The 55,505-nt window shown below is 68.1% G+C and carries 50 protein-coding genes, 1 pseudogene and 1 riboswitch (2 of these 52 cut by a window edge); of the genes and pseudogenes, 31 read left to right on the top strand and 20 right to left on the bottom strand.

Features of this window, described 5'->3' with window-relative positions; genetic code table 11:
- Positions 1 to 1,073 carry the 3' portion of an acetyl-CoA C-acetyltransferase gene (locus ACZ0AE_RS00480; protein ID WP_123731054.1) on the top strand. The gene continues 223 nt to the left of window position 1, outside the view, so the window shows 1,073 of its 1,296 coding nt (coding positions 224-1,296); the start codon falls outside the window, past its left edge; the stop codon is at positions 1,071 to 1,073.
- Between the two features lie 246 nt (positions 1,074 to 1,319).
- On the opposite strand, the gene ACZ0AE_RS00485 is transcribed toward ACZ0AE_RS00480, so the two are convergent.
- The 3 genes from ACZ0AE_RS00485 to ACZ0AE_RS00495 all read right to left on the bottom strand — a co-directional run bounded on the left by ACZ0AE_RS00485 (position 1,320) and on the right by ACZ0AE_RS00495 (position 4,546).
- Positions 1,320 to 2,681 (bottom strand): heme biosynthesis protein HemY, encoded by a 1,362-nt coding sequence (locus ACZ0AE_RS00485; RefSeq protein WP_038691301.1) that lies wholly within the window; start codon positions 2,679 to 2,681, stop codon positions 1,320 to 1,322.
- The gene (locus tag ACZ0AE_RS00490) at positions 2,678 to 3,661 is read right to left on the bottom strand and encodes a uroporphyrinogen-III C-methyltransferase (RefSeq protein WP_463600125.1); all 984 of its coding nucleotides are present in this window, start codon (positions 3,659 to 3,661) and stop codon (positions 2,678 to 2,680) included. Before ACZ0AE_RS00490 ends, ACZ0AE_RS00485 begins: the two co-directional genes overlap by 4 nt.
- Before the next feature lie 108 nt (positions 3,662 to 3,769).
- Positions 3,770 to 4,546: a uroporphyrinogen-III synthase gene (locus tag ACZ0AE_RS00495; protein ID WP_463600126.1), complete on the bottom strand. Its 777-nt coding sequence runs from the start codon at positions 4,544 to 4,546 to the stop codon at positions 3,770 to 3,772.
- A gap of 43 nt (positions 4,547 to 4,589) precedes the next feature.
- Between ACZ0AE_RS00495 and ACZ0AE_RS00500 the strand changes: the two genes are divergently transcribed.
- From ACZ0AE_RS00500 to ACZ0AE_RS00520, 5 genes are all read left to right on the top strand, one after another.
- Entirely contained in the window at positions 4,590 to 5,060 is a 471-nt protein-coding gene (locus tag ACZ0AE_RS00500; protein WP_038691295.1) for a YiiD C-terminal domain-containing protein, read from the top strand.
- A gap of 30 nt (positions 5,061 to 5,090) precedes the next feature.
- Positions 5,091 to 5,525 (top strand): hypothetical protein, encoded by a 435-nt coding sequence (locus tag ACZ0AE_RS00505; RefSeq protein WP_038691293.1) that lies wholly within the window; start codon positions 5,091 to 5,093, stop codon positions 5,523 to 5,525.
- Positions 5,526 to 5,656: 131 nt separating this feature from the next.
- Positions 5,657 to 6,094, top strand: a complete 438-nt coding sequence (locus ACZ0AE_RS00510) for a rhodanese-like domain-containing protein (RefSeq protein ID WP_038691291.1) — start codon at positions 5,657 to 5,659, stop codon at positions 6,092 to 6,094.
- A gap of 105 nt (positions 6,095 to 6,199) precedes the next feature.
- Positions 6,200 to 6,715: a protein-export chaperone SecB gene (gene secB, locus ACZ0AE_RS00515; protein ID WP_038691289.1), complete on the top strand. Its 516-nt coding sequence runs from the start codon at positions 6,200 to 6,202 to the stop codon at positions 6,713 to 6,715.
- Between the two features lie 20 nt (positions 6,716 to 6,735).
- The gene (locus ACZ0AE_RS00520; protein ID WP_038691287.1) at positions 6,736 to 7,761 is read left to right on the top strand and encodes an NAD(P)H-dependent glycerol-3-phosphate dehydrogenase; all 1,026 of its coding nucleotides are present in this window, start codon (positions 6,736 to 6,738) and stop codon (positions 7,759 to 7,761) included.
- Positions 7,762 to 8,156: 395 nt separating this feature from the next.
- Here ACZ0AE_RS00520 and ACZ0AE_RS00525 read toward each other — a convergent pair whose 3' ends face one another.
- Positions 8,157 to 8,729 (bottom strand): OmpO family porin, encoded by a 573-nt coding sequence (locus ACZ0AE_RS00525; RefSeq protein WP_038692680.1) that lies wholly within the window; start codon positions 8,727 to 8,729, stop codon positions 8,157 to 8,159.
- Positions 8,730 to 9,074: 345 nt separating this feature from the next.
- On the opposite strand from ACZ0AE_RS00525, the gene ACZ0AE_RS00530 reads away from it, so the two are divergent.
- The 7 genes from ACZ0AE_RS00530 (at position 9,075) to ACZ0AE_RS00560 (ending at position 15,128) form a co-directional block, all read left to right on the top strand.
- Entirely contained in the window at positions 9,075 to 9,356 is a 282-nt protein-coding gene (locus ACZ0AE_RS00530) for a hypothetical protein (RefSeq protein WP_463600127.1), read from the top strand.
- A 46-nt stretch (positions 9,357 to 9,402) separates the two neighbouring features.
- The gene (locus ACZ0AE_RS00535; protein WP_463600128.1) at positions 9,403 to 9,990 is read left to right on the top strand and encodes a DUF3011 domain-containing protein; all 588 of its coding nucleotides are present in this window, start codon (positions 9,403 to 9,405) and stop codon (positions 9,988 to 9,990) included.
- A 73-nt stretch (positions 9,991 to 10,063) separates the two neighbouring features.
- The gene (locus tag ACZ0AE_RS00540; protein WP_463600129.1) at positions 10,064 to 10,543 is read left to right on the top strand and encodes a lysozyme inhibitor LprI family protein; all 480 of its coding nucleotides are present in this window, start codon (positions 10,064 to 10,066) and stop codon (positions 10,541 to 10,543) included.
- A 766-nt stretch (positions 10,544 to 11,309) separates the two neighbouring features.
- Positions 11,310 to 12,578 carry a hypothetical protein gene (locus ACZ0AE_RS00545; protein WP_463600130.1) on the top strand — a complete coding sequence of 423 codons (1,269 nt, stop codon included), beginning with the start codon at positions 11,310 to 11,312 and terminating at the stop codon, positions 12,576 to 12,578.
- Positions 12,579 to 12,620: 42 nt separating this feature from the next.
- Positions 12,621 to 13,367 carry a DUF6794 domain-containing protein gene (locus tag ACZ0AE_RS00550; RefSeq protein WP_463600131.1) on the top strand — a complete coding sequence of 249 codons (747 nt, stop codon included), beginning with the start codon at positions 12,621 to 12,623 and terminating at the stop codon, positions 13,365 to 13,367.
- A gap of 103 nt (positions 13,368 to 13,470) precedes the next feature.
- On the top strand, positions 13,471 to 14,631 hold the full coding sequence (locus tag ACZ0AE_RS00555; protein ID WP_463600132.1) for an IS30 family transposase: 1,161 nt from the start codon (positions 13,471 to 13,473) through the stop codon (positions 14,629 to 14,631).
- Positions 14,632 to 14,729: 98 nt separating this feature from the next.
- The gene (locus ACZ0AE_RS00560) at positions 14,730 to 15,128 is read left to right on the top strand and encodes a hypothetical protein (protein ID WP_463600133.1); all 399 of its coding nucleotides are present in this window, start codon (positions 14,730 to 14,732) and stop codon (positions 15,126 to 15,128) included.
- Positions 15,129 to 15,164: 36 nt separating this feature from the next.
- Here ACZ0AE_RS00560 and ACZ0AE_RS00565 read toward each other — a convergent pair whose 3' ends face one another.
- Positions 15,165 to 15,929, bottom strand: coding sequence for an EAL domain-containing protein (locus tag ACZ0AE_RS00565; protein ID WP_038691260.1), 765 nt, complete (start codon positions 15,927 to 15,929; stop codon positions 15,165 to 15,167).
- 149 nt (positions 15,930 to 16,078) lie between these two features.
- Positions 16,079 to 17,143, bottom strand: a complete 1,065-nt coding sequence (locus ACZ0AE_RS00570; RefSeq protein ID WP_463600134.1) for a hypothetical protein — start codon at positions 17,141 to 17,143, stop codon at positions 16,079 to 16,081.
- 161 nt (positions 17,144 to 17,304) lie between these two features.
- On the opposite strand from ACZ0AE_RS00570, the gene ACZ0AE_RS00575 reads away from it, so the two are divergent.
- The 7 genes and pseudogenes from ACZ0AE_RS00575 to ACZ0AE_RS00605 all read left to right on the top strand — a co-directional run bounded on the left by ACZ0AE_RS00575 (position 17,305) and on the right by ACZ0AE_RS00605 (position 27,764).
- Positions 17,305 to 17,937: a TetR/AcrR family transcriptional regulator C-terminal domain-containing protein gene (locus ACZ0AE_RS00575; RefSeq protein WP_320489973.1), complete on the top strand. Its 633-nt coding sequence runs from the start codon at positions 17,305 to 17,307 to the stop codon at positions 17,935 to 17,937.
- Positions 17,938 to 17,987: 50 nt separating this feature from the next.
- A complete protein-coding gene (locus tag ACZ0AE_RS00580) occupies positions 17,988 to 19,088 on the top strand; it encodes an efflux RND transporter periplasmic adaptor subunit (RefSeq protein ID WP_463600135.1) in 1,101 nt (366 codons plus the stop codon).
- Positions 19,085 to 21,145, top strand: a pseudogene (locus tag ACZ0AE_RS00585) (efflux RND transporter permease subunit); the annotation flags it as partial. The gene ACZ0AE_RS00580 and the pseudogene ACZ0AE_RS00585, both read left to right, overlap by 4 nt.
- The gene (locus tag ACZ0AE_RS00590; RefSeq protein WP_463602041.1) at positions 21,063 to 22,163 is read left to right on the top strand and encodes an efflux RND transporter permease subunit; all 1,101 of its coding nucleotides are present in this window, start codon (positions 21,063 to 21,065) and stop codon (positions 22,161 to 22,163) included. The pseudogene ACZ0AE_RS00585 and the gene ACZ0AE_RS00590, both read left to right, overlap by 83 nt.
- Before the next feature lie 200 nt (positions 22,164 to 22,363).
- Positions 22,364 to 23,194, top strand: a complete 831-nt coding sequence (locus ACZ0AE_RS00595; protein WP_463600136.1) for a carboxylesterase family protein — start codon at positions 22,364 to 22,366, stop codon at positions 23,192 to 23,194.
- Positions 23,195 to 23,268: 74 nt separating this feature from the next.
- Complete coding sequence (locus tag ACZ0AE_RS00600) at positions 23,269 to 25,629, top strand: TonB-dependent receptor (RefSeq protein ID WP_463600137.1); 2,361 nt, start codon at positions 23,269 to 23,271, stop codon at positions 25,627 to 25,629.
- A gap of 17 nt (positions 25,630 to 25,646) precedes the next feature.
- Positions 25,647 to 27,764, top strand: coding sequence for a phosphocholine-specific phospholipase C (locus tag ACZ0AE_RS00605; protein ID WP_463602042.1), 2,118 nt, complete (start codon positions 25,647 to 25,649; stop codon positions 27,762 to 27,764).
- Between the two features lie 19 nt (positions 27,765 to 27,783).
- On the opposite strand, the gene ACZ0AE_RS00610 is transcribed toward ACZ0AE_RS00605, so the two are convergent.
- The 7 genes from ACZ0AE_RS00610 to ACZ0AE_RS00640 all read right to left on the bottom strand — a co-directional run bounded on the left by ACZ0AE_RS00610 (position 27,784) and on the right by ACZ0AE_RS00640 (position 34,139).
- The gene (locus tag ACZ0AE_RS00610; RefSeq protein ID WP_463600138.1) at positions 27,784 to 28,203 is read right to left on the bottom strand and encodes a VOC family protein; all 420 of its coding nucleotides are present in this window, start codon (positions 28,201 to 28,203) and stop codon (positions 27,784 to 27,786) included.
- Entirely contained in the window at positions 28,200 to 28,673 is a 474-nt protein-coding gene (locus ACZ0AE_RS00615) for a helix-turn-helix transcriptional regulator (protein WP_463600139.1), read from the bottom strand. Before ACZ0AE_RS00615 ends, ACZ0AE_RS00610 begins: the two co-directional genes overlap by 4 nt.
- 55 nt (positions 28,674 to 28,728) lie before the next feature.
- A complete protein-coding gene (gene pnuC / locus ACZ0AE_RS00620) occupies positions 28,729 to 29,313 on the bottom strand; it encodes a nicotinamide riboside transporter PnuC (RefSeq protein WP_181406194.1) in 585 nt (194 codons plus the stop codon).
- Positions 29,310 to 31,481: a TonB-dependent siderophore receptor gene (locus tag ACZ0AE_RS00625; RefSeq protein ID WP_463600140.1), complete on the bottom strand. Its 2,172-nt coding sequence runs from the start codon at positions 31,479 to 31,481 to the stop codon at positions 29,310 to 29,312. Before ACZ0AE_RS00625 ends, pnuC begins: the two co-directional genes overlap by 4 nt.
- Positions 31,482 to 31,546: 65 nt before the next feature.
- A riboswitch (TPP riboswitch) is annotated at positions 31,547 to 31,643 on the bottom strand.
- Positions 31,644 to 31,682: 39 nt separating this feature from the next.
- Positions 31,683 to 32,819, bottom strand: coding sequence for a phosphotransferase enzyme family protein (locus tag ACZ0AE_RS00630; protein WP_463600141.1), 1,137 nt, complete (start codon positions 32,817 to 32,819; stop codon positions 31,683 to 31,685).
- 112 nt (positions 32,820 to 32,931) lie between these two features.
- On the bottom strand, positions 32,932 to 33,336 hold the full coding sequence (locus ACZ0AE_RS00635) for a glycine zipper 2TM domain-containing protein (RefSeq protein ID WP_038691231.1): 405 nt from the start codon (positions 33,334 to 33,336) through the stop codon (positions 32,932 to 32,934).
- Between the two features lie 164 nt (positions 33,337 to 33,500).
- Positions 33,501 to 34,139, bottom strand: coding sequence for a response regulator (locus tag ACZ0AE_RS00640; RefSeq protein ID WP_448132717.1), 639 nt, complete (start codon positions 34,137 to 34,139; stop codon positions 33,501 to 33,503).
- 78 nt (positions 34,140 to 34,217) lie between these two features.
- Between ACZ0AE_RS00640 and ACZ0AE_RS00645 the strand changes: the two genes are divergently transcribed.
- The gene (locus ACZ0AE_RS00645) at positions 34,218 to 37,814 is read left to right on the top strand and encodes an ATP-binding protein (RefSeq protein WP_463600142.1); all 3,597 of its coding nucleotides are present in this window, start codon (positions 34,218 to 34,220) and stop codon (positions 37,812 to 37,814) included.
- Positions 37,815 to 37,829: 15 nt separating this feature from the next.
- Here ACZ0AE_RS00645 and ACZ0AE_RS00650 read toward each other — a convergent pair whose 3' ends face one another.
- The 3 genes from ACZ0AE_RS00650 to ACZ0AE_RS00660 form a co-directional block, all read right to left on the bottom strand.
- Positions 37,830 to 38,216, bottom strand: coding sequence for a c-type cytochrome (locus tag ACZ0AE_RS00650; protein ID WP_463600143.1), 387 nt, complete (start codon positions 38,214 to 38,216; stop codon positions 37,830 to 37,832).
- 89 nt (positions 38,217 to 38,305) lie between these two features.
- Positions 38,306 to 39,982: an electron transfer flavoprotein-ubiquinone oxidoreductase gene (locus ACZ0AE_RS00655; RefSeq protein WP_463600144.1), complete on the bottom strand. Its 1,677-nt coding sequence runs from the start codon at positions 39,980 to 39,982 to the stop codon at positions 38,306 to 38,308.
- A gap of 233 nt (positions 39,983 to 40,215) precedes the next feature.
- Entirely contained in the window at positions 40,216 to 40,716 is a 501-nt protein-coding gene (locus ACZ0AE_RS00660) for a GNAT family N-acetyltransferase (RefSeq protein ID WP_463600145.1), read from the bottom strand.
- Between the two features lie 117 nt (positions 40,717 to 40,833).
- On the opposite strand from ACZ0AE_RS00660, the gene ACZ0AE_RS00665 reads away from it, so the two are divergent.
- Entirely contained in the window at positions 40,834 to 41,997 is a 1,164-nt protein-coding gene (locus ACZ0AE_RS00665) for an acyl-CoA dehydrogenase family protein (protein ID WP_038691223.1), read from the top strand.
- A gap of 152 nt (positions 41,998 to 42,149) precedes the next feature.
- On the opposite strand, the gene trmL is transcribed toward ACZ0AE_RS00665, so the two are convergent.
- Together trmL and ACZ0AE_RS00675 are read right to left on the bottom strand one after the other, a co-directional pair.
- The gene (trmL, locus tag ACZ0AE_RS00670; protein ID WP_448135010.1) at positions 42,150 to 42,626 is read right to left on the bottom strand and encodes a tRNA (uridine(34)/cytosine(34)/5-carboxymethylaminomethyluridine(34)-2'-O)-methyltransferase TrmL; all 477 of its coding nucleotides are present in this window, start codon (positions 42,624 to 42,626) and stop codon (positions 42,150 to 42,152) included.
- 43 nt (positions 42,627 to 42,669) lie between these two features.
- The gene (locus ACZ0AE_RS00675) at positions 42,670 to 43,137 is read right to left on the bottom strand and encodes an XAC0231 family protein (RefSeq protein ID WP_448132722.1); all 468 of its coding nucleotides are present in this window, start codon (positions 43,135 to 43,137) and stop codon (positions 42,670 to 42,672) included.
- A 404-nt stretch (positions 43,138 to 43,541) separates the two neighbouring features.
- Here ACZ0AE_RS00675 and ACZ0AE_RS00680 point away from each other — a divergent pair, with 404 nt between their 5' ends.
- From ACZ0AE_RS00680 to ACZ0AE_RS00695, 4 genes are all read left to right on the top strand, one after another.
- Positions 43,542 to 46,409, top strand: coding sequence for a M16 family metallopeptidase (locus tag ACZ0AE_RS00680; RefSeq protein WP_463600146.1), 2,868 nt, complete (start codon positions 43,542 to 43,544; stop codon positions 46,407 to 46,409).
- Positions 46,410 to 46,582: 173 nt separating this feature from the next.
- Positions 46,583 to 46,900, top strand: a complete 318-nt coding sequence (locus tag ACZ0AE_RS00685) for a DUF4156 domain-containing protein (protein WP_137191338.1) — start codon at positions 46,583 to 46,585, stop codon at positions 46,898 to 46,900.
- A 114-nt stretch (positions 46,901 to 47,014) separates the two neighbouring features.
- Positions 47,015 to 48,031 (top strand): 3-oxoacyl-ACP synthase III, encoded by a 1,017-nt coding sequence (locus ACZ0AE_RS00690; RefSeq protein ID WP_038691210.1) that lies wholly within the window; start codon positions 47,015 to 47,017, stop codon positions 48,029 to 48,031.
- A 61-nt stretch (positions 48,032 to 48,092) separates the two neighbouring features.
- On the top strand, positions 48,093 to 48,983 hold the full coding sequence (locus tag ACZ0AE_RS00695) for an alpha/beta fold hydrolase (protein ID WP_463600147.1): 891 nt from the start codon (positions 48,093 to 48,095) through the stop codon (positions 48,981 to 48,983).
- Between the two features lie 215 nt (positions 48,984 to 49,198).
- Here the strand turns inward: ACZ0AE_RS00695 and ACZ0AE_RS00700 are convergent, their stop codons facing one another.
- Positions 49,199 to 49,624, bottom strand: a complete 426-nt coding sequence (locus tag ACZ0AE_RS00700) for a YkgJ family cysteine cluster protein (protein WP_038691207.1) — start codon at positions 49,622 to 49,624, stop codon at positions 49,199 to 49,201.
- A gap of 103 nt (positions 49,625 to 49,727) precedes the next feature.
- Here ACZ0AE_RS00700 and oleC point away from each other — a divergent pair, with 103 nt between their 5' ends.
- The 3 genes from oleC to ACZ0AE_RS00715 all read left to right on the top strand — a co-directional run bounded on the left by oleC (position 49,728) and on the right by ACZ0AE_RS00715 (position 52,607).
- Positions 49,728 to 51,383, top strand: a complete 1,656-nt coding sequence (gene oleC, locus ACZ0AE_RS00705; RefSeq protein WP_463600148.1) for an olefin beta-lactone synthetase — start codon at positions 49,728 to 49,730, stop codon at positions 51,381 to 51,383.
- A complete protein-coding gene (gene oleD, locus ACZ0AE_RS00710; protein ID WP_038691203.1) occupies positions 51,380 to 52,390 on the top strand; it encodes a 2-alkyl-3-oxoalkanoate reductase in 1,011 nt (336 codons plus the stop codon). The genes oleC and oleD overlap by 4 nt, the downstream gene beginning before the upstream one ends.
- Positions 52,391 to 52,451: 61 nt before the next feature.
- Entirely contained in the window at positions 52,452 to 52,607 is a 156-nt protein-coding gene (locus tag ACZ0AE_RS00715; RefSeq protein ID WP_038691201.1) for a DUF1328 domain-containing protein, read from the top strand.
- A gap of 81 nt (positions 52,608 to 52,688) precedes the next feature.
- On the opposite strand, the gene ddlA is transcribed toward ACZ0AE_RS00715, so the two are convergent.
- Entirely contained in the window at positions 52,689 to 53,795 is a 1,107-nt protein-coding gene (gene ddlA / locus ACZ0AE_RS00720) for a D-alanine--D-alanine ligase (RefSeq protein WP_463600149.1), read from the bottom strand.
- Between the two features lie 143 nt (positions 53,796 to 53,938).
- Between ddlA and ACZ0AE_RS00725 the strand changes: the two genes are divergently transcribed.
- Positions 53,939 to 54,580: a ubiquinone biosynthesis accessory factor UbiJ gene (locus ACZ0AE_RS00725; protein ID WP_463600150.1), complete on the top strand. Its 642-nt coding sequence runs from the start codon at positions 53,939 to 53,941 to the stop codon at positions 54,578 to 54,580.
- On the top strand, positions 54,577 to 55,505 hold the 5' portion of the coding sequence (gene ubiB, locus ACZ0AE_RS00730; protein WP_038691196.1) for a ubiquinone biosynthesis regulatory protein kinase UbiB. It continues 730 nt past the right edge of the window; the window shows 929 of its 1,659 coding nt (coding positions 1-929); the start codon lies at positions 54,577 to 54,579; its stop codon lies off the right edge, out of view. The genes ACZ0AE_RS00725 and ubiB overlap by 4 nt, the downstream gene beginning before the upstream one ends.

Here is a 55,505-nt window from a genome sequence, read left to right on the forward strand (position 1 = left end):
GCGAAGCCACGCTGTCCTCCGGCCTGTCCCCGCTCACGCCCGGCATCACCATGCAGCGCGCCTGCGGCACCTCGCTGGACACCATCATCGCGGTGGCCAACAAGATCGCGCTGGGCCAGATCGACTCGGGCATCGGCGGCGGCTCGGACACCACCTCCGACGTGCCGATCGTGTACGGCAAGAAGCTGCGCGCGCGCCTGCTGGCGGCCAACCGCGCCAAGAGCACCGGCGACAAGCTCAAGGCGCTGACCCGCGGCTTCAAGCTCAGCGAGCTCAAGCCCGAATTCCCCGGCGTGGCCGAGCCGCGTACCGGCAAGAGCATGGGCGACCATTGCGAGGACATGGCCAAGGAATGGAACATCTCGCGCGACTCGCAGGACGAATGGGCGGTGTCGTCGCACAAGAAGCTGGCTGCCGCCTATGAGCGCGGGTTCTTCACCGACCTGATCGCCCCGTTCCGCGGCGTCGAGCGCGACAACATCCTGCGCGCCGATACCTCGCTGGAAAAGCTGGCCACGCTCAAGCCGGCCTTCGACAAGGTGTCCGGTCGCGGCACGCTGACCGCCGCCAACTCGACCCCACTTACCGACGGCGCCTCGGCGGTGCTGCTGGCCAGCGAGGAATGGGCGCGTGCGCACGGCCACGAACCGCTGGCCTACCTGCGCGATTCGCAGGTGGCCGCGGTGGATTTCGTGCACGGCGAAGGCCTGCTGATGGCGCCCACCATTGCGGTGCCGGAAATGCTCAAGCGCAACGGCCTGACCCTGCAGGATTTCGACATCTACGAGATCCATGAAGCGTTCGCCGCGCAGGTGCTGTGCACGCTGCGCGCGTGGGAAAGCGAAGACTACTGCCGCAACCGCCTGGGCTTGGACGCGCCGCTGGGCCGGATCGACCCGGCCAAGATCAACCCGCTGGGGTCCTCGCTGGCCACCGGCCACCCGTTCGCCGCCACCGGCGCGCGCGTGATCGCCACGGCGGCCAAGCAGCTGGCCGAACGCGGCGGTGGCCGCGCGCTGGTCTCGATCTGCACCGCCGGCGGCATGGGCGTGGTGGCGATCGTCGAACGCTGATCCGCGCCAACACGAATACAAGAAAGGCCGCCCAAGGGCGGCCTTTTTCATGGGGGGTAGAGCCACCCCATGGGTGGCTGCACAACCACCGAAGCCCGGTAGTGCCGGCCGCTGGCCGGCTCTTCATAAACCTAGGACGGGTGTGCGTGGAGCCGGCCAGCGGCCGGCACTACCGGTATGCGTGGATCCGGCGTACGCGATCAGGGCAACCGCAGGTTGCCGTATGCGTGGATCCGGCGTGCGCGATCAAGGCAACCGCGGGTTGCCGAATTCGTCACGGTCATCGCGTACGACCGGATCCACCGGATCAATGCGATCGACCGACTGCAACGGCTGCACCGGCAGCGGCTGCGACATCAGCGACTGTTCTTCCACCGTGGCGCGCTCGGGAACCACCGGGCCCAGCGGCGTGACCACCGCGTCGGCGCGCGCCAGTGCAATGCTGTCGTCGCCGCGCTGCTGGCGCAGCGCATTGGCGAAGCACTGTGCGGCCAGGGCCGGCTCGCCACGCTCCACGAACAACTGGCCCAACGCTTCCCACGCGGCCGGACCGGCACCGGCGGCAATCGCGCGGTGCAGGTAGTCCTCGGCTTGGCTGTGCTGGCGCTGGCGGGTCGCGATACGGCCCAGCGCCAGCAGCAATGCCGGGCTGGCCGGCTGGTTGACCAGCCAACGCTGCAGGTTGGCCTGGCGCGTGGCCAGCTTGTCCACCGGCATCTGGCCGTACAACTGCACCAGCGATTCGTCCCAGCGCGTGTCCAGCGCCTGCTCGATGTTGAGCAGGGCCGGTTCGTCCCAGTCCAGCGCCACGGCACGCAGCGCATAGGCCGACACCACGTCCGGATCGCTGCGCAGCGCCTTCGGGGTGGCTTCCCATTGCGCGGCCAGCGCATTGACGTCGCCCGCTTCCAGCAGCGACTGCGCCGCCAGGCGGGTTTCCAGCTCGGCCACGGCCTCGTCGGGCAGGACCTTCTGTTTGCGCAGCGCGCCCAGCTGGCCGTATGCCTCATGCGCGCGCTCGGCGCGGGCCAGCGCTTCGGTGCGCAGCCACAGGCCGCGCGGCGGCAGCGGTTGAATGGTGGCGGTGTCCAGCAGGTTGATCGCATCCACCGGGCGCTCCTGCACCAGCAGGCGCTCGGCCTGCAGCAGGGCGTGCAGGGTGGCGTCTTCACCGGCCAGGCGCTGCAGGTACTGGTTCACGGCCGCCTGGTCGTCGCGCGCCTGCGCGCTGCGGACCGCGGTGACCATTGCAACGGCGGTCACTTCCTTGTCTTCGGCCGCGCTTTCCAGCAGCTTTTCAGCCCGCTGCCACTGGCCCTGTTCGTGCGCCTGGATGCCGTCGATCAGGCGGGCGCGGCCCTGCTTGCGGCGGTAGCGGCCCCACGCACGGAACGGTGAGGCCAGCAGGCTCCACAGCAGCCACAGCACCAGCAGGCCCACCAGCACCATCAAGGCCACCTGCGGCACCGTGGAGCGGTAGTCGTTGCCGCCGTAGCGGTAGATCACTTCGCCGAACTGGCGCAGTTGTTCGGTGCCCAGGAATTGCGAGGCGATCACGCCAAGGGCTACCGCCAACAACAGCACCACCAGGGATTGGAAGGGTTTCATCGGTCATCTCCATCGCGCATCGCGCGCAGTTGCTGCAAGGTGCTGCCCAGTTCGGGTACCGCAGGATGCAGCACGCGCGTACGCAGTTGCTGCAGTTCAGCACGACGCTCGCGCAGGGCGGGTGAATCCGGCCACAGTCGCGGCAGCCACGCCGCCACGCGGTCCACGGCGCGGGTGAAGCCCTCCTGGTCGCCGCGCTCCACCGCTGCGCGCGCCAGGGTCAGTTCCAGTTGCAGGGAATCCCAGCCGGCCACGCGCTCGGCATCGGTCAACGGGCCCTGCGTGCGGGTGGGGGTGATGGTCACGAACGGCGCCAACACCTGATGCCACCACGGCGTGCCGGCGGCTGCACCGGCACCGGCATCCACCTGTTCGGGCACCTGTTCCAACGCCGTGGCGAACGCGGCCAGCTGCGCGCCGGTGGTGGCACGCACGCCCGGACCCAGCGCGTCCACCGCATTGCGTTCCTGCATCAATGCCTGGCGCAGGTTGAGATAGTCGTTGCCCTGCACATCGGCCAGGGTGGTGGCGGCCAGCGCGTACAGTCGCTTGGCACCGTCCACGTCGTCGGCGTAGGCCAGGCGCTGCGCGGCCTGGCCCAGCAGCAGTTCGGTCTCTTCCAGCTGCAGCGCCTGCGCGCCATGGCGGGTGCTGTCGGCCAGCTTGGCCAGGTTGTCTTCCAGCAGCGCGTTGCGCTGGCTCAGGCCCAGCATTTCATCGCGCAGCACGCGGTTGGTGGCGGCCGCGTCCTGCACCCGTTGTGAGGTCGAACGCTGGTCGCGGCGCAGCGCTTCCACGCTGTCCACCAGGCCCTGCAGCTGCAGCCCGGCATCGGCCTGCGCCTGGGCGGCACGGGCCTGTTCGGCCTGCCAGCGGGTCCAGCCCCAGGCCACGCCCACGCCAATCACCAGCAAGACCGCGAGCGGCACGATCCAGCGCAGGGAACGGGGGTCAGGCGGTGGCGAAACGTCGTCAGTCATGCGGGCATCCTTGTCGCGCGCGCCGGGGTGTCCACAAGCTGGCGTGCGACGTGGTGCACAGCATCACCCGGCGTGCGCGCGGCCCGCAAGGCCGGGAGCGTCGCCTGTTCAGGTAGATGCGGAAGTGATGATCGCCGCGTGTGCGGCCTGCACCAGCTGGCGTGGTAGGGGGCCTTCGGCGACGCGGACGTGGGCGAAGCCGGCCGCATGGGCCTGATCCGCAAGCCGCGCGCTGGCGGCCACCACAAGGGAGGCACGCAGGCGTGGCAGCAGGTCCGGCGGCGCCTTGGCCAGCAGCAGGTCCAGCGCCTCGCCACTGCTGAGTGCCACCACCCACGGCGCGGCACGGCAGCGCAACCGCTGCAGGGCGCGCGGTGGCAAGGACAGCGGCACCCGCTGGTAGACGTCGGCACGGTGCAGCGTGGCGCCGCGCGCGACCAGGGTGGCGGCGATGATGCCGCGGCCGCCTGGGGCGGTGACCAGGCCCGCGTCGAGCCCGTCCAGAGTGGCCAGTTCAGGCAAGGCCAGCAGGCCTTCGCTGTCCATCCGCGCCGGTGCCAGCACCGGGCCGGCGGTATGGGCGCGCAGTGCCGCCGCGGTCCCGGCGCCGACCGCCAGCCAGATACCGGCACGCGCCGCGTCCAAGGGCAGCAGGCGCGCGGCGGCGTGCACCGCCGCCGGGCTGCTGAATACCACCCGCTGGGCGGCCAGCGCGCGCGCCAACCGGGCGCGGCTGGCGTCGTCGTTGCGCACCTGCAGCGCCCACGGCGACAGCGCCACCACCGTGGCGCCCACGGCCTGCGCAGCCCGCCGCAACGGCGCATGCTGGCCGCGCGGGCGCAGTGAAATCAGGGTCCATTCCGGCACATGTGCATCGCTCTTCATTGCGGGCATTATGCGAGCCCTTTGCCGTCACGTTGTCGTATCGATGTCCAATCCTGAATCCCTGACCGCGCACCTGGCCGAACTGCAGCATGTGCTGGACCGGATGCCCCCGGTGGCGGCCATGCAGATCCGCGTGGTGTCCTACCGCGACGGCATGCTCGACCTGGGCGCGCCGCTGGCGGCCAACGTCAACGACAAGGGCAATGCGTTCGGTGGCAGCCTGGCGTCGGCGCTGACCCTGTCCGGGTGGGCGCTGGTGACCCTGCGCCTGCGCCTGGCCGGGTTCGATGCCGACGTTTACGTGGCCGACAGCCACGTGCGGTACCTGGCCCCGGTCTACGAGGACCTGCACGCCCAGGCCCAGGCTGCCGACCCGGCCGACTGGGACGGCTTCCTGGCCACTTTCGCCCAGCGCGGCAAGGCCCGGATCGGGCTGGTGGCCCGCCAGCCCGGCACCGCGGGCAAGCCGGCCGCTGAACTGACCGGGCGTTTCGTGGCCTTCGCAAGGCGGTAGGATGGGCGCCTTGCCGATTGGGGAATTCGCATGCGCCGTTTGTTTCAGATCCTGCTGCTGACCGTGTTCGCGCTGACCAGCGTGAGCGCGCTGGCCGCCGAGCCGAAAACCACCAAGAAACAGCGCAAGGAGCTGGAAGAGACCCAGGTCAAGTACGACTCCACGATGCGCTGGGGCACCGTCGAGGACGCCCTGCCGTACCTGGACCCGGAATACGCCAAGGTCCACCCGCTGACCGACCTGGAGCTGCGCCGCTTCGAGCAGGTGAAGATTTCCAGCTATCGGGCCGGCGACAACGTGCCGCTGCCCGATGGCCGGGTGGGGCGCAACGCCGAGGTGCGGGTGATCAACAACAACACCCAGGCCGAGCGCACCATGCGCGTGAAGGAAATCTGGCGCTGGGACGCCGAGGGCAAGCGCTGGCTCCAGGCCAACGGCCTGCCGGACCTCTGGCAGGAGCTCTGAGCCTCGTAGAGCCGGGCTCTGCCCGGCTGAAGCCATGATCGCCGAACGCTGAGCCCCGCCCAGGCGGGGGCTGGACGCCGATTCGCCCGCATGTGCGACAATCGGCGCCCGATTATCGACCCGTGATCTTAGTGAATTACGAAGAGCTGCTGGCCTTTGCCGGCCGAAACCCGATGTTGTCGATGGCCCTGGTCGGCCTGACCGTGGCCATCATCGTCACCGAAGTACGCCGCCTGTTCCGGGGCTTCAAGTCGCTCAAGCCGGCCGAACTGACCCACCTGATGAATGCCGGTGGCGCGATCGTGGTCGATCTGTCCTCCAGCAGCGATTTCGAGAAGGGCCATATCGCCGGCAGCCGCAATGTGCAGCCCAGCGCGTTCGGCCCGGAGCACAAGCTGGTGGCCAACGCCAAGCAGAGCCCGGTGGTGTTGCTGTGCCGCACCGGCAACGCCTCGGAAACCGCCGCCAAGGCGCTGAAGAAGGCCGGTTTCGAGCAGGTCAACGTGCTCGACGGCGGCATTCCGGCCTGGCAGCAGGCCGAGTTGCCGCTGGTCAAGGGCCGCAACTGATTTCCGCGCGATTGCGCTGCATGCCTTGTGCGCGGCGCCACACGCCCGCATAGCAGGGCATGTAACAATCCATTCTTATTGCATTCATTCTTGGAGCTACAGGAAATGTCCGAAGAGACCACCAACGGCGCCGTCGCGCCGGCCGACGCCGCCACCGGCCCCGCGTTCACCGTCGAGAAGATCTACGTCAAGGACGTTTCGTTCGAGTCGCCCAATGCGCCGGCCGTGTTCAACGAAGCCGTGCAGCCGGAACTGCAGCTCAACCTCAACCAGCGCGTGCAGCGCCTGGGCGAGAACGCCTTTGAAGTCGTGTTGGCCGTCACCCTGACCTGCAAGGCCGGCGACAAGACCGCCTACGTGGCCGAAGTGCAGCAGGCCGGCGTGTTCGGCCTGGTCGGCCTGGACCCGCAGTCGATCGACGTGCTGCTCGGCACCCAGTGCCCGAACATCCTGTTCCCGTACGTGCGTTCGCTGGTGAGCGAGCTGATCCAGGCCGGCGGCTTCCCGCCGTTCTTCCTGCAGCCGATCAACTTCGAAGGCCTGTACGCCGACACCCTGCGTCAGCGCCAGGAGCAGGGTGAAACCTCGCTGGCCGACTCCGAGCCGGCCGGCAACGCCTGATCGGCGCTGCTGTCGTTGCGATGAGCACCCACGCAGAAAAAATCGCGGTTCTCGGCGCCGGCTCCTGGGGCACGGCGCTGGCCAGTCTGCTTGCCCGGCACGGTCATTCGACCGTGCTGTGGGGGCGTGATGCGGCCATGGTCGAGGCCATCGACCAGCGCCACGAGAACACCCGCTACCTGCCCGGCATTCCGCTGCCGGCGGCGTTGCGTGCCACCACCGACCTGGCCGCTGCCGTCAGCGACGCCACCTGGATCCTGGTGGTGGTGCCGTCGCACGCCTTCGGTGAAACCGTGCGCGCGCTGGCGCCGCTGCGTCCGGCCAATGCCGGCGTGGCCTGGGCGACCAAGGGCTTCGAGCCCGGGTCGGGCCGGTTCCTGCACGAAGTAGCGCGCGAGGTCCTCGGGCCGGACGTGCCGCTGGCGGTGGTAACTGGTCCGTCGTTCGCCAAGGAAGTCACCGAGGGCCTGCCCACCGCGATCACCGTACACGGTGACGCGCCGGCATTCGCCCAGCAGGTGGCCGACGCGATGCACGGCCCGGCGTTCCGCGCCTACACCGGTGACGACATGGTCGGTGCCGAACTGGGCGGGGCCATGAAGAACGTGCTGGCCGTGGCCACCGGCGTGGCCGATGGCATGCAGCTGGGCCTGAACGCCCGTGCCGGCCTGATCACCCGCGGCCTCAACGAGATGCTGCGGCTGGCCGCGGCGATCGGAGCCAAGCCGGAAACCCTGATGGGCCTGGCTGGCTTGGGCGACCTGGTGCTCACCTGCACCGGCGACCTGTCGCGCAACCGTCGTCTCGGCCTGGCGCTGGGACGCGGCCAGACCCTGCAGGACGCCGTGCGTGAAATCGGCCAGGTGGTGGAGTCGGTGCAGACCGCCGACGAAGTCATGCGCCAGGCCCGCCGCCACGGCATCGACCTGCCGATCTCCGATCGGGTGCGCGCGGTGCTGCACGGCGAGCAGACCCCGGAAGAAGGCTTGCGTGCGCTGCTGGCGCGCGAACAGAAGCCGGAATATCCGGACACGCTGTTCAAGTGATCCACGAAAACCCCGGCAAACGCCGGGGTTTTTTGTAGGCACCGACGCCCGGACACACCGCCCCCGGAAACGAAAAAACCCGGCACATGGCCGGGTTTTTTCGTGGCGTACCGACGAGGGTGTCGCCATGCCAACCGCAAAGAACGCGGCGGCCCTGCAGGTAGAGCCGACCATTGGTCGGCTGCTGTCCGCGCAAAAAATGCGACGGTCCAACACAGGTAGAGCCGACCGTTGGTCGGCTGCTGCAACGGTAGAGCCGACCGTTGGTCGGCTGCTGCAACGGTAGAGCCGACCGTTGGTCGGCTGCTGTAAAAGTGAAGCCCGACCTAAGCCGGGCTTCATGGCGCAGGGGAGAGAGACCGCGCCATCCAACAACGTACCGCGGTGAAACTGTATTACCAGGTGAAGCGCGGACCGACGAACCATTCCTTGTCGCCGCCCTTGGCCAGCTTCACTTCGCCAGCCAGGCCCCAGTTCTGGTTGAGCTTGGCCTGGGCGCCGACGCGGCCGTAGAACTCGCCGTCCGGGTTGATACCGTGCTTCTTGCCGAAGTCTTCGTAGCCGGCCAGCGCGTAGCCTTCGAAGTTCGGGGTGAACGCGGTGCGCACGCCCACTTCGGTGGCATAGCCGTTGAAGTCCAGGCCGTGCTTGATGTCCAGCTTCTGGTAGGCAACGCGCGCCACCAGGTCGGTGGTCGGGGCGATGCCGTAGTTGTAGCCCACGCCGACGCGCCACTGGTCAACGTCGTTGCTGCCACGCTTGGTTTCCTGCGAGTTGTAATCGCCGAAGACGTGGAAGTTCGGCGCCACGGCGACCGAGCCCTTCGCGGCCCAACCGTCAGCGTCGCCACCCTTGGCATCGGTGTTCACGTAGCCGCCTTCAACATAGTTGTACGACAGGCCATCGGTTGCAGACGCAGCGAACGGCAGAGCAGCGAGCAGACCCAGGGCAAGCAAGGAAGACTTCATCATCGGGACACCTTTAATTATTTTTGGTTTTGCCGAACCGCCCCCCTTGGGAGGGGGAGAGAAGGGGCGGTCGACAGGTGTTAATTATTCATTTGTCGTCCCAATCGCTCCTGAATATTGAACTGACCGGTACATGAATGAAGCGCCCGTTCAGGGAACTTGAGTGGTAGGCCGATAGCCTCTCGTCGAGCCACCGGCACTGTCCGTTCGTCGCTGGAAACAGAGGACGTGGCCATGAGGGGGGCAGGGCGGAGAAAGCGCATGTTCAGCTCACAGATTTTTCACCCGTTGGCGTCGTTAATTGGCCGTGGCCAACCGGGCCACGTCGGATTGACTGGAGCCCTCATGCGGACCACGTTGATTGGCGCGCTTGCCCTGCTTTCTGGTGCACTGATGCTGGTGGGATGTGGCACCACCCAGATCAAGGCATGGAGCAAGCCCGGTGCAAGCGAAGAGCAGAAGCAGCGCGATCTGGCCGAATGCGATTACGACGCCTCCAAGGCTACGACCGGGGATGGAAAAGCGCCCAAAAGCACCGGCGACGCAGTAGGGGATGGCGTGGTCCGCGGCATGGAAAAATCGGATCTCATCAAGAAGTGCATGCGAATCCGCGGCTATAGCGGTTGAGTTGGATGCAGGCATCAACCTTCCTTCCACGTGCAAGGAGCGTCGTATGCGAGGTTTGCTTTCCTTGGTGGCACTGATCGGTCTGGTTCCCATGGGCCAGGCTGCAGCGGGCGAAACCGTCGAGTGCGCGTCGCGCCATTTCGAGTACAACGAGTGCGGTGCCGGACCTCTCAGATCCCCGCAGCTCATTCGCCAATCTTCGTCCAGCGCCTGCATCGTCAACAGTACGTGGGGCTTCAACAGGCGCAGTGGCTACATCTGGGTGTCAGACGGCTGCGCGGGCGTATTTGCGGATGTCGGCGGATACCACCATGGCAGGGGCGACGGATACGACGCCAATGCGCGTCGCTACGACGACCACGGTCATGACGTGGGGGCGGTGGCCGCCGGCGTGGTGATTGCTGCGTTGTTGGCGGGAGCGGCGGATGACAATTCGCACAAAAGCCACAAGCACCACAGCAGCAGCGGCTACGACGGCTGCCATGGCAATGGTTGCCTCGTCGACAACCCGGACGCGATCGATACACGGCCCCAGTTCGACAAGGACGGCAATCCAAACTTTGACACCCATGGCAACTACCAGGGCTGCCACGGCGAGGGCTGCAAGGTTGACAATCCGGACGCCAACAACTGATTTTCCGTGCGGGCGCGCCTAACGATCGCCAGTCTGTTGGCACCGTGTGCACGTCCTTGAAGGAGTGACCCGAATGAGAGTTCTTGTCGCAATACTTTCTCTAGCGTGCGCCCTCTCCGTTGGGACCGTAGCCAACGCTGAGATGAAGAAAGGCAGTGCAACGCCTGCGGCGGCACCGCATACCTCCGATGGCATGGCCTGTGACAGCCCCAACCAGTCGCAGGCGGGCCTCAACCAGTGTGCAAGCAACAGCGCCAAAAGCGCGGACGCTGAGCTCAACCGGATCTACGCAAAAGTGCTGGCCGCCAATGCAACCGACACCGCCTTCCTGGAGAAGTTCAAGGCCGCACAACGTGCCTGGATAGTGTTTCGCGATGCACAGATTGCGGCGCGATACCCGAGCCCCGCCGATTACGGCAGCGTCCTGCCGATGTGTGAAAGCGGAGAGTATGAGCAGCTGACGCGTGATCGGATCAAACAGCTCAATGCGTGGATAGCAGGGACGGAGGAAGGCGACGTCTGCGCGGGCTCCTATCCCATGAGCGGACAGTAGAGGACGCGTCGGGGCGTGCCAACGCCTGGTGCGGATCTTGGGGTCGCGTTGTAGCAAGCGCTGGCGCGCCGTAGATTTCGCTATGGGTGAGTGATGTAATCAGGCGCTGTGGGCTGCTATGGAGACGTTGGACACATGGACGACATCGCATCACCCTTGGCGCTCGTCTTCTCGTTGGCCCGAGGCCTCTGGGGCGAGGTCCATCCAACCTTACGTCAGGCTTCGATCGAGGCCGACGAGGAAGCGCAGATGGTTCGTCTTCGTTTCGAGTACGACGGAGACGCCACGGGTCCGGCTCAAGAGAGTTGCTCATGCGCGGCGACCAGCGTCATCGCTGATTTTCCCTCGCCGTGGGACGTGGATGAGCAGCATGTAGCGTCTCCGGCACCAAGCCCTCTATCCCCGCTAAGGCACGTTGTTTACCGCCGCTGGGAGCCTGATGGTGCGGCCTGAAGGTGAAGCGTGAGCCGTGGATGCTCCTGGTCCAGGTTCCACCCGATGCCCTTGCCTCTGGCGCACAGCATCCAATTCCAACCATCGGATCACCAGACGTAGTTTCGCCCGGCTGGAAAAGAATCGAGCGCTGTAGAAAAGCGGCGAACGCCTGCTCTACACTGGCCCGCAGCTCGTCCACCCGCTTCTCCTGGGCCTACGGTCCAGAAGGCGTTGAACGGGCTGCACGCAGCGAAGGGAGCTGTGGCCGCGATTCAACTCGCGGTCTTTCGGGGATAGCCGTAACGCCGAGTCATCCAAGGGGATAAGCGAGATGCGTCTGACGTTGACTGGGGCGGCACTGTCGCTCGCCTGCCTGTGCGCCGCGTCCGCTCATGCGGAGACCGTTGTACCGCTCACCTTCGCCGACCGCCTGGCACAGGCGGGGTCGCCGCTGACCGTCCGGCCGGACGGCTTCTCGGGTCCGGGCGCCGCCATCTTGTCGGACGCCGTAGATGCCAGCCGGTACGTCCTGATCGGCGAGAGCCATTTCTCGCGCGAGATCCCCGCCTTCACCACGAACGTCTGTCGATTGATGGCGCCCGGCGGCCTGACTGCCATGGCCGTCGAGACCGGGCCGGAGGCCGCCGGCGCAGTCAACGCTCGGATGAGAGCACCGGACCGCGAACAGCAGATTGCCGACTTCCTGACCACCTATCCCGACGTCATGGCGTTCCTCAACAGCCGCGCCGAAGGCCAGACGGTGGCCGATTGCGCCGCTGTGGCCGGGCCGGGCTTCACGTTGTGGGGGCTGGACCAGGAGTTCCTGGGAGTAAGCGGCTATCTGTTCGACCAGATGCTGGCGTCCGGCCCCGGGCCGCTCGCCCGCGCCCAGATCGAGGCCTTGGCCACGCAGGAGCGGGCGGCCGTGAAAGCCGCGCTCGCCTCCGGTTCCCCCATGGACCTGTTCCTGTTGAAGGCCACCGATGCGACGCTGGATCCGGCAGGGAAAGCCATCAACCAGGACGGCGGCGACCGGGCAAAGGCGCTGTTCGCCGCCTTGCGCGAAACACGCGCCATCTATCAGGCTTCGCAGTCTGGTCGTGGCGATGCGAACGGACGCAGGGCACGGCTGATGAAGCGGACGCTCACGGCCCATTTCGCCGAGGTGCCGCAGGCGCGCGTGCTGATGAAGTTCGGCGCCTATCATCTCTACAAGGGCTACAACCCACTCGGCCAGCGCGACGTGGGTAATTTCGTCGCCGAACATGCCGACGGACAGGACGTGAAGGCGCTGAACCTGATCGTCGGGGGCGCGAAAGGCGTGGGCGCCGGCTACAACGGGGTCGGCCGCCCGATGAAGGTGTACGACTTCGATGCGACCACGGGCGAGGACAGCGACTGGCGCAAGGATGTGATGTTGGCCCGCCCCTCGGGTGCGGCGCCCGGGGACTGGATTCTGGTGGATCTGCGCCTGCTGCGCAGCAAGGATCTGGACGCCCCGACGCCGGAATGGCGCGCGCTCATCTTCGGCTACGACCTCGCCATTGTGGCGCCGACGCTGTCTCCGTCCACCAAGCTTGGCGCGGATGTCGGCCTCTAGCGGGCGTACGCGTTCCAAGGCCGGCATCAGGCAACCACACCGATGAAAGGCATGCGCAAAACGGGGTTTCGGGCGATCGCGGTGCTTTCGCTGGCGCTTGTCGCGTGCACGCCGCGCGCGCCTGACGCGCCGGCGAGCGCCTCGTTGCCTGGCACGGTTGACGAAGCGGTCGACCGACTTCTGGGCGAACTGTCCGCCGATGACATCGATTGGATGCGACGAAACCCAAAGGCCAGTGTCCTCAGCCAGCTTTACATGGGATACGGAACCGGCGTGCGCAACGAGTTCGGCGTGTGGGGTGGCAACCAGGCCCTGCTCACGTCCTGCGGAACTGACGATGCGGAGGGGTGCTCGGTCGTCATCCTCCATGGACTGTGGGACAGAGTGCAGGCGCAAACCGATCCTGCGCTACGTGCGTCCCTGCAATGCCAGTTCGCAACGGTGCACACGATCCGAATCGATACGACGGGTTGGTATCTGCTCACCGTGGGCGACATGCTGGATGCCATTCAGGCGCAGATCGATCGCCAGGTGGCCGACGCGGCCCCACCGGGCTGCCCGACCCAGTTGCGCATCGTGCCCGTGGGCGAGGTGAACCGCCACTGCTTCGTGCGCGCGGAGTTCGAGCATGAGGAGCCGCTGGACGTCGTGCTGATGTGGCTCGGGTTCCGAAACGCGCTTACTCCTCGCCATGCGCCGCCCAATCTGGAGCTCACGTTCAACCAGGCGTGCGCGTGGCCCGAGCGTCCGATGCACTTTGAACCCGAACACAAGGCGTCCACTGGCTGACACGGGACGCGTAGCGCGTGTGCCAAGGTCTGCTTCTGGCCTTGGATTCAACCGGTCGACGCAACACACTGAAGACTGCTTACCGGCAGCAGGAGTGTTGCAGATGGAGCGCAGGCCAAGGATCTACTACAGCGACGCCCAGAAGGCTCTGATGTGGGAGCGATGGCGACGAGGCGAATCGCTGCACAAGATTGCAACTCTATTTGACCGTCACCATAGCTCGGTTCGCTCGGTTCTGTCCGAGTCCGGAGGTATCCAGCCAGTCCCACGCCGCCGATCAGAGCGCGTATTAAGCTTGGCGGAGCGTGAAGAAATCTCCCGGGGTGTGGCTGTTGGGAAGTCCATGCGTGCCATTGCGAGCTCGCTCGGACGGGCCCCGTCGACCATAAGTCGCGAGCTACACCGCAACGATGGGGTCAATGGCTATCGAGCGAATCTGGCTGATCAGCGTGCCTGGCAGCGTGCGCGACGCCCCAAGCTCTGTAAGCTCGGCTTGCATCGAGCGCTTGCGATGAGAGTGGCAGCAAAGCTGAAGCAGCAATGGTCACCACAGCAGGTGTCCGGTTGGTTGAAACGCACCAATCCTGAAGATACGAGCCGCCAGGTGTCTCACGAGACAATCTACCGAACGCTCTACATCCAGTCCCGAGGAGCCCTGAAGCAGGAGCTGTTGGCGCACCTACGGCGGACTCGTGCCATGCGCCGCTCACGGCATCACACACAGAAAACAGCTGATCACGGCAGGATCAAAGACACGATCTCCATCAGTGAGCGTCCGCCTTCGGTTGAGGACCGGGCAGTACCTGACCACTGGGAGGGCGACCTGCTATTTGGTGACCGCGATAGCCAGATTGCGACGCTCGTGGAGCGCAAAACCCGTTACGTCATGCTGGTCAAAGTTGACGGAAAGGACTCTGAGACCGTGGTGAATGCGCTGATCAAAAGTGCCCGCCGCCTGCCTCGGGAACTGTACCGATCTCTGACTTGGGATCGCGGCAAAGAGATGGCGGCGCATCGCCGCTTTACGCTCGCCACCGACATCCAAGTCTACTTCTGCGACCCACACCATCCCTGGCAACGCGGCACCAATGAGAACACCAACGGACTACTGCGACAGTACTTCCCTAAGGGCGTCAGCCTTGCCAATATCTCTCAAGCTCAGCTTGATGCAGTTGCCCGCCAACTGAACGAGCGGCCCCGCAAGACGTTAGGCTACGAAACACCCGTCGAGCGATACCGACGAACCGTTGCGTCGATCGGTTGAATCCAAGGCCGGAAGCAGACACCCCGCCGGGGCGGGGTCGTTGCGCCCGTGGTAGTGTCCGCTTCCGATCCAGAACGCACGCATGGACTTGTAAATTCATGGAACCCAGCAAGATCGATCCGGCATGGCCAAACGCCCTTCGTTGGTTTCTAAGTCAGGGGCTGACCCGGTTCACGCCATGGCATTTTTTGTCCGACGCCTCTGATTTTGCATTCGCTTCCCGCGCTTTCCAGCGCGAGGACGTAAGCGGCGAAGAGGTCTTTGTTTTTGCTGCCCGGCAAGATCGCGACGACTTCGCGGGTCTATTGATTGTTGATGGCCGCATCACTGATCGGGTTGTGTACTTCCATCCGGTTTTTGCCGACAGCAGCCAGCCATCGCCCAGGATATGGAACATCGTCTGCGACGCCTACGAAGACGTGTTCGATTTCGTCAAGGCGCGGGTGATTGAGGATATGAAGGATTGTGCGCTCGACGAAGACGCTGCGGATCTTTGAGCAACGACCGCTTCTGGCCGAACGCGAACGCGCCTCTCATATCGCCCAGGGTATGTCCGCCTCGCATGCAGCGCTCTCGAACTGCGGCCGGCCGAACCAATAGCCTTGCATCAGGCGGATGCCGAGATCGGACAGGCAGTGCGCTTCATCGCGGGTCTCTATGCCTTCGGCAATTACGCCAATAGACAGTTGCTCACACATGGACACCACGCCGGCCACGATCGCGCGACGCGGCGGGCTGTGGTCGATTCCGCGGATCAACGCCATGTCCAGCTTGACCATGTCCGGCTGGAAGTCGGCCAGCAGATTCAGGCCGGCGAAACCGGCGCCGAAATCATCAATGGCCGTCTTGAAGCCGATGCGTTTGTACTCGCTCAGGATCTCCGCCAACCACTTTCCATCGCTGACCTGCTCTCCCTCGACGGTCTCAAAGATGATCCGCTCAACCGGAAAGCCATACCGTTCCGCTGCCTGAAGCGTGGAGCGTATGCACACCTCGGGCCGGTAGATCGCATTGGGCAGGAAATTGATGGAGAGATGGGATCGCAGATCCAACGATGCAGCGATCCGGATCGCCTTCTCACGGCAGGCCTGGTCGAACGAATAGCGGTTATCCGCCGTGACACGCGACAGCACCCAGCTCGCGGGTTCGCCGGCCGGACCGCGTACCAGCGCTTCATGCGCGAACACCTCGCGCGCATGCACATCGACGATGGGCTGGAATGCGTAACTGAAGTCGAACTGCAGCGGCTCGGCATCGCGGCATAGGGCACAGCCAGCACGCATATTGGTGGAAGGCATGCGCCTGATCCCGTGTTCGGATGGAGGAAACCAGAATAGTCGACGCCCATCACGGCCATGTGGACGTCGCCTGCGCCGCCGCGGCCAATGGCCGCCAACGGGCACCCGGGCAGTACCCTTCGCTTCTGGCCGGAAGCGGTCTCCCGAGGCTACAGCGCCTCCGCCGCACCCGGCTCCTTGCGCAGGAACGCCACCAGCGCAGCCACCTGGCAATACTCCGCCGCGGCCATGAACGTGGTCGGCACGTGCTCTTCGGTCTGTTGCGCAGTACGCATGCTGTCGATCGGTTCGACGATGGCCGGGAAGTCCTTGGCCTGCTCGTCGAGGACGCGTTTGAGCCGGTCGAACAACGGGCTGGTGTAGTCGAACCCCGGGGCGACGATGCACATCTGCGTGCCGGGGCGCGTGGCGATCTCGCGCATCGCGCCTTCGAACGCATCGGCGTGGGCGGCGGCGTCGGACTGCAGTTCCAGGTTGGCGGACTCGCCGGTCACCCGGTAGTACACGCTGCCGGGCCGGAACAGGAACGTGTACAGGTGCGCACCGTCCACCTTGCCGGTCTGCGGCGAGCGCTGCCGCTGCCGTTCGCCGCGCAGTGGGGTGGCGCTGCCGTCGGCCAGCAGCTGACGGGCCGTGATGCCGCAGCCTTGACCGTCGGTGCCGAAGGACACTTCATAGTCCGTACCCGGTTCGGCCGTGAAGGACACCCAGGGGCCACCGATGTAGCGCAGCGCATCGCGCGACTGACCAGCGGCGGCCACCGGAATGCAGCGTCGGTTGGGGCCCTCGAAATTGGCCGAGATCGTCACGTGTTGGCCAGGTTCCACCGCGACCTCGTGGTAGAACGGCTTGGCACCGAAGCGGGTGTTCTCGTTCAAGGTGCGGGTGGCGAATGAGGCCGGCATGCCGATGGTCACGTTGTCGTTCTTGCGCGCCATCGAAAACAGGGCGCCGATCGGCGTGACGCTACCAGCGCTCCTGCCCTCCACGCTGACCATCTCGGCCTTGCCGCCCTGCTCAAGGGCATTGGCGCGCAACGACAGCCGCACCAGGTTGCTGCCAAAAAGGCGCACCCGTGCCTGTTGCTGCAGTGCCGCGGCCGACGATGGGGCGGGCCCCGCTGCGTCAGGCGCGGCCACGACCGGCGCGGAATCGGCCAGCGCGGTCGCTGAAAGGGCCAGGCAAAGAACGAACGCGGCAACGCGAAGGGTCATCGGTACATCTCCATGAATATTCAGGCGCCTCATGCGCCATCTGCGCCGCTCCATCGGCACCCTGGCGGAAAACTTGAGTCGGCGCAGGGGGCGAGGGCCTTGCGGGGCACTCCCTAACACTGTTAGATTCGCCCCCTAACAGCGTTAGTCCAGGTCCCTTCGTGCGCCAACCCATTGCCCGCGAGAACATCGTCGAGGCCGCTTTCCGGATCCTCGATGAAGCTGGCCTGGAAGGCATCACGCTGCGCAAAGTGGCCTGCTCGCTGGGCATCCGAGCGCCGTCGCTGTACTGGCACTTCAAGAGCAAGCAGGCGCTGATCGACGCCATGGCCGACGCGATGATCTGCGACGTCGCCCGTGACATCCCCGCCGGCCAGCCCTGGCGGCAGACCCTGCTGCAGATCGCGCGCGAGTTCCGCCTGGCGTTCAAGGCCCGTCGCGACGGCGCGCGGGTGTATGCCGGCACCTTCCTCGCCACCGAGAACGTGCTGCGGGTGGGCGAGGCCAGCCTGGCCGCGCTGGTCGGCGCCGGGTTGCCGGCGCGCTTCGCCGCGACCACCGCGATGGACCTGGTGTACTACACGATGGGCTTTGTGATTGAAGAGCAGTCCTGGCCCGGCGACGGCAGCATGGAAGCGCTCGGTGAGACGTTCATGGCATTGGCCGAGCAACGTTTCCCGCATTGCTGGTCTGCCCGCGAGGTGTGGAGCGAGGTCGATTTCGACGCGCGCTTCGAACAGGGGCTGGGGCTGATGCTGGACGGCATCGCACTGCGCCTGGCCGCTACCCCCTGATCCCGCTGTTTCCCCGCTGTTCCCGCTGCTCCGACACGGAAGCCCCACCGATGCGTGACCGAATTCTCCGCTGCTCCTCCCTGATCCTGGTTGCCGCGCTGCTCAGCGCCTGTGGCGGCAAGGACGACACCCCGTCGGCCGAGGCCACCGCCGAGTCCTCGGCGTTGCCGGTGTCGCTGGCCACCGCCCAGCAGCAGAGCATGGCGCGCACGGTGCTGGTGTCCGGGCCGGTCAGCGCCTACGAAGAGATGCAGCTGGGCGTGGAAATCAGCGGCCAGCGCGTCACCGCGTTGCCGGTGGACGTGGGCCAGTGGGTCAAGAAGGGCCAGGTGCTGCTGCAGCTCGACCACCGCACCCTGGACAGTGAACTGGCCCAGGCCGACGCGTCGCTGCGCCAGGCGCAGGCGTCGCAGGAGCTGGCGCGGCTGAACTACCAGCGCAGCGAGAAACTGGCGGCGCAGCAGTTGATCAGCGCCAGCAGCCTGGACGAACTGCGCGCTGCCCGCATCAATGCGGAGGCGCAGACCGCCACCGCGCGCGCGTCCCGCGATGCCGCCCAGCTGCGGCGCGACTTCGCCGACCTGCGCGCGCCGGCCGACGGGTTGATCTCCAAGCGCCTGGTGCAGCCCGGCCAGGTGGTCTCGGCCGGTACCGAGCTGCTGCGGCTGATCCGCGATGGCCGCCTGGAGTGGCGCGCCGAACTGCCGGAGAACCAGCTGGCCGACGTGGTGGTGGGCAACACCGTGGAACTGCCCTATGCCGGCCAGGTGGTACGCGGCCGCATCCGTGCCGTGAGCCCCGGGGTGGATGCACAGACCCGCACCGGCACCCTGTACGCCGACCTGCCCACGCCGGAGCCGCTCAAGCCGGGCATCTACGTGGAAGGCCGCATCGTCACCGGCGACGGCCAGGTGCTCACCATTCCGACCGCGGCGATCGTGCAGCGCGATGGCCACAGCTACGTCTTCAGCGTGAACGACAAGCAGCAGGCCACCCGTCACCGCGTGCGCACCGGCCAGGCCGTCAACGGCCACACCGCGATCCTGGAAGGCCTCAAGGCCGGTGATCGCGTCGTGGTGGACGGCGCCGGCTTCCTGGGCGAGGGCGACCGCGTGCGCGTGGTGACCAACACCAAGGCCGCCGCCCGATGAACATCTCCGCCTGGGCAATCAAGCGCCCATTGCCCGCACTGCTGATCTTCTTCGTGCTGTGCGTGGCCGGCCTGTGGGGCTTCTATCAGCTGCCGGTGGCGCGCTTCCCGGACATCGCCTTCCCGATGACCACTGTCACCGTCACCCAGCCCGGTGCGTCGCCCAGCCAGCTGGAAGCGGAAGTCACCCGCAAGGTCGAGGACTCGGTGGCCACGGTCAACAACGTCAAGCGCGTGATCTCCTCGGTCAGCGAAGGCGTCAGCACCACCACCATCGAATTCCAGCTCGAGGCCGACCTGGCCACCGCGCTGGACGACACGCGCGATGCGGTCACCCGCATCCGCACCGACCTGCCGCAGGACATCCAGGAACCGGTGATCTCCAAGGTGGACATCGGCGGCTCGCTGATGACCTACGCCCTGGTGGCCCCGCACATGACCCCCGACGAGGCCAGCTGGTTCGTCGACCGCGACGTGTCGCGCGCCATGTACGGCGTACCGGGCGTGGCCCGGGTGACCCGCGTGGGCGGCGTGCAGCGCCAGGTGCGGGTGGACCTGGACCCCAATGCGTTGATCGCCATGGGCATCACCGCCGGCGACGTCTCACAGCAGCTGGCCCGCATCCAGGTGGAGCGTGCCGGCGGCAAGGCCGAGATCGAAGGCGCGCAGCAGACCATCCGTACGCTGGGTACCGTGGGCAACGCGCAGGCCCTGCGCGACTACTCCATCGCGCTGCCCGACGGCCGCGCGGTGCGCCTGTCCACGCTGGCCACGGTTACCGATGCCGCCGCCGACCCCACCGAAGCGGCGCTGCTCGATGGCGGCGAGGTGGTGGCGTTCTCGATGTCGCGCACACGCGGCTCCAGCGAAGTGAAGGTGGAGGCGGGCGTGCACGCCGCGCTCGACACCATCAAGGCCGCCCATCCCGGCATCGATTTCCGCCTGGTCACCACCGCCATCGACGAGACCCACCGGTCCTACGATTCGTCGATGACCATGCTCTACGAAGGCGCGCTGCTGGCGCTGCTGGTGGTGTGGTTGTTCCTGCGCGACTGGCGCGCCACCTGGGTGGCCGCGCTGGCGTTGCCGCTGTCGATCATCCCCACCTTCGCGGTGATGTACTTCTTCGGCTTCACCCTCAACATGATCACGCTGCTGGCGTTGTCGGTGGTGGTCGGCATCCTGGTCGACGATGCGATCGTGGAGATCGAGAACATCGTGCGCCATTTGCGCATGGGCAAGCCCCCGCTGGAAGCGGCGCGCGAGGCCGCCGGCGAGATCGGCAACGCGGTGATCGCCACCTCGCTGACCCTGGCGGCGGTGTTCGTGCCGGTGGCGTTCATGCCCGGCATCGCCGGCAAGTTCTTCCGCGAGTTCGGCTGGACCGCGGCCACCGCCGTGCTGTTCTCGCTGCTGGTGGCGCGCCTGCTCACTCCGATGATGGCGGCCTACCTGCTCAAGCCCCACGGCGAAGAGAAGCCCGATTCCAGGCTGATGGTCTGGTACCTGGGCTGGGTGGACGCCGCCCTGCGCCACCGCGGCCGCACGCTGTGGCTGGCCACCGGCCTGTTCGTGGCCTCGCTGGCGCTGGTGCCGTTCATCCCGGCCACCTTCATTCCGCAGTCCGACCTGGGCCGCAGCAACCTGAGCCTGGAACTGCCGCCGGGCACGCGCCTGCAGGACACCGTGGCCGTGGCCGAACAGGCACGCGCGCTGCTCAAGGACATGCCCGAGCTGAAGCAGGTCTACACCGCCGTAGGCAGCGTGCTTGACCTCGGGGACCCCAGCGCGACTGGTGTGGGCGAGGCACGCAAGGCCACGCTGGTGCTCGACTGGGGCACCACCGACACCCGCGACCGTGACCAGCGCGTGCTGGAACGCGACGCGCGCGCCCGCCTGGCCAACCTGCCCGGCGTACGCGTGAGCTACGTCAGTTCCGAGCCGGGCAACCTGCTGCAGCTGGTGCTGTCCGGCGATGATCCGCAGCGCCTGCAGGACGCATCCACCGCACTGGAGCGTGACCTGCGCGGCATCCAGGGGCTGGGCAGCGTCACCTCCACCGCCTCGTTGCTGCGCCCGGAAGTGCAGATCGTGCCCAACGCGGCGCGTGCGGCCGACCTTGGCGCTGGCCACGGCCGACATCGCCGAAGCGGCGCGCATCGCCACCGCCGGCGACTACGAACAGCGCCTGGCCAAGCTCAACCTGCCCGATCGCCAGGTGCCGATCCGGGTGGGCTTTGCCGAGGCCACGCTGGCCAACCCGGCGTTGATCGGGCAGCTGCGCGTGCCCGGCCGCAACGGCCCGGTGCCGCTGGCCGCCGTGGCCGACATCCAGCAGGGCAGCGGCCCCTCGCAGATCTCGCGGTACCAGCGCCAGCGCAACGTCACCCTCACCGCCGAACTCAACGGCCGCCCGCTGGGCGAGGTGATGACCCAGGTGCAGGCGCTGCCCAGCGTGAAGCAGTTGCCGCCGGGGGTGAGTTTCCTCAACACCGGCGATGCCGAGGTGTTCGTCGAACTGTTCATCGGCTTCATGCTGGCCATGGCGGCCGGGTTGATCTGCATCTACATGGTGCTGTTGCTGCTGTTCAACCATGCGCTGATGCCGGTCACCATCCTGGCGGCGGTGCCGCTGTGTGCCGGTGGTGCGTTCGGCGCGCTGCTGATCACCCAGAACATGCTGTCGCTGCCGGCGCTGATCGGCTTGTTGATGCTGATCGGCATCGCCACCAAGAACTCGATCCTGCTGGTCGACTACGCGGTGATCGCTGAAGACGAACACGGCATGAGCCAGCACGATGCGCTGATCGATGCGTGCCGCAAGCGCGCCCAGCCGATCATCATGACCACCCTGGCGATGGGCGCCGGCATGATGCCGATCGCGCTGGGCTTCGCCGGCGATTCGAGCTTCCGCGCGCCGATGGCGATTGCGGTGATCGGCGGTCTGATCACCTCCACGCTGCTCAGCCTGATCGTGATCCCGGCTGCGTTCACGGTGATGGATGACCTGGGCGAATGGCTGTCGCGCAAGTTCCGTCGTCGCTCATCGCATGCGGTGGCCGGGCACACGGAGTAGAGCCACCCCATGGGTGGCTGCGCGGTCCGCTTCGATCACCCCGTTCATGCCGATGCAGCCCAGGCGAGTAAGCGCGCCCACCCGGCGGCGGTGGTATGAGCACAATGCATAGGTGGCATGCGGAAATACCGTGGCGGGCGCAGCGCGCCCGCCCCTGCCGCGCCGATACACTGCGTGCACGTTCCGACCGGTTGCCCGCCATGCCTCTGCGTCCCCCTGTTGCCCTGCTGATGTGTCTGGCGCTCGCCGCCTGTGCGCCTGCATCGGCGACGAATGCACCGGTGACGGGCGTTGGCCCACTGGCGGCCGATGCCGTGGCCACGGTGGATGCCGAATTGTTCGCACGGAGCAGCTTCACTGCCGCCGACGGCACGGTGCTGCCGTACCGGATCCTGCCGCCGCGCCACGTGCGCGCGGGCCAGCGGTATCCCCTGGTGCTGCAGTTCCACGGCTCCGGTGGCATCGGTACCGACAACGCCGCGCAGCTGGATCGCCTTGCCAGAAGCTGGGCGATGCCTGCCACGCGCGAACGCTACCCTGCATACGTCCTGGTGCCGCAGTTCGCCGGGCGCAGCGCCAACTACGGCCCTGCCGCTGCGGACCAGGCCGCCACGGCGGCACCGCAAATGCACGCGGCCCTGGCGTTGGCGCGGCACGTGGCGGCAACGCATCCGATCGACACCTCGCGCATCTACGCCGTGGGATTCTCGATGGGCGGCTCGGCCGCGTGGCTGTCGCCGACGCTGGCACCGGGCCAGTTCGCGGCGATCGTGTCCATCGCCGGCATCGCCCCGCCCGACAGTGCCGCATCGGCGTACACCCACGTGCCGGTGCTGGCGATGCACGGCGATACAGACGACGAGAATCCGATCACGGCTGATCGACGTTTCGTACGTACGCTGCACGCGCGCGGTGGTCAGGCCGTGCTCCGCGAGTACCCCGGCCTGGCCCATCAACCGCCCGCCGACATCGTGCCGGGCACGTGGTGGCGCGACTGGTTGTTCCAACAGAAACAAATGCCGCCGCGCTAACTGCAAGCGTAATGTCATGGGGAAGTCACTGCGGGCACCAATACTCCGCCGGTCCTCCACTACCCCGTCGACCCATGCGCGCTTCCGGCCACGCCCCCCGTGTTTCCCTGCTTGCTGTGTTGCTCACCGCTGCCGTCCAGGCCATGGCCGCCGAACCTGCACCTGCCGACGATGCACGCACGCTGGACCAGGTACAGGTGATCGGCCAGGCCACCAGCTACGCCACGACCACGGTGAGCCAGGAAACCCTCAACCGCCAGCAGGTCATCAGCAGCGTCAACAACGCGCTCAATGAACTGCCGGGCGTGGTGGTGAGCGAAGCCGATGCCACCGGCTCGTCGGTATGGGGCACGCAGATCAGCATGCGCGGCTTTGTGACCAACCGCGACACGCAGCAGATCGGCACCACCATCGACGGCCTGCCCAACGGTGGCTCCGGCTATGGTGGCGGCTCGCTGGCCAACCGCTACATCGACACCCTGGATCTGGAGACCGTCGAGGTGAGCCAGGGCACCGCCGATATTTCCTCGCGGTCCAACGAGGCGCTGGGCGGCACCCTGAACTTCCTCACCAGCGACCCGCTGGCCGAACAGCGGCTGCGCATGGTGGTCGGTGGCGGCGACCACGACGCGCGCAAGTACTATGTGCGCTACGACACCGGCCTGCTCGGTGGACATACCCGCGCCTGGGTGAGCGCGTCCTCGGCGCGCGTGAATGACTGGATCGACGGCACCGGCCATGTCAGCAACGACAACCTGGCCGCGAAGTTCGTGACCGAGCTCGACCGCTGGACGCTCAGTGGCTACGCCTCCTACAACGACGCTGACGAACCGGAGTACACCAGCGTCACCCCGGCGGCCTTTGCGACCAACCCCGACCGCGATGGCCTCACCGGCACGCTCACCGGCATTCCCTACCTGGACCAGAACTTCCGCTCCGGTTCGCGCGCGCTGCGTGAAAACACCTTCGGCTACCTGCGCGGGGCGTTCGACAGCGGCAACGGCTTCAAGGCCACGCTGACCGGCTACGCGCACAAGATGGAAGGCCGCGGCGACTGGCTGCCGCCGTACCTGGTGCAGGCACGCAACGATGGCGCTGGCCGGCCCGAATCGGAGTACCTGGGCGGTAGCACCGTGTATGGCGGCAGCGCGCTGGGCCAGTTCTACTTCGTCAATCCCGATGGCAGCGCCGCGCAGATGCGCGCCGGCTGCGTGCCGCGCGCCGGCTTCAGTGCCGAGTACGACCCCAACTGCTACGCCGCCGGCGTACAGGGCGTGCAGTCCTACCGCCATTCGCACTACGACAACGACCGCGCCGGTGCCACCGCCGACGTGGAATGGAAGCAGACGCTGGGCAGCGTGGACAACACCGTGCGCGGTGGTGTGTGGGTGGAGCAGTACGACCGCAGCGTGCGCCGCGACTGGCACCGCCTGCTCAACGTGGGCACCGACATCGGCTTCGATCACCAGCCGTACTGGGTGCAGTTCGAAGACCGCTACAAGACCAGCGAGCAGATGTACTACGTGGAAGACGTGGCGCGCTTCGGTCCGTTCAGTGCGCGCGTGGGCGTCAAGCAGTTCTTCGTCGACCAGAAGCGCAACCGCGTGATCGGCAATGCCGAAAGCGTGCGGTCGGATTCCAAGTCCGACCCGCTGCTGTCGGCCGGTGCCACCTGGACGTTGCCGGTCGACGGCCTGGAGCTGTTTGGCGGCTACTCGCAGAACTTCGCCGCCATTCCGTCCGGCGTGCTCGGTGAAACCGATGCGCAGCGCTTCGCCCGGGTCGAACCGGAAACCGCCGACAACATCGAGCTGGGCCTGCGCGTGAGCCGCTGGCCCTTGACCGGCTCGTTGACCCTGTACAACATCAAATTCGACAACCGCATCGTCTACCTGCCCGCACGGCTGGCCGACGGTATCGACTATCTGGACGAAACCGATGGTGTCTACGAGAACTTTGGTGGCGTGGAAAGCACCGGCCTGGAAGCGGCGCTCGGCTATGGCTGGGACAACGGCTGGCGCATCAATGGGGCCTACACCTACAACCGCTCCAAGTACCTGGGCAGCGGCAATGCCGCGCGCGATACCGAGCTGGGCATCGTCGACGGTGCCCAGGTGATCGGCCAGCCCAAGCACGTGCTGGTGGTATCGGCCGACTGGCAGGGCGACAGCTGGAACGCCGGCATTTCCGGACGCTACCTGGGCGAACGCTACCTGGATGCGTCCAATACCGCCAAGCTGCCGTCGGCCACGGTGTTCAATGCCAACATCGGTTTCGACCTGCAGAGCTTGTCGCCCCGGCTCAAGGGCGTGGGCGCCAGCCTGGTGGTGAGCAACCTCACCGACCGCAGGTACCTTGCCGGCGTGGACGGCAGCAACTCGGCCTTCATCGGCGCGCCGCGTACCGTCGGGTTCTCGGTGCGGGTCGACCTGTGAGTCCAGCGCGGCCACCACTGACCGACCCGGTACGCCGCCGCCTGCTGCAGGGCGGCCTGGGGGCCGGTGTGGCCGCGCTGCTGCCCAGCATCGCGCGGGCGGCGGCGATCGCCCCGCATGCACGCAGCGGCAGCCTGGAGGACGTGCAGCACATCGTGGTGTTCATGCAGGAGAACCGGTCGTTCGACCACTACTTCGGCACGTTGCCCGGTGTGCGCGGGTTCGGCGACCGCTTCGTCGCGCCGGCCCCACCGCTGGCGCCCGGGCAGCCGCCGCGCACGCTGTGGCTGCAGCCCAATGCCGCCGGCACGCGCGGCATCACGCCGTTCGCGCTGGATACCGCCGCGCAGTTCGGCCTGATGCGCGTGGAAGGCACCCCGCACACCTGGCCCGACGCGCAGCGCGCCTGGGACCACGGGCGCATGGCGCACTGGCCGGCTGCCAAGCAGGACCACGCGATGGGCTACTTCCGCCGCGACGACATGCCGTTCCAGTTCGCGCTGGCCGAGGCATTCACCGTGTGCGATGCCTACCACTGCGCGATGCAGGCCGGCACCAATCCCAACCGCCTGTTCCTGTGGACCGGCCACAACGACCCGCACGCCCGTGCGGGCGGCCCGGCCGTGGCCAACTCGCACGACAACTTCCCCGAGCTGGGCGGCCACCCGGCGTCGTACACCTGGACCACCTACGTCGAACGCCTGCAGCAGGCCGGCGTGCGCTGGCAGATCTACCAGGACATGGCCGACAACTTCACCGACAACCCCTTGGCCGGCTTCGCGCCGTTCCGCCAGGCCTGGCGCGGCGCGCCGGGGCATGATGCGGCGCTGCGCGCGCGTGGGGTGAGCACGCGCGGGCTGGCCCAGCTGCGCGAGGACGTGCTGAAGGGGCAGCTGCCGCAGGTCAGCTTCATCATCGCCGATGCCGCCGGCAGCGAGCACCCCGGCCCCTCCAGCCCGGCCCAGGGCGCGGCCTACACCGCGCGCGTGCTGGACGCGCTCACCGCCGACCCGGCGGTGTGGAGCCGCACCGCGCTGTTGCTGATGTTCGACGAGAACGACGGCTTCTTCGACCACATGCCGCCCCCGGCACCGCCGTCGCGCGATGCCTCGGTGGACGGTGGCTGGGCCGGTGCATCGTCGGTGTCCACCGACGGCGAATACCACCAGCATCCGTCGCCTGGCAACGAAACGGCCGATCCGCTGGACCTGCGCGGCCGCCCGTACGGTCTGGGCCCGCGGGTGCCGCTGTATGCGATCTCGCCGTGGAGCCGTGGCGGCTGGGTCGACTCGCAGGTGTACGACCACACCTCGGTGATCCGCCTGATCGAACGCCGCTTCGGCGTGGCCGCGCCGGAACTGTCGCCGTGGCGCCGCGCGGTGTGTGGCGACCTCACCGGTGCATTCGATTTCTCGCAGCGCGACACGCGGCCCTTCGTGGCCTCGCTGCCGGCCACGGCCGCGGTGGCCGCACGCGCGGCGGCCCTGCCGGGCCGTACCGTGCCGGTGCTGCCCGAGGGCCTGCAGCCGGCACGGCAGGAACCCGGGGTGCGCCCGGCACGCGCGCTGCCGTATCGCCCGCAGGTCGATATCGCGCTGGACGACGACCACGTCCGCCTCGACCTGGCCTGCGATGGCGCCGCAGCGGTACTGCACGTCTACGACCGCACGCAGTTGGGAGCGATCCCGCGCCGTTACACGCTGGCCCCGGGCATGCCGCAGCACGCGCGCTGGGCGATGGATGCGCAGCGCGGCTACGACCTGTGGCTGCTCGGCCCCAACGGCTTCCACCGCCACTACCGCGGCCAGCCCGGCACGGCCGCGCCGCTGCAGGCACGCATCGACCGCGACGGCGACCGCCTGCAGCTGTGGCTGCACAACCCCGGCACGGCGGCGCTGGCGGTCAGCGTGCGCCCGGGGGCCTATGTCGATGCCGCCCCGGACAGGCAGCTGCAGCTGGCGCCCGGTGCGCGCACCGCACTGCACTGGGACGCCGCCGCCAGTGGCGGCTGGTACGACCTGCATGTCGAGCAGCCCGGGGCCTCCCAGCGTCTTGCGGGGCGCGTGGAAGACGGCCGCTCGGGCAGCACCGACCCGGCCATGGGCACCGAGCCGATGCGCCTGCTGCTGGACTGACGGCTACGCCGGTGCGCTGTCAGGCGGGACCGCGGGCGGCCGATTCGATCATCTTCCAGCCGTTGCCGGACGGATCGCGGAAACCGGCATCCACCGTGCCGTAGCGCTCCACCGGCGCCTGGGTGAATTCGACGCCGGCCGCGCTCAGCCGCTGGTAGGCCGCACGGCAGTCGTCCACGGCCAGCACCAGGGCCGGCATGGCGCCCTTGGCCACCAGTGCCGCCAGGGCCTGCGCGGTGGCGGCGTCATGCACCGGCGGACCCGGCACGAACAGGCCCAACTGGAACGCGGGCTGGTCCGGGTGCTGCACCGTCAGCCACCGGTAGGCGCCATTGCGCACGTCGGTGTGGATCTTGAACCCCAGCGCGTCGACGTAGAACGCCACCGCTTCGTCCTGGTCGCGCACGTACACGCCGACCACCTCGATACCCTGTGTCATGGAACCTCCGTTGGTTGAGGCTCTGTTGTACCGGCCCCTTCGCGCTGGCGCTTCTCCGAAACTGAGGTGGTGAGGTCCGGGCGCCGGGCGGCGCGCAGGATGCACTCGGGGGTGCTGCCCGGTGACGCCTGCGCCGGTGCCGTACCGCGCAGGTCGCCGGGACACTGCCCGGTGATGTCGCGGAACACCCGGCCGAACGTGCCCAGACTGCTCCAACCGGTCTGGTAGGCGATCTCGGTGATGGGCAGGTCGGTGTCGCGGCACAGCGCCACCGCCCGCTCGATGCGGCGGCTCAGCAGGTAGCGGTGCGGCGGCAGGCCGAAGGCCAGCCGGAACTGGCGCGCGAAGTACGCCTCGGAGGTGGCGCCCACCGCGGCCAGGCGCCGGACCGGCCAGGCCTCGTGCGGTGCCTGGTCCATCCGGTCCTTGGCCCGCAGCAGGCGTCGCAGCAGTGCAGGACTCTGGGTCATGGGCTTCCTCCGCCCGGCGATGCTACGACCGGGCGCGTCCGCCAGCAAGGCGCCGTCAGCGGCGCTGCATGGCGCCCGGTGCCTCGTCTGCTGCCGTCCAGGCGCGCAGGCCCATCACCGCCAGCCCGACGAACACCAGGTACAGCCCGGCGGTGACGTCCAGCGACTTGACCAGGTACATGCCCACATAGACCACGTCGACGATGATCCACAGCCACCACGTGGCGATATGGCGGCGTGCCTGCCACCACTGCGCCACCAGGCTCAGCGCGGCGAGCATGGCATCCAGCCAGGGCAGCGCGGCATCGGTCCAGGTGTGCATGGCGGCGCCCAGCGCGATGCCGAACACCACGCCCAGACCAAGATCGCGCAGCAGCTGCCGGCGCGGCAGTGGCGCGATCACGATCGCACCGTCCTGCTGCGCGTGCCGGCGCCAGCTCAGCCAGCCGTACAGCAGGAAGCCGCCGAACACGACCTGCAGCAGCGTGTCCGAATACAGCTTGGCCTCGATGAACACCACCGCATACAGTGCCACCGCCACCAGCCCCACCGGCCAGGCCAGCATGCGCCGGCGCGCCATCAACCACACCCCGAGGATGCTGGTGGCTACCGCCGACCATTCCAGGATCGCCGCGTTCATAGCCCGAACGTCACCGACAACCGGGCCTGGCGCGGCGCACCGGCGAACAGGTAGTAGTCGCCGGCGGTGCTGCCGGTATCGCGCCAGTAGAAGCGGTCGAACACGTTGTCCACCGACAGGTTCCAGGTCACCGGATGGTCGGCCAGCGCGTGCTTGAAGCGCAGGCCCAGGTCGACCACGTGGTAGGCCGGTGCGCGCACGCTGCCATCCACCGTGGCGGCGTTGGCCGAGGCGTAGCGCCAGCCGCCGGTGAGCGACAGCCCGCTGGCGAACGGCAGCGCGTAGTCGGCATGCACGCTGGCGCGCAGCTTGGGCACGTTGACCAGCTGGTGGCCTTCATACAGCGCGGTGCCACTGCTGCGCGCGCGCGCCTGCAGCGCGCTGACGCTGGCGTTGAGCACCAGGCCGTCGGCAACACGGCCATTGGCGGTCAGTTCCAGCCCGGTGTGGGTCTGCTGGCCTTCGGCCACGAAGGTGTAGCCGGCGTCGCTGCTGTCCGGCTTGGCGTACTGGAACGGCTGCGAGGTGCGGAACAGCGCCGCGCCCAGGGTCAGCGCGTCGGCGGCGGCGTACTTGATGCCCACTTCGGTCTGCCGCGACAGCACCGGCGCCAGGAACGCGCCGTCGTTGGAGGTCCAGAACGGGGCTTCCTGGCCCAGCGAAATGCCGCGCACGTAGCTGGCGTAAACATTCACCTGCTCGGTTGCCTTCCAGACCAGCGCGGTCTGCGGCAGGAAGCGCGACAGCGTGCTTCGGCGCTCGGGGTTACCGCGCTTGTCGAACGCGCGCTCATCCAGGCGCACGAACCGGCCACCGGCCAGCCACTGCCAGGCATCGCCGAACTGCATGCGGTCCATCGCGAACACGGCCGTCTGCGCGCTGTCCAGGCGGCGCACCGAGGGGCCGGGCTGCAGCGGCGACGGCGCGAACACCGGCACCTGCGCGTCGTGGATGTTGGCCGTGCCGACGTACTCGTTGACGTTGCGGCGCTTGTCGATGGTGCGCTCGAAGCGGTCCGCGCCGACGGTGAGTTCGTGGCCGACGCGGCCGGTGTCGAAGCTGCCGCGCAGTTCGGCGCGTGCCTCCAGGTTGCGGCGGGTGTCGTCGGGGCTGCGGTAGTCGTAGATGTCGTAGTCGCCGTTGGGCGCGAAGTAGTTGCCCGGCACGCTGCCATCGGCACACTGCGCGGCGTAGTAGCAGCCGTAGGCGAAGGCCACGTTGTCATCGATCACCGAGCGGCTGTAGCCGGCCGACACGCGCGACTGCCACTGCGCGTTGAACTGGTAGGTGTGCAGTGCGGTGATGTTGGTGCTGTCGATGCCCACCGGCCGCTGCCACGGCTGGTAGCCCAGCATGTGCTCGCGGTCCACCCCGCGCGGCAGTTCGCGCGCGCCCAGCAGCTGGTAGCCGGAGGCCGAGCGCTGCGAGCTGGTCTGGTAGTTGGCATCGACCTCGAGCTTGCTGCGGTCGCTGATCAGCCAGTCGGTGGCCAGCGAGTAGAAATTGCGGCGGCCCTCGGCGTGCTCGATATACGAATCGCTGCCGTCCCACGCCGCGTTCACGCGCACGCCCAGGCGCGGGGTCAGCCAGTGGCCGACATCCACCGCGGCGTAGCGCGAGCCCTCCGAATCGGTGCCCAGGGTGACGTTGCGGACCTCGGTCGGGCGCTTGCCGACGTAGTTGATGATGCCGCCGGGCGCCATCACGCCGGCGGCAAGGCCGGCTTCGCCCTTCAGGATCTCCACCCGCTGCACGTTCTCCAGCGCCAGCCGCTGCTCGCCGGTGGTGCTCAGGCCGTTGAAGCGGTAACCGGTGCCGGTGTCCAGCGGGAAGCCGCGGATGGCGATGTTCTGGTAGTAGCCCACCGGGGCGTAGCTGTCGCCGAGCGAGGCGTCGCTGCGGGCCAGTTCGGACAGGCTGCGCACCTGGCGGCTGTCGAGCAGGTCGCGGTCGAGCACGGTCAACGAAGCCGGGGTGTCCTTCCAGTCGCCGCTGCCGAAGCTGGTGGTCTGCACGGTGTCGGCCACCGGCTGGCGGGCCTGCACGCGCACGGCGGCAAGCTCGGTCGGGGAACGGTCGGGCGCGTCCGGGGCGGCGTCGCTGGCATACAGCGGCAGTGCGGCGCACAGGGCGGCGGTCAGCAGGGCAGGGCGATAGCAGCGGTTCATTCGATTCGTCATCAGCCAGAAGAGACGAAGCGACGGCGCGCACGCACCGACCCATCCGGTCGTTGCGCCCACTGCACAAAGCTCCCTACGCCGGTATCAACCGGATCAGGTTCCAAGGGACTCTCTCAGCCTGGTTTTGTCCAGGCACCCCCGCTTCGGTGACCATTTCACCACAAACGGCCCCGTGATGCCCGCCACGGCTCAGGCGGCGGCGTGCAGCGCCTGGAGCAGGGCCTGGCCGTGGCGGCCCTTGAACCACAGCGCGTGGCCCAGCAGGAAGGTGTGATAGGCCACATCCGCATTGCCCGGCGAGGCGGTGATGCCGTTGAAGTACTCCACTTCGGACAGTGCAAAGTCCAGGTGCACGATGGGCAGCAGGTCGGCCAGCAGCTGCACCCGCGCGGCCGACACCGGCAGCACCTGCCGGTAGCCCTCGACCAGGGCCAGTGCAATGGCGATGCGCGCCGCATCGGTCTGCTGCTCCAGCGCCAGCCAGGCAATGGCATTGCGTTCGATCGCCGTGGCCAGGTCGAACAGCGCGCTGGTGGGCGAAGCCAGGCCGAAGTCGAACACGGTCTGCACCTGCGGGGCGTTGCTGTCGGCACGCCAGAGCAGGTTGGACACGTGCCAGTCGTTGTGGGCCCACAGCCGTGGCTCGGCGTGCAGGCGCCCGGCCAGGCCGGCGTGCCAGGGCAGCACCGCGCGCTGCAGGTCGTCCTGCCAGTGTTGCCGGGCCAGGTAGGCGGCCAGGCCGGGGCGCTGGCCCAGGTCGGCCTGCAGCGTCGCCAGCGGGTCGGCGGCGCGGATCAGGTCGTCGCGTGCCACCAGCAGGTGGGTGCTGCGCTGGGGCGCGTGGTAGCCGGCCGAAGCCTGGTGCAGGGTGGCCAGCATGCGCCCGGCCTCGCGTGCGGCGGCGGGGTCGGCCAGCGGTGTCCAGGACGGCGCATCGCGGTACAGATCCTGGCCGTCGCCCACGCTGTGCAGCTCGTAGGTCCAGCCGTCGTGTTCGGGGGCGGTCGCACCGTCGGCATCGCGCAGCACCTGCACCACGGGCACGCCGGCGGCCGCCAGGTGGGCGATGAAGCGGTGTTCTTCGCCCAGCGAAGCGGCGTCGCGCACGCTGTGGTGGTGGCGTTTGACGAATACCCGCCCGCGCCCGCTTTCCAGGAGGGCGGCCGCCGACAGGGGGCGCGGGCTGTGCCAGGCCACGCCGACCTCCGTGCCCAGCTGCGGGTAGCGCCCGCGCAGCCAGGCCACGTCGCGCGCATCGATGGCAGGCCAGTCGGCGGCCACGGCGTCGTTGTCCAGGCCTTGCACGAGGTGGGCGGTGTGGGTCATCGGCGAGCAGGCACAACGTGCGTCGGGGTGCGGGGCAGACAGGGTAGCCGAACGCACAACGGGCGGGTCATCGACCCGCCCGTTGAAGTCGCTGCACACGGTGGGGCGGTGTTTACCAGCCGCGGCCGTGCTGGCGGTCCCAGTTGCGGCGATCGCGCTGCTCGCGTTCCCAGCGGCCACGGTCGTTGCGACGGTCATAGCCGCGGTCATAGCCGTAGCGGCGGTCATGGCGACGATCGTCATAGCGGCGGTTGTCGTAGCCACGGTCGTACCGGTGGTCGCGCTTGTCGCGGGTGGTCAGGTTGCCGATGGCGCCGCCGGCCACCGCGCCGCCCACGGTGGCCGCCGTATCACCGTTGGAGAGCAGGTGGCCGGCCACGCCGCCCACCACCGCGCCTACCACGGTGCGCTTGTCCTTGCGGGACATCGCGCTGGCGTCGCCGACGGCGGCCAGGCCGACCGTCAGGGCCAGGGCCACGGCCAGGCCACGAAGGCTGAGTGCGGAAATGTTGAGCATGTTCGGTTCTCCAGTCGGGTACAGGCCACGCTGGGGTTCCAACATTGTCGGAACATTGCCGCGCGGCCCGGGTGGGTCTGCGTATTCATCTAGCGGCAATGCGGATGAAGCGAGGCTGAAAGTGCCGGTGCCCGCTCAGGGTCCAGCAAGGTCCGGCGCGGGGGTCAGATCTCGCCGTCGCGCAGGTAGTCAAACAGTTCGGCATCGCCCTTGAGGCCGAGCTTGAGCATTGCATCACCCTTCTGGCGGCTGATCGTGCTGACGCTCTTGTGCAGCTGCAGGGCGATCTCCTTCACGGTCTGGCCGCTGCCGAGCAGGCGCAGCACCTCGATTTCACGCGGCGACAGCGGCTTGGTACCGACGTCATCGACCGTGTTGGTGCCGATTGCGTCAATGCGTTCCTTCAGCGTGCGGCTCACATACGGCAGGCCGCGCTGCACGGTCTGGATCGCCAGCGGCAGCTCTTCCATCGAGGAGGTCTTGTCGACCAGCCCAAGCACGCCGGTGGAGGCCACCATGCGCAGGATGGCCAGGTTGTTGGACACGCTCAGCATCAGCACCGGCAGGTCGGGAAAGCGGCGCCGGATCATGCCGATCATGGTGAACCCGTCAGCCTGCTGGCTGCCGGGCATCGAGTAGTCTGTCACCAGCACATCGCAGGGCTCGCTGGCCAGCGCGGCCATCAATTCGTCGGCGCTGCTGGCCTCGGCCACCACCACGCCCACGCCGCTGGATTCGATCACCGCCTTGGTGCCGATCCGGACCACCGGGTGGTCGTCGGCGATGATGATGCGAAGTGTCATGGGCTGGTATGGTTGCCGGGGCGGATGCCGCACGGGCCAGGCCGTGGGCGAGAGATCATTCTACGGAGATGGGACTGCATGCGTACTCCGGTTGTCCGCTGGCTGCTGCTGATCGTCCTGGCCTGCGTGCCGATGCTGGCCGCAGGGGCCGATGCACCCGCCACCGGCCCGACGCTTTCGCCTCGCCAGAGTGAATGGCTTGGTCGGCACCCTACCATCATCCTTGGCCTGTACGACAGCGGCTGGCCGCCGTTCGAATCGATTCGGGACGGTCGGGTGGAGGGGTTGGGCTACGACTACATGACGCTGGTCGCACAACGACTGGGCGTGCAGGTGGAGGTACGCCGCTACAACGGGTGGAGCCAAGTGCTGGACGCCGCCTGCCGCGGCGAAGTGGATGTGGTGATGAACATCACCCTCACCGCAGACCGCACGCTGTGCATGGTGTACACCCGCGGCTACGTCGACGCGCCACTGGCGGTGGTCGGCCGACTGGACGATACCCGGACCTCGACCGATCCGGACCTGCAGGGCCTGCGCGTGGTGACCGAGCGCGACTTTGTGACCAGCAGCCAGGTGCGCGCGCGGTTTCCGTCGGCGCGTCAGGTCGATTCGAATGACACCCTGAGCGCGCTGCGCATGGTCGCCCATGGCGAGGCCGACGTGTACATCGGCAACGCCTATGTCGCCAGCGCATTGATCCGCGCCCACGGGCTGGATCCGGCCACCCTGTTGCGGCCCAGCGACCTGCCGCCCGAGCGCCTGCACTTCGGCGTGCCCCACGCCAAGCAGCCGTTGGCCGAAGCCATGGACAGCGTGCTGGCCCAGCTTTCGCAAGCCGACCGCGATGCACTTGCGCGGCGCTGGCTGTCGCCACTGAGCTGGTCCAGCCAGTCGCGGTTGATCCTGGGCAACGCGGAGAAGCGCGTGTTGTCGCGCTCGCTGCGCATGGGTTTTGCGCCCAATGCGGTCCCGCTGGCCTTCATCGATCGCGGCGGCCAGCCCAGCGGCGTGGCAGGTGACTATCTGCGCCAGTTGCGGCTTGTCGGCGCCCACCTGGTGAATGTCCCCGCCTACGACTGGTTCGAGGTGCGCGAGCAGGCGCGCAAGGGCGAGGTCGACGTGATCATGGGCGTTCCCAATGATTCGGCCTATCTGGGCCGCGACTGGGTGTTCAGCCAACCCTTCATCACCGTGCCCAATGTGATCGTGGTGGGCAGCGACAGCCCGGCGGTACTGGGCCTGGATGACCTGGATGGGCGCAGCATCCTGCTGTCCGATCCGGACCGTCTACGCGGCTATGTGCTGCAGCGCGCGCCGAACGCCCGGATCGTGCCGGCGCGCAGTGCCGAGCAGGCGCTGGCACGGCTGGCCGATGGCGACGCCGACGCGTATGTCGGCAACCTGGCCATGGTTGACCGGCTCGTGCGCGAACGCTATCCGGCGCAGTTGCATGTCACCGCCCCGGCCGGGTTCAACGACGCGCTGTCGCTGGCGGTGCGGCGCGAATATGCGCCACTGGCCACCACCTTCGATCGCGTGCTGGTGGGCATGACCCCGCGCGAACACGAAGCGATCCGCAGTGATTGGCTTGCCGCCGAGTACCGCAACGAGCTGGATTGGCGGTCGATCGCGCGCTGGGCCGTGCCGCTGGCCCTGGTGTTGCTCACCGCCATCCTGGTGCACGGCTGGGGGCATTGGCGGCTACGTCGTGAAGTGGCCATGCGGCGCAGCCTGGAGCAGCGCCTGGCCGATGTCACCGACAACCTGCCCGCGACGGTCTACCAGGCGCGACGTGACAGCAGGGGCCGGTTCTCCTTCCCGTACATCGCCGGTGACATGGAAGCCCTGTTCGGACTGACCGTGGCCGACGCCATGGCCGACGAATCCCGCGTGATGGCTCAGATTGATCCGCAGGATCGCCAGCGTGTGCGGCATGCCCTGGATCAGGCGTCGCGCGATTTCGCGCCACTGGACATGGAGTTCCGTACCAGCCCCCATGGTGACGTGCGCTGGGTGCGGTCGCGCGCGTTGCCCTATGCCATCGACGATGGCGCCATGCTGTGGAGTGGCTATTGGGTCGACGTCACCGAGGCACGCGCGCAGGCCGATGCGCTGGCCGTCGCCAAGGCGGCGGCCGAGCGCGCTGCGGCCGCCAAGGCCGACTTCCTGGCCACGATGAGCCACGAGATCCGCACCCCCATGAGTGGCGTGCTGGGCATGGTGGAAGTGCTCTCGCACACGCCCCTGGATGGTGAGCAGCGGCGCATCATCGCGGTGATCGAGGACTCGGCGCAGATGCTGCGGCACATCCTCGATGACATCCTGGACTATTCGCGCATCGAAGCCGGCGGGCTGCGCCTGGAGCTGCAGCCGGTGGGCCTGCGCGGCCTGCTCGACAATGTGCGGCAGCTGCTGTCGCCACAGGCATCGGTCAAGGGCCTTGCACTGCAGCTGCACGTCGAGCCGGGGGTGGCGGCCATGCACCTGGGTGATGGCATGCGGTTGCGCCAGATCGTGTTCAACCTGCTCAGCAACGCCATCAAGTTCACCGAACAGGGGCGGGTGTCCATGGTCCTTGCCGTCGCGCGCGAGGAAGATGGCGCGCAATGGCTGCGCCTGGCCGTGACCGACAGCGGCATCGGCATCTCTGACGAACAGCGCGAGCGCTTGTTCAAACCCTTCGCCCAGGCCGATGCCGCCATCTCCCGCCAGTACGGCGGCACCGGGCTGGGCCTGAGCATCTGCCAGCGTCTGGTGGCGTTGATGGGCGGTCAGCTGGACCTGTCCAGCGTGCCTGGCGAAGGCACCGAGGTGGTAGTGCAGCTGCCGCTGCCGGTGGTGCCGGCCGCCGAACCGCACGACGCGGCGGCGGGTAGCGAGCCTGCGCCGGATACCCTGCCGGAGACGCTGCGCCGGCGTCGCATTCTGGTGGTCGAAGACCACCCCACCAACCAGGCGTTGATGCGATGGCGGCTGCAGCAGCTGGGCCTGACCCACGAGGTGGCCGTGCACGGGCAGGCGGCGCTGGACCTGCTGGAGGATGCCGCCTTCGACCTGGTGATCACCGACTGCCGGATGCCGGTGCTGGATGGCTATGCCATGACCCGGCGCCTGCGCGAACGCGAGCGGGAACGTGGCACGCCGCGCGTGCCGGTGGTGGCGCTGACCGCCAGTGCGCTGGCCGAGGATCTGCAGCGCTGCCGCGAGGCCGGCATGGACGACCTGCTGGCCAAGCCGGTGGCGCTGGCCACGCTGCGGCAGATGCTGCTGCGCTGGCTGCCGGCCGACGGTGACGTGCCGGTCGACGCGACGATGGCGTCGGCGTCGGCACTTCCCGCCCCGGTACCGGCGGCCCCGAGCCGCGAGGCGATCACCCAGCGTTTCGGCTCGGCGCACGTGGCCGATGTGATGATCCAGAGCATGCTAAGCACCACCGAGGACGATCTGCAGCGCGGCCAGCTGGCTCGCGCTCAAGGCGACAGTGCGACGGTGGGCGACGTGCTGCACCGGATCGTCGGTGGGCTGGGCACGCTGGGCGCCACCACCCTGGCCGAACAGGCCCGTGCGCTGATGCAGCATGTCCAGGAGGATGGCGTGGACGCGTGCACCGCACAGCTGGATGCATTCGAACACGACCTGCGGAGCTATCTGGCGTCGCTGCAGGCCACGTGATGGCTGCAGCGCGGCTCAGCGCGCCTGTTGCAGGTACTCGATCACCTGCCTGCGCCGCTCCGGATCGGCCGTGGCGTTGAGCATGCGCGAACCGGGCACCACGCTGGCCGGTGCGCGCAGGAACGCATCCAGGGTCGTCTCGTTCCAGGTGAGGTCGGCCTGGCGCATGGCGTTGGAATAGGGGTAGTCGCCCAGGCTGCCGGCACGCCGCCCGATCACGCCGTGCAGGTTGGGGCCGAAGCGGTGCACGCCCCCGGGGGTGACGGTGTGGCAGCCGGCGCAGATCGCGAACGCGCGCTGCAGCTGCTGCTGGTGCTGTTGTTCGGGCGTCTGCGGCGCGCGCGCGCAGGCGGCCAGCCCCAGGCAGGCAACCAGCACACAGCACAGGCGCAGCAACGGCATCGTCGGACTCGTCGGGCAAGGGCAAGCGCAGATGATAGCCAGCGCCCGCGCCGCCGCGGCCTGCGACCAAAGGCCGCAGGCCGGGTGCCTCACATGCCGGTGTAGTTCGGGCCGCCGCCGCCCTGCGGGGTCACCCACACGATGTTCTGGGTGGGATCCTTGATGTCGCAGGTCTTGCAGTGCACGCAGTTCTGCGCGTTGATCTGCAGCTGTTCGCTGCCCTGCGCACCCACGAACTCGTACACGCCGGCAGGGCAGTAACGCGCTTCCGGGCCGGCGTATTCGGCCAGGTTGACCTGCACCGGCACGCTGGCGTCCTTCAGCGTGAGGTGGCTGGGCTGGTCCTCGGCATGGTTGGTGCTGCTCAGGAACACCGAGCTGAGCCGGTCGAAGGTGAGCACGCCATCGGGCTTGGGATAGACGATTCTGGTGTGCTTGTCCGCCGGTTCCAGGCAGGCATGGTCCGGCGTGCTGTGGCGCAGCGTCCACGGCGGGTTGCGGATGCCCAGCTTGGGCAGCAGCCACTGCTCGATGCCGGTCATCAGCGTGGCCACGGTCTGGCCCTTCTTGAACCACTGCTTGAAGTTCTTGGACTGCTTGAGCTCGTCATGCAGCCAGCTGCTGTCGAACGCGGCCGGGTAGGCGCTCAGTTCGTCGTGCTGGCGGTCGGCCGCCAGCGCATCGAAGGCGGCATCGGCAGCCAGCATGCCGGTCTTGATCGCGGCGTGGCTGCCCTTGATCCGGCTGACGTTGAGGTAGCCGGCTTCGCAGCCCACCAGCGCGCCACCGGGGAACACGGTCTTGGGCAGCGACATCAGGCCACCGGCGGTGATCGCGCGGGCGCCGTAACCGATGCGCTTGCCGCCTTCCAGGTGCTTGCGGATGGACGGGTGGGTCTTGAAGCGCTGGAACTCTTCGAACGGGCTCAGCCACGGGTTCTTGTAATCCAGGCCGACCACGTAGCCGATCGATACCTTGCCACCGTCGGCGTGGTACAGGAACGCGCCGCCGTAGGTGTCGTTGTCCAGCGGCCAGCCGGCGGCGTGCACCACCAGGCCCGGCTCATGCTTGGCCGGGTCGATCTGCCACAGCTCCTTGATGCCGATGCCGTAGGCCTGCGGGTCCTTGCCGGCATCGAGCTGGTAGCGGGCGATCAGCTGGCGGCCGAGGTGGCCGCGCGAGCCTTCGGCGAAGATCGTGTACTTGGCATGCAGTTCCATGCCGCGCTCGAAGTTCGGGCCGGGCTGGCCGTTCTTTTCGATGCCCATGTCGCCGGTGGCCACGCCCATCACCGCGCCGTCGGCGGTGTACAGCACTTCGGCGGCGGGGAAGCCGGGGAAGATCGACACTTCCAGCGCTTCGGCCTGCTGGGCCAGCCAGCGGGTGACCTCGCCCAGGCTGACGATGTAGTTGCCGTCGTTGTGGAAGCACTCGGGCAGCAGCGCGTGCGGGGTGCCGCGCGCGCCGGTTTCACTCAGGAACAGGAACGCGTCGCGGGTGACCTTCTGCTTCAGCGGTGCGCCGCGCTCGGCCCAGTCCGGGAACAGTTCGGTGAGCGCGCGCGGGTCCATGATGGCGCCGGACAGGATGTGCGCGCCGGGCTCGGAGCCCTTTTCCAGGATGCATACCGACAACTCGCGGCCGGCCTCGATGGCGCGCTGGCGCAGGCGGATCGCGGTGGCCAGGCCGGCGGGGCCGGCACCGACGATCACCACGTCGAATTCCATGGCTTCACGCGGGGGCAGGGCGGGGATCTGTTCGCTCATGGGGGTGCGTAACTCTTGGGTAGTACCGTCGGCCGGAGCCGGCGGCGGTTGCCTGGGAATCGCGCGCGGGACACACGGCGCAACGGCTGGATCAGATGAGCAGGGTACCGGGACGCGGCGTTTACGCCTAGATCGCCGACGTTGGCACCACGTCGCCACACCGTTCGCGGGTGTTTTTGTTGCGCTGCATCAATGCACGGATGCGCGCGCGGCGCGCGTGCTGTCGCCCGGTTTCACGCGCTGGCTTCGAACCCGGCGTGGTAGCGCACGTCGGCATCGGGGCTGTCGCCGCGCAACCGGCGCGCCTGGAAGAACGCGGCCGGGATGCCCGGCAGGCGCAGGCGCGGGTCGGCTTCGAACCCGAACCGCCCGTAGTAGCCCGGATCGCCCAGCACCACGCAGCCGGCGGCCTGGCGCTGCTGCAGGGTCTCGATCGCGGCGTGCATCAAGGCGCTGCCGATACCGCGACCCTGCTTCTCCGGTGCCACCGAGATCGGCCCCAGCCCGTACCAGTGCAGGCTGCCGTCGCTGAGCTGCACCGGCGACAGCGCCAGGTGGCCCACGATGCCATCGTCGTCTTCGGCCACCAGCGACACCGCCAGCGCGCCGGCATCGCGCAGCGCATCGACGATGAACTGTTCGGTGCCGCTGCTATGCGGGGCGTCGGCGAAGGCCGCGCGGGTGAGGGCATGGATGGCATCCCGGTCGGCGGGGTGTTCGTCGCGGATCCGCATGTCCGGCTCCTGTACGAGGGAAGCCACAGTGTAGGCCGTGCTGCGGCGTGCCTTGGCCCGGCGCGGCGCAGCGACCACAATGGCCCCCTGTTTGATCGCCATCACGCCCGGGTAGCCATGTCACTGAATCCGTATGACCTGTTTGATGTCCGCTCCCTGCTCAGCGACGAGGAGCGCGCCGTGCAGGCCACGGTGGCGCGCTTCACCGACGAGCGCGTGCTGCCGATCATCGGCGACGCCTTCGACCAGGGGCGCTTCCCGGATGAGTTGATTCCGGAGATCGCCGCGCTGGGCCTGCTCGGCTGCAGCCTGCCCGAGCAGTACGGCGGCGGCGGGCTCAACGCGGTCAGCTACGGGCTGATCTGCCAGGAACTGGAACGCGGCGATTCGGGCCTGCGCAGCTTCGTGTCGGTGCAGAGCTCGCTGTGCATGTACCCGATCTTTGCCTACGGCAGCGAGGAGCAGCGCACGCGCTGGCTGCCCGACATGGCCGCCGGCAAGGTGATCGGATGCTTCGGCCTGACCGAAGCGCACGGCGGCTCCGACCCGGCGGCGATGAAGACGCGCGCGGTGCGCGACGGCGGCGACTGGCTGGTCAACGGCAGCAAGATGTGGATCACCAGCGGCCCGGTGGCCGACATCGCCATCGTCTGGGCACACACCGAAGACGGCATTCAGGGCTTCGTGCTGGAAAAGGGCATGGCCGGCTTCACCACGCAGGAAATCAAGCACAAGATGAGCCTGCGCGCCTCGCTCACCGGCGCGCTGTTCTTCGACAACGTGCGCGTGCCCGAGCGCAACCGCCTGCCCAACGTGCAGGGCCTGAAGGGCCCGCTGGGCTGCTTGAACCAGGCGCGCTACGGCATCAGCTGGGGCCCGATCGGCGCGGCGGTGGCCTGCCTGGACGAGGCGCTGAACTACACCAAGCAGCGCGTGCTGTTCGGCCGGCCGGTGGCGGCCACGCAGAGTGCACAGATCAAGCTGGCCGACATGGCCCGGCGCATCACCACCGCGCAGCTGCTGGCCTTGCAGCTGGGCCGGTTGAAGGACGCCGGCCAGCTGCAGCCGCAGCAGGTCAGCCTGGCCAAGTGGAACAACTGCCGCATGGCCATCGACATCGCCCGCGAATGCCGCGACCTGCTCGGCGGCGCCGGCATCACCACCGAACACATGGCGATCCGCCACGCGCTGAACCTGGAATCGGTCATCACCTACGAGGGCACCGAAACCGTGCACCAGCTGGTGATCGGGCGGGAGCTGACGGGTATCAACGCGTTCTAGGGTGTCGGCGGTGTCGGGAGCCGGCCAGCGGCCGGCACTACCGTTGAAGGGGTCACCTGACCAACGGTCAGGTGCTACGCGGCCGGCAGGTGTACGCGGCCGGTAAATGCCTGCATCGCCGGTAGGTGCCGACCGTTGGTCGGCACGGCGTCCTATTCCCCGCCGGCAAACCCGTTCTGCCGCCAGGCCTCGTACATCACCACGGCGACCGTGTTGGACAGATTGAGGCTGCGGTTGTCCGGCTGCATCGGCAGGCGCAGGCGCCGGCCATCGGGAAGCGCGTCGAGCAGGTCCTGGGGCAGCCCGCGGGTTTCCGGGCCGAACAGAAAGGCATCGCCGTCGGCGAACTGCGGGGTGTCGTAACGCACGCTGCCGCGGGTACTCAGGGCAAACAAGCGCTTGGGTGCAATGGCCTGCAGGGCGGTATCCAGGTCGGGATGTACCTGCAGTCGAGCGTATTCGTGATAGTCCAGGCCGGCGCGCTTGAGCTGCTTGTCGCTCAGGTCGAAACCGAGCGGCTCGATCAGGTGCAGCCGCGCGCCGGTGTTGGCGCAGAGGCGGATCACATTGCCGGTGTTCGGCGGAATTTCGGGTTGGAACAGGATGACGTGGAACGTGGGCGCGGTCATGGCCGCAGTTTACGCGGCTGCTGCGTATTACCGCAGCAACCGATTACGGACGGACCAGCACCTGGGCAGCGGTTTCCAGCGCCAGGGCCTGCAGATCGGCGGCCGACGGGCGCACCTGCAGAGCCGGCAGATTGACGATCACGTCGCGGGCAACGGCGGTGGCAGCGGCGGCCAGCGTGGCCACGTAATCGCGGTGGGTCACCTGCTCGGCCGCCAGCGCCTGGTACTGCTCGGCGGTCGGACGGACTTCGACGGCGGCCAGCGTGGTCACGCGGCGGCTGCCGGCCAGCTCGGCGCGGTAGTCGGCGATCAGGCCGGCGCCCGGGCGGACTTCCACCAGCGACAGGGTCGGAATGGCGCTGGTGCGCTCGATCTCGGCCTGGGCGATCTGGTCGGCCGACGGACGCACCTGCACGGTGTCCAGGGTGGTGATGGTGGCGGCCTGCACGTTCGAAGCAAACGCGGCGCCGGCGGCGAGGGCGATGGCAATGGCGAGGGTCTTGGTGTTCATGGCGGGCCTGTTTAGTGTTGGTGGGCAGTGGTGTGGTAGTAAGGTAGTACACCGATTCGGGGCATGCAAGAACAATTTCAACTTTTTCGTTTCGGTTCATCGGGCAGTCATGTTGGATCTGTTCCTGCCTTTGCCACAGCCAGTACCAAGCAGGTGCCGTGCCAACTTTTTCTCGTTGATTCGTAAGGGTTTTTCGCCACTGACGGGGTGTCCGCTGTCCGGACACCTGTCCGATGGCGGTGCGCCGGTGTCCGCGCCCAGGCGTTCAGGCAGGGCCGAGCTGACCGCTGCCTTGGCCTTCAACCCCGAAAACACCCACGGGACCCGCAGTGACTGTTGGCCGATGCCGCAGGCGCCCGTCACGCGCTAGGATCGGCCTTCACTTTCATGACCAAGGAACCGGAATGACCGTCCAATTTCGCCCGCGTGCCGCGCTGCTGGCTGTAGCGCTCTCCGCCGCCCTGGGCAGCGTCGTGCCGGCCCCTGCGCTGGCCAAGCCCGCCACGCCGGCCAAGGTCGACATTCCGTTCGAGCAGTTCACCCTTCCCAATGGCCTGCGCGTGGTGGTGCACACCGACCGCAAGGCGCCGATCGTGGCGGTCAACGTCTGGTACCACGTGGGCAGCAAGGACGAACCGGCCGGTCGCACCGGCTTTGCGCACCTGTTTGAACACCTGATGTTCCAGGGCAGCGAAAACCACGACGGCGAATATTTCGAACCCTTCAAGCAGGTCGGTGTGACCGGCCAGAACGGCACCACCAATACCGACCGCACCAACTACTTCGAGAACGTGCCCACCACCGCGCTGGACATGGCGCTGTGGATGGAGTCCGACCGCATGGGCCACCTGGTTGGCGCGATCGACCAGGCCGCGCTCGACGAACAGCGCGGCGTGGTCCAGAACGAGAAGCGCCAGGGCGAGAACCAGCCCTATGGGCAGGTGTGGGACAAGCTGACCCGCGCCATGTACCCGGAGGGCCACCCGTACCACCACGGCGTGATCGGTTCGATGAACGATCTCAACGCCGCATCGCTGGATGACGTCAAAACCTGGTTCCGCACCTGGTACGGCCCCAACAACGCGGTGCTGGTGCTGGCCGGCGACATCGACGTGGCCACCGCCAAGGAAAAGGTCGCCCGCTACTTCGGTGACATCCCGGCCGGCCCGACCATGGCCCAGCCCAAGGTGGACGTGGCCCAGCGCGAGAAGAGCACCCGCGAGGTGATGACCGACAAGGTGCCGCAGGCGCGCATCTACCGCGCCTGGAACGTGGCCCAGGTCGGCACCACCGACATCGACCAGCTGCAGCTGTTTGCCCAGGTGCTGGGCGGGGCCAAGTCCTCGCGCCTGGACCAGCGCCTGCTGCACCAGGACAAGCTGGTGGACAACATCAGCGCCGGTGCCTACAGCTCGCAGCTGGGCTCCAACTTCGTGGTGATGGCCACGGTCAAGCAGGGCGTGGACCCGGCCAAGGTGGAGGCGATCATCGATGAAGAGATCAAGCGCCTGGCCAAGGACGGTCCCACCGCCGACGAACTGAGCCGCGGCAAGACCGCCTTCCGCGCCGGCTTCATCCGCGGCATCGAGCGCATCGGCGGGTTCGGCGGCAAGGCCGACGCGCTGGCCGAGTGCACCGTGTTCGAAGGCGACCCGGGCTGCTTCCGCCGATCGCTGGCCAACATCGACGCGGCCAGCGCCGCCGACGTGCGCGCGGTGGGCGCCAAGTGGCTGGGCGTGGGCGACCACACCATCGTGGTGGAACCGGGCGCGCGCGTGGCGCTGGCCGAACTGCCGTCGCAGTCGCCCAAGCCGTTCACCGTGCCGGCCGTGGATACCAAGTACACCACCCTGCCCAAGCAGGTCGACCGCAGCACCGGCGTACCGCAGACCAAGACCTTCCCGGAACTGAAGTTCCCGCAGCTGCACCGCGCCACGTTGAAGAACGGCACCAAGGTGATCCTGGCCGAGCGCCACGACATCCCGGTGGTGCAGTTCAGCTATGAGTTCCCCGGTGGCTTCACCGCCGACCAGGGCCGCAAGCAGGGCACCGCCAACTTCACCATGGACCTGATGGGCGAAGGCGCCGGCAAGCTCGGCGCGCTGCCCTTCGCCAACGCCGCCGACGCACTGGGTGCCACCCTTGGCGCCTCGGCGTCGCTGGACAGTGCCAGCGTCTACCTGTCGGCCTTGAAGGAAAACCTGGCGCCGTCGCTGGCCCTGTACGCGGACATGCTGCGCCAGCCGCGCTTCGAGCAGGGCGAGATCGACCGGGTCAAGGCGACCTGGATCGCCGGCATCCAGCAGGAAAAGGTCAACCCCAGCGCGGCCGCGATGCGGGTCATGCCCACCCTGCTCTACGGCGCCGGGCATCCGTATGCCATTCCGTTCACCGGCAGCGGCAACGAGGCGGACATCCAGTCGCTGACCCGCGACGACCTGGTCAGCTTCCACCGCGACGCGCTGCGCCCCGAACAGGGCACCCTGATCGTGGTGGGTGACACCACCCTGAAGGACATCGTGCCGCTGCTGGAGCGCCAGTTCGGTGACTGGAAGAGCACCGGCACCGCGCCGCAGGTCAAGGCACCGGCCGACGTGGCCCGTCCCACCCACGCCCGCGTGTACCTGATCGACCAGCCCGGCGCGGTGCAGGCCAACCTGTTTGCCAGCCAGCTGGTGCCCTCGGCGATGGACCCGGGCAGCACCCGCTTCGACATCGCCAACGGCGTGCTGGGCGGCGACTTCACCTCGCGCTTGAACATGAACCTGCGCGAGGAGAAGCACTGGTCCTACGGCGCCGGCAGCAGCGCCCCGTCCACGCTGGGCCAGCGTCCGTGGGGCGCGCGTGCCCCGGTGCAGATCGACAAGACCGCCGAGTCGATGCAGGAACTGCAGAAGGACATCCGCGACTTCGCCAGCGGTGCCAAGCCGGCCACGGCGGCGGAAGTGGCGCGCATCCGCAACATCCAGACGCTCAGCCTGCCCGGTGCCTATGAGACCGCCAGCGCGGTGCTCGGGACCATCAGCAGCATCGTGCGTTACCAGCGCCCGGACGATTACGTGTTCAAGCGCAAGGCCGAGATCGAGGCGATGACCCCGGCGCAGGTGCAGCAGGCCGCCGCCACGCTGGACCCCAACACCCTCACCTGGGTGGTGGTCGGCGACCTGAAGCAGACCGAGAAGGAAGTCCGCGCGCTGAACATCGGCGAGGTCCACGTGATCGACGCCGACGGCAAGGAAACGGCTCCGGCCGCCACCCCCGCCGCCCGGTAGTGCCGGCCGCTGGCCGGCTCCACGCGATCCCAACCCAAGGTAATGCCGGCCCCAGGCCGGCACCCTCGACAACGCCACCCGATGGGGTGCCGGGCCACCGCCCGGCACCCCATCACCCCCGATTCAGCCGTTTCCCGCACACTCCTTTCTCGTCGCCCAGCCAGGTTTCCCACATGCGCGTTCTTCTGCTTTCCCTGCTCACCCTCAGCGCCACCGCCTGCACCTGGGTGCCGATCGAACCGGTGGGCAAGACCGTGCGCGTGCTGCCGGCCGGGCAGGTGCCCAGCGGCTGCCAGACCAAGGGCGAGGTGGTGGTGACGGTCAAGAGCAAGGTGGGCTTCTACAACCGCAACCCCTTGCGCGTGCAGGAAGAACTGGAAACCCTGGCACGCAATGAAGCCCCCAGCGCCGGGGCCAATGCGGTCCAGGCCGCCGGCCAGCCGGCCGATGGCAGCCAGCGCTTTCTGGCCTTCCAGTGCCCGCCGCGCTGAACCCTTCAGGCCGCCCGGCCGCACCATACGCCCGGGCGTGAATTCGTAAAGGTGCGGTGAAGGCAGCGCCGGCTTACAATAGCGCCCCCTTTGCCTGAGCCTTGGCGCTAACTGATGCTCTTCAAGAATGTCTCTATCGCCGGCCTGGCGCACATCGACGCGCCGCACACGCTGACGTCCAAGGAAATCAACGAACGTCTGCAGCCGACGCTGGATCGTCTGGGCATCCGTACCGACGTGCTCGGCGACATCGCCGGCATCCACGCCCGCCGCCTGTGGGACGCGGACATGCTCGCCTCCGACGCGGCCACCCTGGCGGCCCGCAAGGCGCTGGAAGACGCCGGCATCGGCGCCGACAAGATCGGCCTGCTGGTCAACACCTCGGTCAGCCGCGACTACCTGGAGCCGTCCACGGCCAGCATCGTCTCGGGCAACCTGGGCGTGGGCGACGAATGCATGACCTTCGACGTCGCCAATGCCTGCCTGGCCTTCATCAACGGCATGGACATCGCTGCGCGCATGCTTGAGCGCGGTGAGATCGACTACGCCCTGATCGTCGATGGCGAAACCGCCAACCTGGTCTACGAGAAGACCCTCGAGCGCATGGCCCTGCCGGGCGTGACCGCCGACGACTTCCGCAACGAGATGGCCGCCCTGACCCTGGGCTGCGGTGCCGCTGCCATGGTGATGGCGCGTACCGAGCTGGTGCCCGATGCCCCGCGTTACCGGGGTGGCGTGACCCGCTCGGCCACCGAGTGGAACCAGCTGTGCCGCGGCAACCTGGACCGCATGGTCACCGACACCCGCATGCTGCTGATCGAAGGCATCAAGCTGGCGCAGAAGACCTTCGTCGCCGCGCGCGAAGCGCTGGGCTGGGCGGTGGACGAACTGGACCAGTTCGTCATCCACCAGGTCAGCCAGCCGCACACCGCCGCGTTCATCAAGAACTTCGGCATCGACCCGAAGAAGGTCATGACCATCTTCGGCGAGCACGGCAACATCGGCCCGGCCTCGGTGCCGATCGTGCTGAGCAAGCTCAAGGAGCTGGGCCGCCTGAAGAAGGGCGACCGCATCGCGCTGCTGGGCATCGGTTCGGGCCTGAACTGCTCGATGGCCGAAGTGGTCTGGTAAGCAGACCGCTGCGTTGATTCCAAGGGCCGGTACTACCGGCCCTTTTTACAGGTGCGATTGCATGCCCCAGCTTCCCGGTTACCCCGCCCACCCGCAGCGTTTCGAGGTCCGCCCCGGCCTGTCGATGAATTACCTCGACGAAGGCCCGCGCGACGGCGAGGTGGTGGTGATGGTCCATGGCAATCCGTCGTGGAGCTATTACTGGCGCACGCTGGTGGCCGGGCTGTCGGATACATACCGCTGCATCGTGCCCGACCACATCGGCATGGGCCTGTCGGACAAGCCCGATGACGCGCATTACGACTACACGCTGCAGTCGCGCGTGGACGACCTGGACGCGCTGCTGGTGCACCTGGGCATCACCGGCCCGGTCACCCTGGCCGTGCATGACTGGGGCGGCATGATCGGCTTCGGCTGGGCGCTGTCGCACCATGCGCAGGTGAAGCGGCTGGTGGTGCTCAACACCGCGGCGTTCCCGATGCCGGCGGCCAAGAAGATGCCGTGGCAGATCGCGCTGGGCCGGCACTGGAAGGTGGGCGAGTGGATCATCCGCACGTTCAACGCGTTTTCCTCCGGCGCCTCGTGGCTGGGCGTGGAGCGCAGGATGCCGGCCGACGTGCGCCGGGCTTACGTGTCGCCGTACAACAGCTACGCCAACCGCATCAGCACCATCCGCTTCATGCAGGACATCCCGCTGACGCCGGCCGACAAGGCCTGGTCGCTGCTGGCGCGCGCCGGTGAGGCGCTGCCGTCGTTCGCCGACCGCCCGGCCTTCATCGGCTGGGGCCTGCGTGACTTCGTGTTCGACCACCACTTCCTGGCCGGCTTCCAGGCCGCGCTGCCGCAGGCCCAGGTGCATGCCTTCGAGGATGCCGGGCATTACGTGCTGGAAGACAAGCACGAGGTGCTGGTGCCGAAGATCCGGGCGTTCCTGGACGCCAACCCGATCTGACCGATGGCGTGACGACCCACGGTCGTCACCTACCGATCAACCGGTTGATGCCGACGTTGGTTCGGGCCGGAACCCGTCACCGGGCACCGACGTTCGGTCGGATCGAAACCCATCACCGGGTATCGACGTTTGACCGAGTCGGAACCCCTCCCCGGTAGAGCCGACCGTTGGTCGGCTGCCCTTCGCTCCGGGCCATCACCCCCGGACGCGCACCCTCACGCCGCGATCGGCGCCTGCGGGGCCGGCGAACTGCCGTTGTCGTCGGGATGATCATCGTCGTTGTCCGCCGCGTCCCGCCAGCGCCAATCGGCCAGGGTCAGGGCCGGCATGCCGTGCGCTACCCGCGCCTTGTCGCACTGCGGGCTGGCCTTGCCGTACTCCCACGAGGCGTCCACCTCGCGGCACACGCTGGGCCGGTTGGGGTGGATGGTGCAGCGGGAATACACGCCGATCTCCGCATCCAGCGCCACGCAGTACACCGGCTTGGACAGGGTGCCGCGCATGCACAGCCGGTGCGGGTCCAGCACCTGGGTCAGTTCATGCGGCACGCCACCGGGGGTGACCTCGTCCGATTCCATCCAGTGGAACGCCACACGGTACTGGGTGCAGCAGGCGCCGCAGGTGAGGCAGGGATGGGACATGGGGTACCGGCCTTGGGCGGCAATCGAGCAGGAGGGAAGGGCGCGAATTTTCCACGCCGTTGGCCGTCGCGCAAGATTTTTCTGCAGCGGCGACAATGAACGGATGAACAGCCCCGTCAACATCGCCGCCCGCCTGCCCGAGCTGGCCCATGAGCGCCCCGACCAGATTGCCATCCGCTGCCCGGGAAAGCCCGGCCCCGGCGGCATGGCGGCCTATGACGTCACCCTGGACTACCGCACCCTCAACGCACGCAGCGACGCGCTGGCCGCCGGCCTGGCCGCGCATGGCATCGGCCGTGGCGTGCGCGCGGTGGTGATGGTGCGGCCGTCCCCGGAATTCTTCCTGCTGATGTTCGCGCTGTTCAAGAACGGCGCGGTGCCGGTGCTGGTCGACCCCGGCATCGACAAGCGCGCGCTCAAGCAGTGCCTGGAAGAGGCCCAGCCGCAGGCCTTCATCGGCATCGGCCTGGCCCACGTGGCGCGGCTGGTGCTGCGCTGGTGCCCGGGGGTGAAGACGATGGTGACGGTGGGCCGGCGCTGGGGCTGGGGCGGCACCACGCTGGCCCGCATCGAGGCCGACGGCGCGCGGGCGCCGCAGCCGATGGCCGCCACCGACGGCGAGGATGTCGCCGCGATCCTGTTCACCAGCGGCTCCACCGGGGTGCCCAAGGGCGTGGTCTACCGCCACCGCCACTTCGTGGGCCAGGTCGACCTGCTGCGTGCGGCCTTCGGCATGGAGGCCGGCGGCGTCGACCTGCCGACCTTCCCGCCGTTTGCCCTGTTCGACCCGGCGCTGGGCCTGACCTCGGTGATCCCGGACATGGACCCCACGCGCCCGGCCAAGGCCGACCCGCGCAAGCTGCACGACGCCATCGCCCGCTTCGGCATCACCCAGCTGTTCGGCTCGCCGGCGCTGATGCGCGTGCTTGCCGACCATGGCCAGCCGCTGCAGGGCGTGCGCCGGGTCACCTCGGCCGGCGCGCCGGTGCCGCCGGACGTGGTGGCGCGGATCCGCCGGCTGCTGCCCGATGACGCGCAGTTCTGGACCCCGTACGGCGCCACCGAGTGCCTGCCGGTGGCGGTCATCGAAGGGCGCGAGCTGGACAGCACGCGCCAGGCCACCGAGGCCGGCGCCGGCACCTGCGTGGGCCGCGTGGTGGCGCCCAACCAGGTGCGCATCATCGCCATCGACGACGCGCCGCTGCCGCAGTGGTCGCAGGTACGCGAACTGGCGGTGGGCGAGGTGGGCGAGATCACCGTGGCCGGCCCGACCGCCACCGACAGCTACTTCAACCGCCCGCAGGCCACCGCCGCGGCCAAGATCCGCGAAGCGCTGGCCGATGGCCGCACGCAGGTGGTGCACCGCATGGGCGATGTGGGCTACTTCGACGCGCAGGGCCGGTTGTGGTTCTGCGGGCGCAAGACCCAGCGGCTGGAAACCGCGCACGGCCCGCTGTACACCGAACAGGTGGAGCCGGTGTTCAATGCGCTGGACGGCATCGCCCGCACCGCGCTGGTCGGCGTGGGACCGGCCGGCCGGCAGCGGCCGGTGCTGTGCGTGGAGCTGCAGCCCGGCGCGGCCGATACGCCGGCGCTGCGCGAGCGCCTGCGCCACGAGGCCGACGCGCATCCGCACACCACCCGCATCGAACAGTTCCTGATGCACCCGGGCTTCCCGGTGGATATCCGCCACAACGCCAAGATCGGCCGCGAGAAGCTGGCTGTCTGGGCCGCAACCCAAGTGGAAACGCACGCATGAAAATCCTGGTGACCGGTGGTGGTGGCTTCCTCGGGCAGGCGCTGTGCCGCGGGCTGGTGCAGCGTGGCCACCAGGTGCTCAGCTTCAACCGGGGCGATTACCCGCCGCTGGCCGCGTTGGGCGTGGGCCAGATCCGCGGCGACCTGGCCGACGCCGATGCCGTGCGGCACGCGGTGGCCGGGGTCGATGCGGTCTTCCACAACGGGGCCAAGGCCGGCGCATGGGGCAGCTATGACAGCTACTTCCAGGCCAACGTGGTGGGCACCGACAACGTGATTGCCGCCTGTCGCGAACACGGCGTGGGCAAGCTGATCTACACCTCCACGCCCAGCGTGACCCACCGCGCCACCCATCCGGTGGAAGGGCTGGGGGCCGACGAGGTGCCTTACGGCGAAGACTTCCAGGCGCCCTACGCGGCCACCAAGACCCTCGCCGAGCAGCGTGTGCTGGCCGCCAACGATGCCACCCTGGCCACGGTGGCGCTGCGCCCGCGGCTGATCTGGGGCCCGGGCGACCAGCAGCTGGTGCCACGCCTTGCCGAACGCGCGCGCGCGGGCCGGCTGCGCTTCGTCGGCGACGGTACCAACCTGGTCGACACGACCTACATCGACAATGCCGCGCTGGCCCACTTCCTGGCCTTCGAACACCTCGCCCCCGGCGCGGCGTGCGCGGGCAAGGCGTACTTCATCTCCAACGGCGAACCGTTGCCGATGCGCGAGCTGCTCAACAAGCTGATGGCCGCCGTGGGCGCCCCGGCGGTGGAGAAGTCGATCAGCTTCAAGACCGCCTACCGCATCGGCGCGGTGGCCGAACGCCTGTGGCCGCTGCTGCGCCTGCGCGGCGAACCGCCGATGACCCGCTTCCTGGCCGAGCAGCTGTGCACGCCGCACTGGTACAGCATGGAGCCGGCGCGCCGCGACTTCGGCTACGTGCCGCAGGTGAGCATTGACGAAGGCCTCACGAGGCTGAAGTCTTCATCGCGCGCAGAGGGCGCCATCACTTCCTGAACACCGCGGTTTGGTGAAGATTGCAGCACGCCAATCCGGCACGCATTACGCGAGGATCGACATGCTGCATTACGCCGTAATCTTTTTCGTCATCGCCATCATCGCGGCGGTGCTCGGCTTCTCCGGCATCGCCGGCGCTGCCAGTAACATTGCCTGGATCCTGTTTGTGGTGTTCCTGATCCTGGCGGTGGTGTCGATGTTCCGCAAGCGAGGGTAGTTCGCCGGGCAGCCCGCGCTACCTCTCTCCAGCGCGGGGTGCCCAGCGGCGCCTGACGGCGGCCTGATCCTCGAAAGGGGGTCAGGCCGTCGTCGTAATGGAGCTCTGCAGCGCACGTTCGCGCGCATGCCGCTCCAGCGCCAGTTCCAGCAGGCGGGTGATCAAGGCGGTGTAGCCCAGCCCGCTGGCCGCCCACAGCTTGGGATACATGCTGATCCGGGTGAAGCCGGGCAGGGTGTTGATCTCGTTGATGACCACCTCGCCATCGCGGCCGAGGAACACATCCACCCGCGCCAGCCCGGCGCAGTCCAGGGCCTGGTAGGCACGCACGGCAATGGCGCGGATGCGCTGCTGGTCGGCGTCGCTGATCGCTGCCGGCACCACCACGTCGGCGCCGTGCTCGCTGATGTACTTGGTGTCGTACGAATAGAATTCGTCGTGCACCACCACCTCGCCGCAGACGCTGGCCTCCGGCGTTTCATTGCCCAGCACCGCGCACTCGATCTCGCGGCCGTCGATGGCCGTTTCCACCAGCGCCTTGTGGTCGTAGGACAGCGCCAGCGCCAGTGCCTCATGGAACTGCTGCGCGGTGTGCACCTTGCTCACGCCCACCGATGAGCCCTGGTTGGCCGGTTTGACGAACAGTGGCGCGCCCAGCTGCGCCACCAGGGCCGCGTAGTCGGCGTTGGCTGCGCTGGCGCGGTTGAAGCAGACGAACGGGGCCACGGCCAGGCCGGCATCGCGCAGCAGGCGCTTGGCCACGTCCTTGTCCATCGCCACCGCCGACCCGAGCACGCCGGCGCCCACGAACGGCAGGTTGGCCATGCGCAGCAGGCCCTGCAGCGAGCCGTCCTCGCCCAGCGTGCCGTGCACGATGGGGAACACCACGTCGATCTGTTCCAGCGCGGTGGCCGGGTCGGTGGGCACCAGCTGCTGGCGGGCCACGCCCGGATGCACGGCCACCGCATTGCCCGACGGGTTCAGCGCGATCCGCGCCGGGTCCTCGGCGTGCAGCAGGAAGGCCTGCGGGTCGCTCACATGCCACCGGCCCTGCTTGTCGATGCCGATCAGGGTGACGTCGAACCGTTCCTTGTCCAGCGCATCGACGATGTTCTTCGCCGACTGCAACGACACTTCATGCTCGGCCGAACGGCCACCGAAAATGATGCCTACCCGCGTCTTGCCCATGCCTGCTGCTGCTCCTGCGTGTGTATGTGGACCCCTAGCATGAACCGGTCCGCCGGCCGTGGCGCACCCGGCCTTCATCCACGCGTCAGGCTGGGCACCGTGGCGACGGTTCCCGCCTGCCATGGGCCGGTTAGAATGCACCGATGGCCCGTTCCCTCCTCAGTTCCCTCAAGCCGCTGGCCGGCAATGCGCTGCAGCTGGCGCTCAACCGCGCGCTGGCGCTGGACCCGGACACCCGAGGCGCACTGGCCGCGCTGGATGGCCGCCACATCGCGCTCACCCTGGAGTCGCCCGCGCTGGCGATGCGGATCGGGGTGGACGGGGAGCGGCTGACGGTGGGCCCGGTGGACCCGCAGCAGGAACCGGACCTGGCGGTGCGCAGCACGCTGGGTGGGGTGCTGGCGCAACTGCCGTTCCTGGCCAATGCACGCCGTGGCGGCACCGCCCCGGCCGGGCGGGTCAAGGTTTCCGGCGATGCCGAGCTGGCGCGTCGCCTGCAGCAGCTGGCGAGCCGTTTCGATCCCGACTGGCAGCAGCCGTTCGTGCGTGTGTTCGGGGAGGTGCTGGGGGTGCAGGTGGCCAACAGCCTGCGTTCGGCCCTGCAGCACGCGCGCCGCGGCGCGTCCGACCTGGCGCACAGCGCCGCTGAATTTGTCACCGAGGAGTCCCGCGACGTGGTACCGCGAGCAGAACTGGAAGCCTTCCACGACGACGTGGATGTGATCCGCGACGATGTGGAACGCATTACCGTGCGCGTGCAGCGCCTGCGCCAGGTGCGCGCATGAAGGCGATGTTCCGCGCCACCCGCATTGGCCGCGTGATCCTGCGTTACCGCCTGGACGACCTGCTGGAAGGCACCGTGGCCGAGCGCTGGCTGCGCGTGGCCAAGCCGTTCGTGCCGCGCGCCTCGGCCGACATCGCCGCCCAGTCGCGCGGCGCGCGCCTGCGCCTGGCGCTGCAGGACCTCGGCCCGATCTTCGTCAAGTTCGGGCAGATCCTGTCCACCCGCCGCGACCTGATCCCGGCCGACATCGCCAACGAACTCACCCTGCTGCAGGACCGGGTGAAGCCGTTTGACGGTGCCACCGCGCAGCGCATCGTCGAGCAGGCGCTGGGCCGCCCGGTCAGTGAAGCGTTCGCCAGCTTCGACCTGCAGCCGCTGGCCTCGGCCTCGATCGCGCAGGTGCATGCGGCCACCCTCGCCGATGGCCGCCAGGTGGTGGTCAAGGTGCTGCGCCCCGACATTGAAAAGCAGATCGGCGCCGATATCGCGCTGCTCAACTCCGCTGCCGCGCTGGTCGAGCGCACCCACCCGCGCGCCGACAAGATTCGCCCGCGCGAAGTGGTGGCCGAAGTGGAGAACACCCTGGCCGCCGAACTGGACCTGCAGCGCGAAGGCGCCAATGCCAGCGTGCTGCGCCGCAACTGGGTCGACTCGGACGACCTGTACGTACCGGAAGTGATCTGGAGCCACACCGCCGAGCGCGCGCTCACCCTGGAACGGGTGTGGGGCATTCCGTCGGACGACATCGCCGCGCTGGACAAGGCCGGCATCGACCGCAAGGCACTGGCCGCCAAGGGCGTGCGGGTGTTCTACACCCAGGTGTTCCGCGACAACTTCTTCCATGCCGATGCGCACGCCGGCAACATCTGGGTCGACATCGATCCGGCCCGGCGTGACAACCCGCGCTTCATCGCGCTGGACTTCGG

It is taken from the genome of Stenotrophomonas sp. AC248 (assembly GCF_979258185.1).

What these genes read in the sequence shown, in the direction of transcription:
- ACZ0AE_RS00675 (WP_448132722.1), bottom strand. Translation starts at nt 43,137, where the DNA reads ATGAACACCAAGACCCTCGCCATTGCCATCGCCCTCGCCGCCGGCGCC.
- ACZ0AE_RS00695 (WP_463600147.1), top strand. Translation starts at nt 48,093, where the DNA reads ATGCCCCAGCTTCCCGGTTACCCCGCCCACCCGCAGCGTTTCGAGGTC.
- ACZ0AE_RS00570 (WP_463600134.1), bottom strand. Translation starts at nt 17,143, where the DNA reads ATGACCCTTCGCGTTGCCGCGTTCGTTCTTTGCCTGGCCCTTTCAGCG.
- ACZ0AE_RS00505 (WP_038691293.1), top strand. Translation starts at nt 5,091, where the DNA reads ATGCGCCGTTTGTTTCAGATCCTGCTGCTGACCGTGTTCGCGCTGACC.
- ACZ0AE_RS00615 (WP_463600139.1), bottom strand. Translation starts at nt 28,673, where the DNA reads ATGACCCAGAGTCCTGCACTGCTGCGACGCCTGCTGCGGGCCAAGGAC.
- ACZ0AE_RS00490 (WP_463600125.1), bottom strand. Translation starts at nt 3,661, where the DNA reads ATGACTGACGACGTTTCGCCACCGCCTGACCCCCGTTCCCTGCGCTGG.
- ACZ0AE_RS00600 (WP_463600137.1), top strand. Translation starts at nt 23,269, where the DNA reads ATGCGCGCTTCCGGCCACGCCCCCCGTGTTTCCCTGCTTGCTGTGTTG.
- ACZ0AE_RS00640 (WP_448132717.1), bottom strand. Translation starts at nt 34,139, where the DNA reads ATGACACTTCGCATCATCATCGCCGACGACCACCCGGTGGTCCGGATC.
- ACZ0AE_RS00535 (WP_463600128.1), top strand. Translation starts at nt 9,403, where the DNA reads ATGCGAGGTTTGCTTTCCTTGGTGGCACTGATCGGTCTGGTTCCCATG.
- ACZ0AE_RS00550 (WP_463600131.1), top strand. Translation starts at nt 12,621, where the DNA reads ATGAAAGGCATGCGCAAAACGGGGTTTCGGGCGATCGCGGTGCTTTCG.
- ACZ0AE_RS00520 (WP_038691287.1), top strand. Translation starts at nt 6,736, where the DNA reads ATGAGCACCCACGCAGAAAAAATCGCGGTTCTCGGCGCCGGCTCCTGG.
- ACZ0AE_RS00685 (WP_137191338.1), top strand. Translation starts at nt 46,583, where the DNA reads ATGCGCGTTCTTCTGCTTTCCCTGCTCACCCTCAGCGCCACCGCCTGC.
- ACZ0AE_RS00495 (WP_463600126.1), bottom strand. Translation starts at nt 4,546, where the DNA reads ATGAAGAGCGATGCACATGTGCCGGAATGGACCCTGATTTCACTGCGC.
- ACZ0AE_RS00560 (WP_463600133.1), top strand. Translation starts at nt 14,730, where the DNA reads ATGGAACCCAGCAAGATCGATCCGGCATGGCCAAACGCCCTTCGTTGG.
- ACZ0AE_RS00580 (WP_463600135.1), top strand. Translation starts at nt 17,988, where the DNA reads ATGCGTGACCGAATTCTCCGCTGCTCCTCCCTGATCCTGGTTGCCGCG.
- ACZ0AE_RS00715 (WP_038691201.1), top strand. Translation starts at nt 52,452, where the DNA reads ATGCTGCATTACGCCGTAATCTTTTTCGTCATCGCCATCATCGCGGCG.
- secB (WP_038691289.1), top strand. Translation starts at nt 6,200, where the DNA reads ATGTCCGAAGAGACCACCAACGGCGCCGTCGCGCCGGCCGACGCCGCC.
- ACZ0AE_RS00485 (WP_038691301.1), bottom strand. Translation starts at nt 2,681, where the DNA reads ATGAAACCCTTCCAATCCCTGGTGGTGCTGTTGTTGGCGGTAGCCCTT.
- ACZ0AE_RS00650 (WP_463600143.1), bottom strand. Translation starts at nt 38,216, where the DNA reads ATGCCGTTGCTGCGCCTGTGCTGTGTGCTGGTTGCCTGCCTGGGGCTG.
- ACZ0AE_RS00700 (WP_038691207.1), bottom strand. Translation starts at nt 49,624, where the DNA reads ATGTCCCATCCCTGCCTCACCTGCGGCGCCTGCTGCACCCAGTACCGT.
- ACZ0AE_RS00565 (WP_038691260.1), bottom strand. Translation starts at nt 15,929, where the DNA reads ATGCCTTCCACCAATATGCGTGCTGGCTGTGCCCTATGCCGCGATGCC.
- ACZ0AE_RS00540 (WP_463600129.1), top strand. Translation starts at nt 10,064, where the DNA reads ATGAGAGTTCTTGTCGCAATACTTTCTCTAGCGTGCGCCCTCTCCGTT.
- ACZ0AE_RS00595 (WP_463600136.1), top strand. Translation starts at nt 22,364, where the DNA reads ATGCCTCTGCGTCCCCCTGTTGCCCTGCTGATGTGTCTGGCGCTCGCC.
- ACZ0AE_RS00655 (WP_463600144.1), bottom strand. Translation starts at nt 39,982, where the DNA reads ATGAGCGAACAGATCCCCGCCCTGCCCCCGCGTGAAGCCATGGAATTC.
- ACZ0AE_RS00500 (WP_038691295.1), top strand. Translation starts at nt 4,590, where the DNA reads ATGTCCAATCCTGAATCCCTGACCGCGCACCTGGCCGAACTGCAGCAT.
- pnuC (WP_181406194.1), bottom strand. Translation starts at nt 29,313, where the DNA reads ATGAACGCGGCGATCCTGGAATGGTCGGCGGTAGCCACCAGCATCCTC.
- ACZ0AE_RS00530 (WP_463600127.1), top strand. Translation starts at nt 9,075, where the DNA reads ATGCGGACCACGTTGATTGGCGCGCTTGCCCTGCTTTCTGGTGCACTG.
- ACZ0AE_RS00545 (WP_463600130.1), top strand. Translation starts at nt 11,310, where the DNA reads ATGCGTCTGACGTTGACTGGGGCGGCACTGTCGCTCGCCTGCCTGTGC.
- ACZ0AE_RS00590 (WP_463602041.1), top strand. Translation starts at nt 21,063, where the DNA reads ATGATCCGCAGCGCCTGCAGGACGCATCCACCGCACTGGAGCGTGACC.
- ACZ0AE_RS00665 (WP_038691223.1), top strand. Translation starts at nt 40,834, where the DNA reads ATGTCACTGAATCCGTATGACCTGTTTGATGTCCGCTCCCTGCTCAGC.
- ACZ0AE_RS00680 (WP_463600146.1), top strand. Translation starts at nt 43,542, where the DNA reads ATGACCGTCCAATTTCGCCCGCGTGCCGCGCTGCTGGCTGTAGCGCTC.
- oleD (WP_038691203.1), top strand. Translation starts at nt 51,380, where the DNA reads ATGAAAATCCTGGTGACCGGTGGTGGTGGCTTCCTCGGGCAGGCGCTG.
- ACZ0AE_RS00630 (WP_463600141.1), bottom strand. Translation starts at nt 32,819, where the DNA reads ATGACCCACACCGCCCACCTCGTGCAAGGCCTGGACAACGACGCCGTG.
- ACZ0AE_RS00725 (WP_463600150.1), top strand. Translation starts at nt 53,939, where the DNA reads ATGGCCCGTTCCCTCCTCAGTTCCCTCAAGCCGCTGGCCGGCAATGCG.
- ACZ0AE_RS00625 (WP_463600140.1), bottom strand. Translation starts at nt 31,481, where the DNA reads ATGAACCGCTGCTATCGCCCTGCCCTGCTGACCGCCGCCCTGTGCGCC.
- ACZ0AE_RS00610 (WP_463600138.1), bottom strand. Translation starts at nt 28,203, where the DNA reads ATGACACAGGGTATCGAGGTGGTCGGCGTGTACGTGCGCGACCAGGAC.
- ACZ0AE_RS00690 (WP_038691210.1), top strand. Translation starts at nt 47,015, where the DNA reads ATGCTCTTCAAGAATGTCTCTATCGCCGGCCTGGCGCACATCGACGCG.
- ACZ0AE_RS00645 (WP_463600142.1), top strand. Translation starts at nt 34,218, where the DNA reads ATGCGTACTCCGGTTGTCCGCTGGCTGCTGCTGATCGTCCTGGCCTGC.
- trmL (WP_448135010.1), bottom strand. Translation starts at nt 42,626, where the DNA reads ATGACCGCGCCCACGTTCCACGTCATCCTGTTCCAACCCGAAATTCCG.
- oleC (WP_463600148.1), top strand. Translation starts at nt 49,728, where the DNA reads ATGAACAGCCCCGTCAACATCGCCGCCCGCCTGCCCGAGCTGGCCCAT.
- ddlA (WP_463600149.1), bottom strand. Translation starts at nt 53,795, where the DNA reads ATGGGCAAGACGCGGGTAGGCATCATTTTCGGTGGCCGTTCGGCCGAG.
- ACZ0AE_RS00555 (WP_463600132.1), top strand. Translation starts at nt 13,471, where the DNA reads ATGGAGCGCAGGCCAAGGATCTACTACAGCGACGCCCAGAAGGCTCTG.
- ACZ0AE_RS00525 (WP_038692680.1), bottom strand. Translation starts at nt 8,729, where the DNA reads ATGAAGTCTTCCTTGCTTGCCCTGGGTCTGCTCGCTGCTCTGCCGTTC.
- ACZ0AE_RS00635 (WP_038691231.1), bottom strand. Translation starts at nt 33,336, where the DNA reads ATGCTCAACATTTCCGCACTCAGCCTTCGTGGCCTGGCCGTGGCCCTG.
- ACZ0AE_RS00660 (WP_463600145.1), bottom strand. Translation starts at nt 40,716, where the DNA reads ATGCGGATCCGCGACGAACACCCCGCCGACCGGGATGCCATCCATGCC.